Below are 57,671 nucleotides of genomic sequence, written 5' to 3'. Positions count from 1 at the left end.
TTAGCGCGATATACCATTGCAATGCCATCACCTGTGGCTATACGGGGATTGGTAGTAGTACGGTATGCTTGTCCGCAGCCACCGGTAGCCAGCAAAGTGATCCGCGCCAGTATTTTTTCAATCTGGTTGGTACGCTCGTTCAGCACATATACACCATAACAGGTAATATCGGGTGTTGATTTGGTAACGAGGTAGCCGAGGTGATGCTGGGTAATGATATCAATCACAAAACAATGATTGATGAGTTGTATGTTGGCTACCTGCTTCATTTCTTCCAGCAAAGCACGTTCTACTTCTTTGCCGGTAACATCTTTGTGATGCAGGATGCGGTTCTCGCTGTGGCCACCTTCTTTTCCAAGACTGTACTCGCCGGTTTCATCCTTATCGAAACGGGCGCCATATTCGATGATCTCCCTGATCCGCTCGGGGCCTTCTTTCACTACAATTTCCACGACCCGTTCATTGCACAATCCATCGCCTGCAATCAGTGTGTCTTCGATATGTTTGCCATAGCTGTCATTTTCTTCATCCCATACACCTGCAATTCCACCCTGTGCATATTTGGTGTTGGTTTCATCTGTGCGGGTCTTGGTAATAACCGTCACTTGCCTGGAAGGATGCTGCTTGGCCGCTTTCAAAGCATAAGTCAGTCCTGCAATACCCGATCCGATTACCAAAAAATCTGTCTGCATATCTGTTGTCATAATTGCTGGTTACTCATAGCCTTGCCGGTTCCACCCAGGCGCCATGCTCTTTCAATATATTGATCAGCTCGTCAACCGCTACTTCACTTTCCACGTTCCGCTTGACTATTTCTTTTCCTTTATACAAAGTGATCTTACCAACCCCGCTTCCCACATACCCAAAATCGGCATCGGCCATCTCACCGGGTCCGTTTACAATGCAACCCATAATAGCAATCTTAACGCCTTTGAGGTGGTTGGTTACTTCCCTGATCCTGGCAGTGGTTTCCTGCAGGTCGAACAAAGTGCGGCCGCAACTGGGACAGGAAATATATTCTGTTTTTGATATTCTGGTACGCGTGGCTTGCAGGATACTGAAAGCCGTTGCATTCACAAATTGTTCAACGGTGGTGTTATTCAGGTAATTCCTGCCGCTGGTAGCGCTTTTGTTCGCTTCCAGTTGTTCATAGCTTTTAGCTTTCATGCCCAGCCATATCCCATCGCCAAACCCATCGAGTAGCAATGCACCTGCTTCTGTTGCAAAATGGATCAGGTGTTCATCGGCTGTTTCCCATGAACTGTCTGTCATCAGTATCACCGGGTTCTGTATTTTTCTTTGCAGTAATTCCATGAACATGCGGCGGACAGCGGGCATTGCGTGTTGCCGGCTGCTGCTGAAACAAAGTATTACTGAAGGGTCATTGGCCAGTTCATCGAGATGAGAAAAATTATTGATGGTTGTTTCATCACTGAAACAATCCAGCATCACAAAATTCTTCGAATGCTTATTTTCTGCCGACACAAAACCGGATGCATTGTATACAGGGAAATATTTTTCTTTATCGGCAGCCATCGCCCAGGCACCCGCATAAACAATCACTTTCAGCATTCCGGGAAGGGCAAAATCAAGTAGCTGGTGGCCGGTGAACACATAATCGGCTGCAGTATCACTGATGTTCCACTTGTCCAGTTTTTCATCGTACCGGTAACCGATGCTTTCCAGGCTGGCCGGTGTAATCTTGTCTATCTTGCTCAGGTCGGCCACTACAACAGGCACTTGTTTACCGCCGATATTGTCCACTTCAAAACATTCCCTTCTCTGGTAGCTGAATGGGTTGTATGGTATTTTTTCTATTGCAGGGATATTTGTACCAATTGCCACACCGGATGCATAACGTTTTACCAAGTCTTTACATACGGGTATTTCAAATTCGGGGTCTTCTGTTAAACTAACGCGTACAGTATCTCCGATACCATCTTCCAGCAGGGTTCCGATACCGGCAGCGCTTTTAACCCTTCCGTCCTCTCCATCTCCTGCTTCTGTAACACCCAGGTGCAAGGGATAGCATTCACCAAACTCTGCATCCATTTGTTGTATCAGCAAACGATAAGCCTGCACCATTACCTGTGGGTTACTGGCTTTCATGCTCAATACAATATTGTGATAGCTTTCTCCCCTGGCGATCCTTAAAAACTCCATGGCGCTTTCCACCATGCCCGTGGGTGTATCGCCATAGCGGCTCATGATGCGGTCGCTCAACGAACCATGATTGGTACCGATGCGCATGGCTGTTCCATGTTCTTTGCAAATCTTTACCAGCGGTGTAAAGCGTTCGCGGATGCGATCGATCTCTTCTGCATATTCCACATCGGTATATTCGAGGAGTTCGAATTTTTTCTTATCAACATAATTGCCGGGATTGACCCTTACTTTTTCTACAATACGGGCCGCAATCTCTGCTGCATTGGGTGTAAAATGGATGTCGGCAACAAGTGGCGTATGGTATCCTCTTTTCCGTAGTTCGTTTTTGATGTGCAGCAGGTTCTCCGCTTCCTTCTTGCTGGGCGCCGTAATACGCACCAATTCAGCCCCCGCTTCAATACAACGGATACTTTGCTCTACAGTGGCAATGGTATCCATGGTATCTGTAGTGGTCATGGTCTGCAGCCTGATAGGGTGACCATTGCCCAATAGCAAGTCTCCAATCTTCACTTCCCGGGTTGGTAGCCGTTTATACTGTGTAAGGGAATTACAATACAATTGCATAACACTAAATGTGCTGCAAAATTAACTGTTAATAGGCAATAATTATTTTCAGCGTTTTCCCTCGAAAAAGCCCCTTTCTTTCAGGATGGCCTTCAGTATATCCAGCCGCAGCGGTGTCATGGGCGTATTATGGGGGCCTTCAACATTCATGGCAAAGAAATAGGGATGATGGTTTTCTTCTATCCATCCAACCATCCAGCCCAGGGCATTGCCATTGGGCAGGAAGCCCCAGCCGGTTTTATAGCTGAGCTGGTAATTGGCGTTGCTTTCCTGGAGCAGGGCTTTCTTAACAATTTCCTGGGTGCGCTTCTGGAAAGGCAATTTCCCGAAATACAGTTCTTTCAACAGTCCCATCTGCTCATCGGCCGTCACCTTTAATGTATTGTTCAACCAAAATGTATCAATAGCGCCGTTGATAATATGATTACCATACTTCAGACTGTCGAGCCAATGATGCATCGTATCTTTTCCAATTCTTCTCGCTACTTCCTGGTAATAGGGAACAGCAGATGCTTTGAATGCCTCCAGCATTGTAAGGTCTTTATTCCATCCTTTTGCCGTATCTCCGTTCGGATATTTGCGAATCACACCATCCCACTTAATGACCATTTTTTCATCAACGATCTTCCCTGTTTCAATACCTATGAGCGAGTTAACGATCTTGAATGTAGAAGCGGGTAAATACGCAGAATCTTTGAACCTTTCAAGGTTGTAAATAATAAACTGCCCCGTTCCGTTATCGTATAGGCCGAATGTTCCTTTTACATGGTTTGTATCGAAATATTTCCGGAGACTGTTATCAATGGTAACATTGTTCGGAGAACAAGCTGTGATGCATACGGAGAGTATCACAGCCATGCAACACAACAGGAATGAAACGCTGTTTTTCATGTCTAGGTTTTACGGTGTTTATTTCAATACGCTCAGTTCTTTACCCACTTTGGTGAATGCGGCAATGGCTTTGTCGAGATGTGCCTGTTCATGTGCAGCGCTCAGTTGCACGCGGATACGTGCAAGTCCTTTAGCAACCACCGGGTAGAAGAAACCGATCACATACACGCCTTCATCCAACAATTTAGCTGCGAACTGCTGCGCCACTACTGCATCGTAGAGCATGATGGGAACGATGGGATGATCACCGGGCTTGATATCGAAGCCGGCTTCGGTCATTTTCGACCGGAAGTATTTTGTATTGTATTCGAGCTTATCACGCAGCTCGGTGGTTTCGGTAAGCATATCCAGCACCGCGATAGAAGCTCCAACGATAGAAGGCGCTACTGTATTGGAGAAGAGGTAAGGCCGGCTCCGCTGGCGCAGCATCTCGATCACTTCTTTTTTTCCGGAAGTAAATCCACCGCTGGCTCCGCCAAGCGCTTTACCCAGTGTACCGGTGATGATATCGATCCTGCCCATCACATTCCTGTATTCATGGGTGCCGCGACCTGTTTTACCCAGGAAGCCGGAAGAATGGCATTCGTCGATCATTACTATTGCATCATATTGATCGGCCAGGTCGCAGATCTTATCCAGTTGGGCGATGGTGCCATCCATACTGAAAGAGCCATCTGTTACAATGATACGGTTCCGGCAACCTGCCGCTTCTTTCAGCTTGACTTCCAGGTCGGCCATGTTGTTGTGCTCGTAACGGAAACGCTGCGCTTTACACAAACGCACCCCATCGATGATGGATGCATGATTCAGCGCATCACTGATAATGGCATCCTGCTCGTTGAACAGGGGCTCGAATACACCACCATTCGCGTCGAATGCTGCGGCATACAATATGGTGTCTTCGGTTCCGAGGAATTGAGCGATCTTCTGCTCCAGTTCTTTATGGATATCCTGGGTGCCGCAGATGAAACGTACGCTGCTCATACCATAGCCATGGCTGTTGATGGCTGCATGCGCCGCTTCGATCACTTTGGGGTGAGACGAGAGTCCGAGGTAATTATTGGCACAGAAATTCAATACTTTTTTGCCGTTCACTACAATTTCCGGCCCCTGTTCACTGGTAATGACCCTTTCTTTTTTGAACAGTCCGGCTTCTTCTATCTCCTTTAATTCCTGCGCAATGCGGTTGGTAAAATGATTATTCATGGTCGACACTTTTCGACCGCGAAGATATTTTATTTAGACAACAAAACGATACCCCACCCCTTTGATGGTGATGATCTCCAGGCTCGTGTCGTCTTTCAGGTATCCCCTGATCTTGGTAATGTATACATCCAGGTTACGGCTATTGAAGAAAGAGTCGTTACCCCAGATATGGTTGAGCAGCTCCCTTCTGTCTATCACATCGTTGCGGTGCTGGTAGAGGTATTTGATCAGTTCGGTTTCGCGGTAAGAGAGTTTTCGCTCTTCGGCACCTCCCTGCAATAATTGTTTGTTGAGGTGGAACTGAAATTTGCCCAGCGGGATGGTGTCTCCATTTGTTGTCAGCAATGGTTCCTTTTTTATACGCAGTAAGTTTTCTATCCGTACAATCAATTCTTCCATACTGAACGGCTTGCGTATGTAATCATTGGCCCCCAGCCTGAACCCTGTAAGCACATCATCCGTCTGCGTTTTGGCCGTCAGGAAAATAATAGGTATATCATCATTCAGCTTACGGATATCTTTTGCCAGTTCAAATCCACTGCGACCGGGCAGCATCACATCCAACACACAGATATCCGGGCGCTCGTTTGTAAACTGTTCCAGCACCTGGTTTCCATCGGCTTCCATGACCACTTCAAAGCCACGTGTCTCGAGCGATTCTTTTACGATCTTTCCCAGGAAGCGCTCGTCTTCCACATATAATACTTTGATGTTCATATAGTTTTCTTTCTGATCACGCGATGCTCATCAAACCGGATCTCATCGGCCGCTGCAACCGGGAGTTTTACAATGAAAGCGCTTCCTTTTCCCAATATACTTTCAACATAAATATACCCCATGTGTTGTTTCACGATCTCGGCAACATAGCTCAATCCCAGTCCATATCCCTTAATGTTATGCTGGTTTCCCATCGGCACACGGAAGAATTTATCAAAGACTTTCTGTTGGTACTGGTGTGCAATGCCTACCCCATTATCACTCACTTTCAATTCAAGAATATTTTCCTGTACAGCTTTCAACGCTATTTGAATGACCGGTACGCCGGCGCTGTATTTCAGGGCATTATCCAGTAAGTTATAAATAACGCTGGTAATATGCAACTTATCCGCTTCGATCAGGAAAGAACTGCCTTCGGTGGTAAAAGATACCTGAGCGTTTTGCTTTTCCAGTTGCAGGCGCATGGTAGCGAGGGTTTCATCGATCAATGCTTTCATGTCGAACTGCTCTTTTTTCAGTTCTACTCTTTTATTTTCAAATATCGATAGCTTGAGTACCTTATCTACCAACAACCCCAGTCTTTGTAATTCGGAAGCTGAAATATCCAGGTACTCTTTGGTCTTTTCCGGGCTCCTGATGGCATTGAAGTTACGCAGCGCTTCTATGGCAACACTTACTGTTGCAATAGGTGTTTTCAATTCGTGTGTGATGTTGCTGATGAAATCGTTTTTGATATTGGCCAGCTTTTGTTGCGCCAGGATATTCCGGTACATGATGATGAAAGAAATCAGCACCAATAACAGCAACAAAACAGAACCGCCAATCTGCATGCGCATTTTACCAAGAATATATTGTTGCACACCGGAGAAATGCGCCTGGTAAGCGTAAGGTGTATTGAATCCTACAAATACTTTCGAAGTAGTTACTTCTTTGGTGCTGTCCTTCTCAAAATCTGCTTTTGCAGGTAATGTATTTCTATAAGATTTGAAGCTGATATTGTAAGGAGGGTAACCGTTCATGAGCTTTGCCAGCTCTGCTTTATAGGCAGAATCAACGCGTGCAACCGGTATAGAATCGTTCAGTGTTCTATTGGTACTGAAGAAAGTAACAATGTCCGGAGAGGGTTTATAGCGCTTTTTTGTTTGAATCTTCTCAGGAACAGGTTCTGTTAAAATTGTATCTTCTTCCGGAGGCGGCGGTGGCCTGCGAAGATGTGATTCGATCTTTGCAGGCATTGGGAGCCGCACGGAAGAATTAGCGTTAGCTGGCGCTCTCATTCTTTGTGGATGGTACGCTATATCTGCATTGTTCTTCCACTCAAAATGATCAATTTTTTCTATCCCGTTAATCTTTACAAACGTATCCCTGGCTGAGCGATGAGAAGTGCTGTCTCGTGTTGTATTGCTGTAACTTATGGTGATGGAGGGAAAACCTTTCCGGAGATGTTTCAAAGAAGTGGAATCCAACCGAACCCATGCTCCATTTTTCCTGATCATCATTTGCCTGGCCGAATCTCTCAGTGTCATTTTTTCCCTCAGCATCAGTTCAGCTTTTCTCTGCAACATCAATTCAACCAACCTGGGAGGAGGGACTCCTGCTATTTCATTGACCGGATGTACCGCTATGGCTTGTACGCCTTCGTGCGGAGGTGTTTCATCACGCATTTCCGGTATATCAAACCTGAAATGAAATGTTGAGTCTTCTTTATGATCCCTTCTGTGCTGCTCTTTTCGTTTGGTTCGTGGTGCTTGTCTTACAGTCTGCGAAGTGTTCAATGCAGCTATATGTTGCTTATCAGTATCGGGGATGACCAACGCAGTCAATGAAGTATCTTTTTCATATAAACGGCGCTGCAATTTATCAATCGCGCCCCTGAAAGCCACTTCCACTCCATTGTTCAGGCCCTTGTATTCATCCCGGTACAGCTTGTTCAACCAATAGCCTTCAAATGCCGCCAGTACCAGTATGGTCGCAATCATCAACGCCCGCGAAATCTGAAGCTTGTTCATGCTCTTTTATTCAGATACAAAAGTAACAGGGCTTCACTGGAACTCCCCGCTTCCATTAACCTAAATTAACCTTAGTGCAAGAATGCTTAACGCGGCGCTGTAGCGAGTCTATTTTGTGATACCCAACAGCTCTACTTCAAATATCAGTGTTGATCCCGGAGGAATGGCTCCGGCAGCCCTGTCGCCATAAGCCATATCCGAAGGAATGTATAATTTCCATTTGCTGCCTACGGTCATCAGTTGCAATGCATCCTGCCATCCTTTGATCACTCTGTTCAGCGGAAAACTGATGGGCTCTCCCCTGTCTACAGAACTGTCGAATACGGTTCCGTTGATGAGGGTTCCATGGTAATGGCATTTCACCGTATCGCTCAGTGCAGGTTTAGCAGTGCCTGTGCCGGCTTTGATGATCTCATATTGTAGTCCGCTCGGCAATGTTACCACGCCCGACCGTTTGCCATTGGTTGCCAAGAATGTTTTCCCCTCTTGTTTAGCTACGGATGCTTTTTCGGTACTTGCTTTTTGCTGGTACGCACCGATGCATGCATCCAGTGCAGTTTCTTCGATCAGTATCTTTTTATTCTGTAATACATCTGCCATAGCTTTCTGCACCATTGACAGGTTCAGTTTGTCGAACCCGGAATTTTTCAGGTTCTGCGCAATGCGAACGCCCAGTGCATAACTGGCGCTGTCTGTGCTTCCTTTGAAAGGATTAACCGTTGCGGTTGCTTTCGCAGGAGCTTTCTTTACAGTGGCAGCAGGTTTTTTCACCTGTGCAAACATATTTACTACGCATAAGAGCGCGCCAGCAAGGATGATCGTCTTTTTCATTTGTATCATTTGAGAGATTCAAAACAACAATAATTATTTGATTGAGCCAAAAGCCATCGTCTTTTATCCTTTTATCAAGGTATCTACTGCCTTGTGTACCTTTTCAAAACCAAAGCCATCGATGGCTTCACGCATCATACCAGCTATTTTATCGTTACAGAGGTTGCCGATGCTGCCTTCATGCACATGGTTCAATGCAGTGGAGTAGGTAAACTTTCCTTCCTCGATATCTATGCCCACTTGTTTATATGCATCCCTGAAAGGCACGCCGCCAAGTACCAGCTTATTCACTTCTTCAACACTGAATGCATATTTGTATTTTTCATCAGCCAGTATGTTTTCTTTTATACGGATATTATCCAGCATCAGTGTAGCCATTTGTATGCAGTCTTTCAGCGTTTGAAAAGCCGGGAATAGGTGTTCTTTGAGCAGTTGCAGATCGCGGTGGTAACCGGAAGGCAGGTTCGCAGTCATGAGCATGATCTCATTGGGCAATGCTTTGATGCGATTGCAATGCGAGCGGATCAGTTCAAAAACATCCGGATTTTTTTTATGCGGCATGATGCTTGACCCTGTGGTGAGCTCTGCCGGAAAACTGATGAAGTCGAAGTTCTGGTTCAGGTAGAGACAGGCATCCATGCTCAGCCGCGCCAATGTATCGGCCAGGTTGGCCAGGGCCATGGCAGTAATGCGCTCAGCCTTGCCTCTTCCCATTTGTGCATATACCACGTTATAATTTAGGTCGGCGAAACCTAGCAATTGTGTGGTAAGCGTTCTGTTGATAGGGAAAGAAGAACCATAACCTGCTGCAGAACCCAGCGGATTTTTGTTCACTACTTTAAATGCTGCCTGCAGGGTCGTCATATCATCTACCAGGCTTTCTGCATAAGCGCCGAACCAGAGTCCGAATGAAGAAGGCATGGCCAGTTGCAAATGGGTATAGCCTGGCAGCAGGTATTGTTTGAATTGTTCACTCTGTCTGATCAGCAGTTGAAAAAAAGGCTCAACGGCTTGCACCAGCATTTCAATTTCATGCCGCAGGTATAGTTTGACATCTACCAGCACCTGGTCGTTGCGACTCCTGGCGCTGTGAATTTTTTTTCCGGCATCCCCCAGTTTACGGGTCAGCAACAATTCAACCTGTGAATGCACATCTTCAACACCTGCTTCAATCACAAATAATCCTTCTTTGCAGAGTGCATAAATCTTTTTCAATTCCTCGATCACCGCATCTGCCTCTGACCGGGTAAGTAACCCAACCGTTGCGAGCATTTTCACATGGGCCATTGAGCCCAGTGTATCGAAAGGAGCCAGCAACAGATCGAATTCAGGATCTTTACCAACGGTAAACTGCTCCACTGCACCCGATACACTCGTATTTTTTTGCCACAGTTTCATTTGCGTAGTTTTATGTTTTACAAAAGCTGGTCCAGCAATTTTATGTACAAGTCAATTCCTTCTTCGATCTCTGCCAGGTAAATGAATTCATCGGCTGTATGGCTTCTCGCAGAATCGCCGGGGCCCATTTTCAATGTAGTAAAAGACATCAGTGCCTTGTCTGAAGTCGTGGGCGATCCATAATAAGTTCTTCCCAGTTGCATGCCTGCTTGTACCAACGGATGATCCAATGCAATAGCAGTGGAGCGCATACGCAGGCTTCTGGGCTGCACATCACTTTGTATATATGATCTGATGATCTGCAGTATTTCTTCGAATGTGTAACATTCATTCACCCGCACATCTACCACAAAATGACAGATCGGCGGCACTACATTATGGGCTTTATTCTCAGTCTCTATAACAGTAACCGTCATCTTCACCGGACCTAATAAAGATGATACTTTATCGAACCGGTAATCGCGAAACCAGGTAATATCGGTCAATGCTTTGTACAATGCATTTTCCCCTTCCTCTCTTGCAGCGTGACCGGCTTTACCTGTAGCATGACCATCGAGTACAAGCAAGCCCCGTTCCGCCACTGCCATTTGCATCTGTGTGGGTTCTCCCACAATACCGGCAATGATCGGCGGCAGTTCAGGCACGAGCAATTCGATACCGTTCTTCCCTGAAATCTCTTCTTCCGCAGTAACGGCAAGTACAATGTTGTACTTCAGATCCCTTCTGTTATAGTAATGAAGAAAAACGGCGATGAGCGACACCAATGAACCACCTGCATCATTGCTTCCCAGACCAAACAGTTTGCCATCTTTCACAGCAGGTTCAAAAGGATCGAGGGTATAGGCTTTATTGGGCTTTACCGTATCATGGTGCGAGTTGAGCAACAAAGAAGGTTTGGCAGGATCGAAATGCTGGTTCTTTGCCCATACATTGTTCAAATGCCGGTGAGTGGTTACGCCTCTTTCCTGTAAAAACAGTTCCAACAGGTCAGCCGTCTGGTCTTCTTCCTTACTAAAAGAAGGAATGGCTATCAGTTGTTTTAACAACTCAACCGCTTGCTGCGTTAATATAGAAGATGGCTGGTTGCTCATAAATTATTCCATTTGAATGGCAGTACCCGCTTCTCCTGCTACCAGTTGCGTGAGTTGCTCAGCTTTGCCGATGATCACTTTATGAACACCTTTTTGCAAGGCAGCGAAAGCATTGTCGAGCTTGGGTATCATGCCGGCAAAGATCAGTTCTTTTGCTTTGAGTTCACTATAATAGCCGGGATTGATCTTACTGATAACTGTAGCATCATCATTGGCATCGAGCAGTACGCCACTTTTTTCGAATGAATAGATCAATTCTACCTGATACAGGCTGCTCATAGAGCGGGCCATTTCCTGGGCGATGGTATCTGCATTGGTATTCAGCAATTGTCCCTTTTGATCGTGTGTGATGGGTGCCGCTACGATCGCTACCTGTTGTTGCAGAAGCGCATGCACCAGTGATATATTCACTGCATCCACATCGCCTACAAAACCATAATCGATGCTAGGGTGTTGTCTTTTGTGGGCCAGTATGCTGTTACCATCCGCTCCACTCAATCCAATGGCATTACAATGATTCGCCTGCAATTGTGCTACAATGTTTTTATTGATATAACCTGCATACACCATGGTTACGATCTTCAGGGTCTCAGCGTCGGTGATCCGTCTGCCATCTATCATCTGTTGCTCAACACCCAATTGGGCCGCCAGTTTTGTTGCCAGCTTGCCTCCTCCATGAACCAATATCTTATATCCTTTCAATGCGGCAAAATCTTTCAGGAACGACTCAAGTTTTTGCTCATCGTCTATGATGTTTCCGCCGATCTTGATCACATAGAGCTTTTCCATGGTGCTTATTTTCCCGATTGTAATAATTCTGCCAGTACTGTCTGTGCAGCCCATACCCTGTTACCGGCTTGTTGCGTAACCAGGCTGTGTGCACTGTCGAGTATTTCATCGCTCAGTTCCACATTCCTTCTTACGGGCAGGCAATGCATTACTTTGGCATTGTTGCTTGCTTTCAGCTTTTCTTCTGTCAGCATCCATGCCGGATCATTCTCATAGATCTTACCATAATCGTTATAAGTGCTCCAGTTCTTTACATATACATAATCTGCATCTTTCAACGCTGCATCCTGGTCGTGTGTAATGGCAGCTCCTTTGGTGAACTGCTCTGCGAGTTCATAATCCTGCGGATGGGTGATGACAAAATCGGCTTCTCCCCATGCATTTATCCATTGGGAAAAACTATTTGCTACACATTGCGGCAGTGGTTTTACATGCGGCGCCCAGGTGAGTACGATCTTGGGTTTGCGTTTTGTATGCTGTGTCCGGTAATGTTCCTGTATGGTAATGATGTCTGTCAACGATTGCAAAGGATGCAGTGTAGCGCTTTCCAAACTTACTACAGGTACGCCAGCATATTTGATGAATTGGTGGATGAACATTTCGCTGTAATCCTCTTCCCGGTTCTTAAGAGAGGGAAATGTACGTATGCACAGTATATCGAAATATTGCCCCAATATCGGCGCAGCATCTTTGATATGCTCTACAGTATTACCGCTCATGATGGCGCCTTCTTCAAACTCAAGCGCCCATCCTTCTTTATCTACATTGAACACAATGGCTTCCATACCCAGGTTGCGCGCGGCCACTTGTGTGCTCAAACGCGTACGCAGACTGGGATTCAGAAACAATAAACCAATTCGTTTATCCGCTCCGAGCTGCCTGTCGGCAAAAGGATTTGCCTTATATGCCAACGCTTTTTCAACGAGCGCATTGATATTGGGAACATCGTAAACGGAGATAAATTGTTTCATTGTTATAGTATTATGCGAGGTACTGTTATGCGTTTTCTGTTGCATGCGCTGTTATTTCAGCGATGGCTTCTTTCAATACGTCCAGGAATTCATCTACCTGTTTGCGTGTGATGGCCAAAGAAGGCAACAGACGAATCACATTCGGCTTGGCTTCTCCGGTAAATACATTGTGGTCGAACAATAATTTTTTCTTCAGGTCTTTCAATGCTTCCGGCACATCAAATCCGATCATCAATCCACGGCCGCGCACGTTCTGCAAGCCTTCAATCGTTTTCAGCCTGTTGAGCAGGTATTGTCCTCTTTGCTTTGCCACATCTATCAATTGGTCTTGCTGTATCACTTCCAGCACCGCCAGCGCTGCTGCACAAGCCAATTGGTTCCCGCCAAAAGTAGTGCCCAGCATACCGTATTTAGGTTGTATATGCGGTGCTATCAGTATGCCACCTATCGGGAATCCATTGCCCATGCCTTTGGCCATGGAATAAATATCTGCATTCACACCGGCATAGTCGTGCGAGAAGAACATACCACTTCTGCCATAACCGCATTGCACGCTATCAGCAATATAGACTGCTCCATAGTCGTCGCACAATTGCCTGATCAATTTCAAAAACGATTCATCGGCAATATTGATCCCACCTACGCCCTGTATCCCTTCAATGATCACAGCAGCGATCTCCTTTCCTTCCTTTGCAAAACAATCCTGCAATGCCTGCTGATCGTTGAACGGAAGGAAAATGATATTATCTGTCTCATTCACGGGTGCAACGATCGATTTGTTATCGGTAGCAGCCACTGCCAGTGAAGTCCGGCCATGGAATGATTTGCTGAAAGCGATTATTTTTTTTCTTCCCGTATGAAAAGACGCCAGCTTCAATGCGTTCTCATTGGCTTCGGCGCCACTGTTGCAAAGGAAAAGCTGGTAATCCTGTTTACCGCTCACTTCTCCTAATTTTTTAGCCAGCTCGAGCTGAATAGGAATATGAATGGAGTTGGAATAAAAAGCGATCTTTTCCAGTTGGTCTTCTATTCGGCGCACCCAGTGTGGATGTGTATGTCCGATACTGATAACGGCATGGCCGCCATACATGTCTAAATACTGTACACCGTTCTCATCCCATACATAAGACCCCTGGGCCTTGGTGATGGTGATGTTGTTGAGGGGATAAACGTCGAATAATTTCATTGTCGTCCTTATTAAAAATAGTTTGCTTTCAATTTTAGTCCTGCTGTTTCATCCAGTCCGAATAACAGGTTCATGTTCTGCACTGCCTGTCCGCTGGCTCCTTTCAGCAGGTTATCCGATGCGGAATGCACCGCTATCTTGCTGCCTTGTTTTTCAATATGCAACAGGCATTTGTTGGTATTCACTACCTGCTTCAGATCAATCATGGTGTCACTTACATGTGTAAAAGCGGCGTCCCTGTAAAAATCTTTGTACAGTTGTTTTATTTCTTCAATCGGAGACGCACAATCGATGACTGAAGTAACATAGATACCTCTTGTAAAGTCTCCTCTCCAGGGAACGAAGTGTACATCTGCCGCATCATTGCCCTGCAATTGTTGCAGGCTTTGACGTATTTCTTTGATATGCTGGTGTTGCAACGTTTTGTAAGCTTGTACATTGTTCGCTCTCCAGCTGAAATGTGAAGTGGTACTCAATCCCTGTCCCGCGCCTGTTGATCCGGTGATACCGGTAGTATATACATCCCCCAATAAACCCGCTTTGGCCAATGGCAACAGGCCCAATTGAATGGTAGTAGCGAAACAACCCGGGTTGGCAATATTGGCCGCTGCTTTGATCTGCACTTTGTTCATCTCCGGCAGTCCGTAAACAAATTGCCTGTTACCGATCGAAGCATGTGCTGCCAGCCTGAAGTCCTGTGAAAGATCAATCACTTTGATCTTTTCAGCAACATGGTTTTGCTCCAGGAATTTCCTCGCATCACCATGTCCCACGCAAAGGAACAGTACATCGATATCATCGCTTAGTGTGCCGGTAAATTGCAGGTCTGTTTCACCTACCAGGTCGGCATGCACTTTACTCACAGGATTACCTGCGTTGCTGGTGCTGTGTATAAATACTACGTCAACATCAGGATGGTTGATCAACAGGCGTATCATTTCCCCACCTGTATATCCTGCTCCTCCTACTATGCCTGCTTTGATCTTTTTCATGACTTACTGGTTGCTTTCTTTTACATTATGATAAATAGAAGTCTGGTTGCCGAAGATCTTCGAGAAACCTCTCACATCTTCTCCCGTCCAGCCATTGTTCATCTCCCCGTATTTACCAAACTTGCTGCTCATCAGGTCGTATTTCGACTCGATGCCAATGATTTGGAAATGATAAGGATGCAATTGTACAAATACATCGCCTGTAACATTGGCTTGTGAATTTTCCAGGTATGCTTCAATATCCCTCATTACCGGATCGAGTATTTGTCCCTCATGTAGCCAGTTACCATAGAACTGCGCCAGCTGGTCTTTCCAGCTCAGTTGCCATTTGGTTAATACATGCTTTTCCAGTGCATGATGCGCTTTCAGGATCACCATGGGTGCAGCAGCTTCAAAACCAACGCGGCCTTTGATACCAATAATAGTATCACCCACGTGGATATCCCTGCCCACGCCATAAGGACCGGCAATGGTTTGCAGGTATTGAATGGCTTGTGCAGGGTGATCGAATGACTGATCGTTCACTGTTCTCAATTCTCCCTTTACAAAACCCAATTTTACTTCTTCAGAACCGGTTTTGGTAACCTGTGTAGGCCAGGCTTCTTCAGGCAACATGCCTTTCGACTGCAAAGTTTCCCTTCCGCCTACGCTCGTGCCCCACAATCCTTTGTTGATAGAATAAGCCGCTTTGGCAAAATTCATTTCCACACCTTTAGATTTCAGGTATTCGATCTCTTCTTCCCTACTCAGTCGCAGGTCTCTTATAGGCGTAATAATTTCCACACCGGGGATCATGATGTTGAAGATCATATCAAACCTTACCTGGTCGTTACCCGCACCTGTACTTCCATGAACCACTGCAACAGCGTTCAGCTTTTTGGCGTGCTCGGCAATATGCAGGGCTTGGCTCAATCGCTCGGCGCTTACGCTGAGCGGGTACGTGTTATTCTTCAGCACATTGCCAAATACCAGGTATTTGATGATGCTGTCGTAATAACTTTTTACGGCATCCACCGTAGTATGTGTTTTTACACCCAGTTTGTAGGCATGCTGTTCAATTTGCTGCAATTCGGTTTCGCTGAAACCGCCGGTATTGACAATTACGCTGTGCACTTCATAACCCTTCTCTTCTGTCAGGTATTTTACACAATAGGAAGTATCGAGGCCGCCACTGAATCCGAGAACTACTTTTTGCATGATATGACTGGTTTTGAAAATGATTAAAGGTGAAAGAAATAATGAAACAATGATTTGGGTTTACCCGAAGAGCCGGAGCTCTCTTTTCTTTTGAAAAAACTCAGCAACCGGCTTTGCTTGATCTTCATGAATCTTTCCCAGAGCTTGGAATGCTTATTGAATTCCTGTGTGGTCTCTTCCGGCGTATAATGATCGGCCGGATCGTATAACATGGCTGTACACATACAATTCTTCCTGTCTTTACTCATCAGGATATCGTAGTTCACACAACTCTTACAGCCTGCCCAGAATTCTTCATCATCTGTCAGCTCACTGTAGGTAACAGGCTCGTAACCCAGCTCACTGTTGATCTTCATCACGGCAAGACCCGTGGTTAACCCAAATATTTTGGCCTTCGGGTATTTTTCCCTCGACAGGTTGAAGATGGTTCTCTTGATGAGCTTGGCTACGCCGCTTTTCCTGAATACAGGAGCTACGATGAGACCGCTGTTCGCAACGAACTCATCATGCCCCCAGGCTTCTATATAGCAAAAGCCTACCCAGGTGCCATCTGGCAAGAGGGCGATGACGGCTTTGCCTTCCGTCATTTTCTGCGCAACATAATCCGGACTGCGTTTGGCAATCCCCGTGCCACGCGCTTTTGCAGAAGCTTCCATCTCATCAGTGATGGTTTGCGCGTAGTGTGTGTCGCCACTATTGGCTACACGGACAATAATATTTTGTTCCAACTTGCGAAAATTAATAACGTGAAAAAGAAACGCTGCTCTTGTCGAAGAATTCCGGGGGATTTTCCACTGATAGGGGCAAGTGCCAGTTGCTCGTCCTATCAGCAACCACGTCGGGGGAAGGAAATAAAAGCGGCTTCCACTGAACCCACCCTTAACGGGGAATTCAATGAAACTAAATTAATATGTGTAATTGCCTGCTTCACTTGCAATATCTTTTCAGTGATTTGAAGGTGTAAAATTAGTATAGTTTACAATAAATACCCTCAATTTTTTATGAAAATTTGGTTAAGCTCGGTCATTCGAGGCACTTACGGCTGTTAGCATAAAAAAGGCCACCCCGTCTTTCAGGGATGGCCATCATTTATACCAAGCAATAACAAACTATTATTCCATGCCCCCGGGTTTTCCGCCACCGCCTCCCATCCGCATCATATCACCCATGCCCATTCTTCCACTTTTGAACATCTGCCGCATTGGATTGTTGTCGTTTCCACGCTGCATGTTATTGGCGCCAAACCGTCGAAGATTATAGGTAAAGCTGATCATGAAATACCTTGTGAGCACTTTATTCTGTATATCCTGCCAGCCGGTAGCAGTTACCTGGCGGGTGAGCGACACGTTCTGGTTCAACAGATCGAATACATAAAATTTGAGTTCGCCGGCTTTGTTTTTAAATAGCTGTTTTGACAGGCTGGCATTCCATAATGGTATCGCCGTATTGTACCCGGCGCTCCGGCCACTGCTGTAGGTATAGCCAAAATCGGTAGACAGTATCCATCCGTTTTTGGTGTAGTAAGTAGCTTCCGTAGAAGCATCCTGTGTAAGCGTATTGTTGTTTTGCTCGGGTTTGAGCGTATACCTCGCCATCACATAAGTGGGGGTATAGAAAAAGTTCATGTCGAAATTATCCTTCAAATTGGTTGTCCATGCAATGGTTCCGCCTAATGAATGATTGCGGGTATAGTTGCTCAGCCCGTTGATCAACGCCTGGCTCTGGTTGGTTGACAGGTTGGCCCTCAGGTTCATATTACTCTTGGGCGATTTGATCTGGAAACCATAATTAAAGAAAGCATTCGCATTGTAAGTGCCTCCCAGGTTCACCGGCTTCACCATCTGACCTCCGTTGGCGAGCAGTGTAGTAGCGTTCTGGATATCATTTTGTACCATGCTGGCATTCACTGTTGCAAAAATGATCTTGCCTGTATTGGCTTCATAAGAATGATACAGCACGCGGAAACTGTGCGTGAATTGTTGCTTCAGATCGGGATTGCCCACTTTGATGTTGAGCGGGTTACTGTTATCCACCACCGGTTGCAACTGATCGATACTTGGCTGGCCCGTTCTTCCGTAATAGAAGAACCGCAGGTTACGTGTTTTGCTGAATGCATAACTGAAATTGGCCGTTGGTGAAAGGTTTACATAATGCTGTGTCAGCGTACTGTCTTTCGTGAGGTTGTGGCTGCTACGGTCTCCCAACTGCAATCCCGATCCCACGCTGAAATTCATTTTGGTATTCTGTACACGATAGTTCAGCGAAAAGCGGTTGGCCTGGTACGTATTTTCAAAAATATTACTCAGGTTCATTACCGGTATATCATAATTACCGGTTGACATGTCAAAATTATAAGTGTGTTTACCCGAAGTATTCCGGTTGCCGGAATAATTATAGTTCAGCTCAATCAACTGGTTCTTGCCCACCGGTTCTGTATAAGAAAAAGTAGTGCTGATGCTTTTGGTTTCCGGGTTACTATTGTATACCTGGTTGATGGTATCGATACGCTCTGGCCTGGTGGCTGTAGCAAATGTGTGCGTAATGGAATTATTGGTGCCCGAACCATCGTTGGTATTCTGCCCCAGGTTCAGGTTCACAGAGAAAGTACGCCCTTTCCTGGAAAACCGGTGACGGAAAGTAGCATCGATGCTGGCATTGTATCCGGAGTTGGCGCGGGTAGCGTTGGCAGTTGAATTGCTGATATCGATCAGGCTTCCACCCTTGCCCATTCCTTGTGATGTATTGGTCTGGTCAGAAGTTGAGCTCGTATTCTGGAAACTGATATTGGGTCTCACGATGAGCACATTGCTCGAATCGAACTGGTGTTCGATATTCAGATCGATTCGGTGATTCTGGTTATGTGTCACGGATGATTGGGAAGACCTGGTAAAAATGGATGAGTCGGGCGTCTGCGTCAGTGTCTGGGCATAACTGTTCTGTTCACGGTATGTGCGTTGGTCATTATAAAAATAACTGCCGGATACCTGCGTTTTGGCGCCCCAGTTATCGCGGAAGTTAACACCCCCTGCCCAGGTATTCACCAGCCCCCCGCCACCACTTGTTCCCAACAGTGAACCTCCTCCAAATCCGCCGCCGCGGTTTCCACCACCGGCGCCGCCAAAACCTCCGCCACCAAGTGAACCAAGGATATCCTTTACAGAAAAATTCTGCTTATTCACGTTATTACCCTGCCCCAAAAGTGTGATCTGCTGGTTTCCATTCATTCTGCTCAGGTTAAAACTATTATCATACAATCCTTCTTCTTCATTCGCGCCAAAGCCCAGCGAAGCTTTTCCAAAATAGCCCTTGCGTTTGTCTTTGCGTGTGGTGATATTAATCGTCTTGATGCGGTTACCATCATCGAACCCGGTAAAAGCGCTCTGGTCGCTCAATGCATCAAACACTTGTATCTTATCGATGATATCGGGAGGCAGGTTCTTGGTGGCCATCTTGGGATCATCACCAAAAAACTTTTTACCGTCTACCAGCACCCGCTGCACCTGTTCGCCCTGTGCCTTCACATTGCCGTCTTTGTCCACTTCCATACCCGGAATTTTTTTAAGCAGGTCTTCCACAACCGCATTGGGCTTGGTCTTGAATGCAGAAGCGCTGACTTCAATCGTATCCTTTTTCATTTGTATGGGCGACTGCATAACCGTTACCATTCCCAGGTCGTTATCGGCCTGCTTCATGTAAACGGTACCCATACCTATTGTTGCATTCGTTTTTGAAAATTGAAAACGGCGCGTAAACGTTTCATACCCCTGGAAACTGATCCGTACCATCATATCACCGAAAGGAATGCCGCTCACGGAAAAGCTTCCGTCCGCTTTGGCCAGGCTGTAGGCTTCAATGGTAGAATCCTGCGCATTTAACACAGTTACCGATGCATCTTTCATGGATTGCTTCGCAACTGAATCCACCAGTTTTCCGTTGATGGAAGCCGTGGCCTGCGACATGGCTTCCACAGAAAAAAACAACATTGCGATCGCTAATAAAACTCTGCTCATAAACTGCTGAATCATTGATCAAATATATTTTCCTTTACCAGGCAGCAGGGGTTTAGTCGATACAGATGGAAAACTACTGCTATAGCTGGACAAGCGCCTGAAATAATCGGTGAAACACCGGGCAAAAAAGGGCAGTATTGATTTACTTATAATTTGTTAAGAAAAAAAATATATGCAAATGGTGCAGTAATTTTGATGTTCTGTCAACTGCATTACCCAACACCAATACCATTTAAAGATGAGAAAATCTTTGCACGCTTATCCTTTTTTTGCGACTAGCCTGATTTTGCTGGCCGCATGTCTTTTTACGAGTTCTTGCACCAACAATTCACAGGCAGAAGCTAAAAAGAAAGACTCTTCCGGCACTCACCCAGATCCGATGAGCCTTGAATTAAGATTTACTGCCGATATGCTCGACAACAAAAAAGACCCGTCCTGCGGTATGCCTGTAACAGCCGGCATGTCAGATACTGTGCACTATCATGGCAAAGTGATCGGCTTTTGTTCGAAAGAATGCAAGGCTGAATTCCAGAAAAGCCCCGATAAATACATAGTGGCTTCGGAAATGAAATAGTTATTCCGCAATAATTTACCTGAATGCCATACGATGATATCGTGTGGCATTTTTAATTTAACTGAATAAGTATTCCACGTCTTCTTTGGTAAGACTCTTCACAAAGCCCTCATCGTCTGTAATGAGTTCGCGGGCAAGGCTTCGTTTCCGCTCCTGTAGTTTGAGTATTTTGTCTTCCACCGTATCGGTGCATATCATCCTGTAAGCGAAAATATTTTTCGTTTGACCAATGCGGTGTGTACGATCTATCGCTTGTTGCTCCACAGCCGGATTCCACCAGGGGTCAACAATGTAAACATAATCTGCCGCAGTGAGGTTCAGACCTACACCTCCCGCTTTCAGTGAGATCAGGAAAACACGGCAGTTTTCATCATTCTGGAATCGCTGGATGGCTTTTTCGCGTTCGGCTACTGTACTGCTTCCGTCGAAATATTCGTAATCAACGCCCAGCTCTTCCAGCTTTTGTTTGATCAGTGCCAGCATGCCCAGGAACTGCGAGAATACCAGCGCTTTGTGGTTGCTGATGTTTTCAGTGATCTCCCTGCCAATCTCTTCGAGTTTTACCGAAACATTGGGGTATCGTTCTTCTTCTTTCATGATGGCCGGACTATCACAGATCTGCCTGAGCCTCATCAATCCCTGCAAAATGGTGAGCTGCGATTTTTGTATGCCCTGGTTTTCCACCACACCCAATATCTTATCGCGATAATCGTTCCGGTAAGCATCGTAGATCCTTCGCTGTTCTTCTCCCATTTCACAGAACAGTACCATTTCCTGCTTTTCGGGCAGGTCTTTGGCCACCTGTTCTTTTGTACGGCGCAGGATGAATGGATACAGTAGTTTGCGCAAATGCTCTTTCTGTTCTTTTTCTCCGAACTTGTCAATCGGGATGGAGAACTCCTGCTTGAAAAATTCTACACTACCCAGCATGCCCGGGTTGAGGAAATTCATCTGGGCATAAATATCGAATGTATTGTTTTGCAAGGGCGTACCACTCAGGCAAAGCCGGTTCCTGGCTTTCAGCAGGCCCGCAGCCTTGGTTACCTTACTGCCGGGGTTTTTGATAGCCTGGCTCTCATCGAGTATCACATAATCGAACGGAACTTCCACAAATTGCTTGATATCACTTCGTAAAGTACCGTAGGTAGTGATCAGCACATCCACACCGTTCATCATCAACTTCTCTTTGGACCTCCCACCACCGTGATGGATGTTGTAACTAAGACTGGGCGTGAACTTGGTGATCTCGTTTTGCCAGTTGTACATAAGTGTAGTCGGACAAACCACCAGCGCCTTGATATGTGCATTCTCTTCTTTGAGATGATGCAGGAAACTCAATGCCTGTATGGTTTTACCCAAACCCATATCGTCTGCCAGTATACCACCCCATTGTACTTCGCGCAGGTAGTTGAGCCATTGGAACCCACTTTCCTGGTAAGGGCGTAAAATGGATTTCAGGTGTGCAGGGGCTGGTATCTCTTTGATGGAATGATTGTCTTTGATCCGTTCATATTTCTCTTCCAGTTGAAAAAAGAGTTCCTCTTCGTCACGCTCCAGGTATAATTCTTCTATTACGCTGAAATGGTATTTACTCAGCTTCATAGTTCCTGTCTTTCCTTCACCTACACGGAACAGCAACGAATATTTTTTGATCCATTCTTCCGGAAGGATGCCCAGCGTGCCATCATCCAGTTGCACAAACTGCTGTTTGTTGGCCAGGGCCTTTTTCACGTCGTCTACCGTTACCTTCTGCTCTCCGAACTGTATCTGCACTTTGGCATCAAACCAGTCGGTGTTGCTGCTGATGAATATTTTGGTAGATGGCTTGGCGGTATTGAAACGAAATTTCTTCAAGGCCTCAAAACCATATACCGGGATATTCATTTCATTGGCCGCATCCACAAACAGGAAGAACCAATTGTTCTTGAGTACTTCGGAACCTTTCAGCGCCAGCACATCTCCCTCAACCGGTTTTACAAAATGAGAATGCAGCGATTCCACTTTCTGCACAAATTCCCTTTCAGCATCCAGGTTGCGCTGTATCACAAGCAGTTTATCTGCTACCGGCAGAATGATCTTTTCTTTATCGGTACTGCGTACATCATATCCCTTATATGTAAACACCGGTTGAAACAAAAGATAATCTCCCTTCTCTTTCAGCACCACTTTCACATCCGGCTTAATATCCTTGACTTCTTCTTTTTGTACATTACTGAAATGCACATTGTATTCTTTCGAAAGCGGCAACACGAATTGCTGTAACTGCACGGCCCAGTCTTCTGCGGCAATGGTGATCTTGCCTGAAGGCAGAAATTTTTCCAGCACAATGATGTCTTCCGTGCGATTCCAGGTGAAAAACTGGTTGTGGTATTGAAAAAGCAATGCCGATCCGCATTCATTTTCGGCGATATTGAGGTTAGCCAGCGGCAGCTTTATCCTGCAATCGATCACATACTGGTGATTGCTGTAGTTTACTTCGAACTCCGGACTGATAAACGGCAGCGTCAACTCGGCCTGTTGCATATTAGCCGTTGTAAAGGTTTTCCCGGATGACAGGTAGAATACAAAAGCGTTACCCGTCAGATCGGTAAACAGTTTTTTTATTTTGGGATGGAGGTATTCATTGATGAGGTGACGGGTCTCTTCCGGTAACTCATCGTCGTGTTGCTGTATGATGTTTTCCCAAATGCCACTGAATGGTGAATTCCGGTTAAGGTACCGGTTGATCTCTCCCGGCAATAATTTACGCAACTGTTGCAGCAGTATTTTGTCTTCTTCGTTAAATACTTCCGTGTTGATGTATTTGCCCAGGTCGAGTTTTACTGCCTTGCCTGTATAGCCCGTTCCAGCCTCATCTGCTTCGCCCTGTACCGCATCCAGTTGAAGATAGGGGTACTGGTGTTCGTTGGAATTGATTACAATCCCCAGTTTCAGCAATTGCTTTTCTGTCTCTTCTTCGTCTTCTGCAATATCTGGTACTGTTTCTTCTATTTTTTTTGGCTGCACAGTCGCCGGCTGGTTCAATGATACTTTTTTGATGGAAGCATCCAGTACACGCAGGAAAGGCTTCCCATCTGTATAGGTGAATTCAAATTTTCCATCCAGGTCGTCTTCCAGCGAATAGCCGTAGAGCGCCAGCAGCTTGTTTTTCTCTTTATCCCAGTTACGGATGCTGTCGAAATAATTGGGACCGTAATTATGCAGGAGCTGCAACAGCACGATGCATTTGTGCACGCAGAGCGGATGTGCCTGGTCGGTGTGACAGGTACAACTCGTATCAAAATTCCGTTCTTCGTTTTTCTGGATAACCACCCTGAAATTTTCGCCCTCGTATTCCAGCTCGGCCACCACCCTTTCATCTTTTGCCTCGAGGAGATTGGACCTGCTGCTGCGCAACAGGTTCTCAGCGGCGTCGAAGCTGGCGGGAGATGTGAGCATACGAATCAGCTTCAGATCAAGCTGTTTCATTTTTACTACCGTATGCTTCTGGTCATAAGAAGATTCCCTGTCGCCCAATAAGTTTTTATCTAACAAGTCCTGCAGGTAAAAAAGAGCGGCTGCTTTGTGACGGCAGATTTCCGAGAGGTTATACGGACAGGAGCAACGCAGCGAAAGGGTTTTAGCGTCTTTGAACTGGTTGATATGTACTTTATAAAAAGTAGTGTATCCGTCATCTTTCACCCGGAAAACCACATTGGCCATCAGGTCGTCGTATTCCACCAATTCCACATTGCCGAGCGCATGGATCTTTTTGCCCCTCCGGATCACTTCTTCGGTGCCACTGTTATAGATATGTTTGACCAGGTACGGTAAAGCCATGTTTTGCCAGGAATTAGGGTTTGGGCAATTTGCAAAAGTAAAGGAAAGCGCGGCAGTTACCGAAAACTAAAGGGAAGAATGTGGATGAAATGTTTGTTAAGATCCCCCGGCCGGGCCTGTAAGGCTTACAAGGTCCCCATTACGGTAAACGGGCAAAACATTGGCCTGATCGGCCGTTACGCAGTATTCCAGGTCGGCTTCCAGTCCGTAAGCAGCCAGCCTGTGCCAGTGGGTAGTTTTACGTATGAACTGTTTGATATCGTTTTTGTGCAGGCGGTACATATCTTCCGCCATCAGGCTGCTGTCGCAATGGATGGCAAAATGGTCTCTGATCCTTTCAATGACTGCACCTGCAAAAAGGGCGTCTTCCAGGTTGAAGCGGTCTTTCCAGGCAGAGCAGCCCAATACCACATTCTTATTTTGCGCCACCAGGTGGTCGCACACGGCAGAGAGGTTGGGAAAAGATCCTGTAATAACCTCAGATGCACCATTATTCAGCGCCATGTGTAAAAGCCTGGTACCATTGGTGGTGGTGAGTACCAGTGTTTTTCCTGCGATGAAAGAACGCGGGTATTCGGCCGGAGAATTGCCATGTGCCAAACCTTCAATCACTTTACCATCACGCTCTCCGGCTGTGATGCCGCCGGTCGTCTTACCTATCTGGATGCATTTATCCACGCTGTCAACGGGAATCACACGCGTAGCGCCATTATACAAGGCGGTAGCAATGGTGGATGTGGCGCGGAAAACATCAATGACTACCACAATACCGTTTGAAATATCATAGATATCCAGCAAACGGGGAGATACAACGGTAAATAAACTGGGTTTTTGATTCATAGGTTGCAAAGATAAAGTTCAGAAAGAACAAAGAGCCAGCCTGGAAAGGCCGGCCTTGCACAAAAAGAACCGAGTCACAAAAGATGCTGTTTGTTGGATCATGCGGGGGAACATAGAAACAACATCCATCCGGACAACCGAAACAGCCTGGCACCTTTGTCATTTGGCACTCACACGCTAACCGGCTTCAATCGATGCAGGCAGACTGCGTTCTTTTGTGCAACCAAACACAAAGAACAGCTGCAGGGAACCTGAGCCGCAGTATTGAGCAATGCTATTGCTGCAGTTCAGGAAGTTTTTTCCCCAGTATCAGTAACTCATTGATCTGTATTTCGGTTATATATTGTTTATCGCCTTTTTTATCTGTATACTGGCGATTAACCATCTTGCCTTCAAGCGCAATTTCACTTCCTTTGAACAGGTATTTTTCAGCAATATCGGCCAGCTTGTTCCAGGCTATGGCCCGGTGCCATTGGGTATCGGACACTTTTTCCCCGTTTACATCACGGTAATGTTCATTGGTGGCCACACGCAGGTGTGCCGCTTTCTTGCCGGAATCGAATTGTTTAATTTCAGGGTCCTGGCCAAGATGGCCGATCAATTGTACCCTGTTCCTGATCGTGTACATAAGCAACAGTTTTACTTTGATGATGAATCGATGAACGGTCATTCACCGTACCGAATCCGAATGCATCACAAAGTTTAACTGTTCCGGTCTTTTTAAAAACCGTACTAATACGCAATTATTAGAAAGGAATTTTAACCACCCTTGCTTTTACAGGTGTATTACGTATGTCGATGAAGATTTCGCTGTCAAGCCCGGCATGGTCAACAGTTACATAACCCAATCCTACCGCTTTGTTCAGTGAAGGCGCCTGCGTGCCGCTGGTCACTTTTCCGATCGCATTGCCTGATGCATCCTTGATCAGGTAATCGTGGCGCGGGATGCCTCTTTCAATCATTTCAAAACCTACCAGCTTCCGTTTAACACCTTCCGCTTTTTGTTTTTCCAGTATTTTTTTTGCTGTGAAATCCTTGCTGAACTTGGTAATCCATGCGAGCCCGCCTTCCAGTGGAGAAGTGGTATCATCGATATCGTTTCCATAAAGGCAATAACCCATCTCCAGTCGAAGGGTGTCCCTCGCTCCCAATCCAATAGGTTTCAATCCCTGCGGGGTGCCGATCTCAAAAATGGCTTCCCATATTTTATCTGCCGCGCTGTTGCTGTCTTCAAAATAAATCTCTACACCGCCCGCTCCCGTATAACCAGTGGCACTTACCAGCACATTATCTACGCCAGCAAATTTTCCTTTGGCAAACGTGTAATATTTCAGGTTCATGATATCCATATCGGTAAGCGGTTGCAACATCTTTGTGGCGTTCGGGCCTTGTATGGCCAGCAGACAAGTCTTATCGCTGATGTTGTGCATTTCCACATTCCGGGTATTGTGCTTCGATATCCAGTTCCAGTCTTTTTCTATATTGGAGGCATTCACCACCAGCATGTATGTTTTGTTCTCTTCGATACAATAGACAATGAGGTCATCTACAATACCTCCCTGTTCATTGGGCAGGCAGCTGTACTGGGCTTTTCCGTTGGTGAGTTTGGAAGCATCATTCGAAGTAACGCGCTGGATGAGATCGAGTGCATCCGGACCTTTCAATATGAACTCTCCCATGTGACTTACATCAAAAACACCAGCATTTTTGCGAACAGCTGCATGTTCATCATTGATGCCGCTGTAACTGATGGGCATATTGTATCCTGCAAAAGGGGCCATTTTTGCGCCCAACGCCATGTGTTTCTGAGTAAACGGAGTATTTTTCATGCTTTTTTACTTTGCCGAGCAAAAATAGGTGAAGCAAGGGGGGCGTAAAAATAAAAAAACAATGTGTTACATTGTTTTCAATCAGTCTGCCGATAGTGTTGCTTTGATGCCTTCCCCCAATCGCTTTATTCTCAGGTAGGCGTCCTCGTCATTCTCCTTTTTATCGAACCTGATTTGCAGTTTACCCGGATTCGTCCTTATCTGAAAAATTGCCCGGTCCTGGGGAGCTATGTTCGCATCTATATAATGCTGGATCCGTTTTGTTTTCTGTTTATTGTAATGCGCCGATAATTCGTACCTGTCGTCTGAGTCTTGTATCGTAATACTTGTATTCGAATTGTCGAATGAAAATAAACAACCGGAAAGGGTAAAGACCGTAAGCATCAATCCCACGAAAATGACTGTAGCTATTTTTTTCATATTGATTGTTTTATTTCGCGATTCTTAAAGAAGGGAAGAACCCCGTTCTGAGAACAAAGCAGGGTTCTTTTCTTTCCCAACTTCAACCGATTTTATAGTACCATTTGCATCATCATCAATCTTGCATTATCGAATGTGATGTCCATCTTTTCTTCTTTTTTCTCGGCATGCACCGCAGGCATCACAGCATTGGGCTGGGGTGCTTCTTCGTAAGTAGTGGCTTTCTGATAATGATAGCGGGTAGTATCTACGGGTTTGTCCAGTTCTTTTTTCAGCTCTTCCGCCTCTTTTTGTTTTTTATCATATTCTTTCTTCAGTTCTTCTTTGCTCTTCTTGTATTGCTCTACTGCATTGTTCTCATCATCATCATTATTATTGTTGTCGCGCGCATCTTCTTCCTTGTGTACCCTTTCCAGTCCGCCTGCCCTCATAATGTATTCCACATTGCTGTCCCAGTTCTGGTAATCGTTCCAGTCATCGCCCCAGTCGCCGTCATTGACATGGAACCAGCTGAGCCTGTTCGCCACTCTCCTGTCGATCATGATCCGCTTGCCCACCGGCACCTGTACGGTTACTTCTACACGCTGGTTGCGGAATTTGGTTCCTGTATGCAGGGAGAATCCCCGATCGAGCCAGATGGTACTGTCTTCCTGGTTGATCCCATAGTTGATGCCTCTTACATTTTCCATGGCGCTGCCGGCATCTTTTCCGCTGCTGTACTTGGTAGCGGAGATATGGTAAACAGAATCCTTGCTTTTCAAGATGCGCAACCTCACATTATTAAGGAAAAGACTGTCATCGCTCACACTCATCACACCATCTATTTTGCCCAGCCATCCGCCAATCACTTTCACTTTGCTGTCGGGCACATTGATGATCAGTTTTCCCGTACCCGGCTGAACAATGGAGTATTCTTGCTTATCCCTGGCACTTGCATCGAAATTGCGTGCGATGGAAACGGCCAGCATGATGCCGCAGAATAATCCAATGAACCACAGTCCGGCGAAAGTGAAACCAAGAAACTTGTTGCCCGATTTAACACCCATGATCCTACGCACGATCCATATAATGAAAGCAACTACCGGCACGCCCAGGAACAGCAACAGTGTTGACCATGCAAGGAAGTTTTGTGTTACGCCTTCCAGGAAGAAATCTTTCAGGGGGAATACACCTATCCCTGCCACCAGAAACGCCAGGAGCGTAACCAGTAAGGCAAAAGCCAGTATACCTGCGAGGAAAAGAAAGAATGCCTTGAAGATAATGGCTATGGCATTGCCCAGCCGGCTACCGCCTCTTCTGCCGATCTTTGCTGCTTCACTGCTGAACTGTTGCCCCTTCTGGCTGATGGTTTGTCCGAATTCCTGTCCGAATTGTTGCGCACGCTCTTTCACTTCACCACCCCATTTCTCGGCGCGGCTTTTAAACCCCTCCAGGTCTTCCTGTATGGTATTCTTGATGGTATTAAGGTCTACTTTTTCGCCACGCATCTCCAGTTTATCCGACGCACTTTTGGCTTCCGGTATCACTGCCCAGAGTATGGCATAGGTGATGAAAAGTGTACCGCCAAAAGATCCGAAGACGATGCCTGGGAACGGATTATAGTCGAACCAGAAAACATGCCTGAATATGGAAGTGAATATGCCTACTACCAGCGGCAGTACAAAGATCAGTCGGGGTACCCATACGGCTATGTCGAAATAAGCAGCCAACCCGCTCGCCACACCTGCAATCACTTTTTCATCAGGATTGCGATAGAGACGCTTGGTGCTAGTAGCATTTTCAAGCCTTTTGGAAGGCAGTATGATCCATAAAAGGATGTATAACAAAATACCGGTTCCTGCGCCGAAAGTGATGAGGGCAAATACCAGGCGGACGATCGTAGGATCAACGCGCAGGTAGTTGGCCAGGCCACTACACACACCTCCCAGCATTTTATCACTTTCGTCGCGGTAAAGACGGCCTCTCGGTGCGTCACCGGCTCCTTCATAAAATGTTCTGCTTTGCTGCTGCTGTTTGGACTCTTCTCCTAATTGAGTCTGTACCTTGCTTTCGTCTCCTTCAAAGTCTTCCGGGCGGCCCATGCTCTTAATGATGCCATCTACATCTTCATCTGTGATGCAGGTGCTTCCTTTTTTAAGGCTGTCGCCAAACAGTTCTGCAATACGTCCTTCGATATCATTGATGATCTCGTCGCGCCCCTCCTCGTTGGCAAAGAACTTGCGCAAGCTTTCAACATACTGTTTGAGCATGTCGTAGGCCGATTCCTCGATGGGAATCACCCTGCCCTGGAAGTTTATATTGATTACCTTTTTCATTTTCTGTTCTGGTTTTGTTGGTTAAGGTTGGGATGGGTTGGGTTCGGATGTTGGATCTACGGCGGATTGCGTCAAAGTATGTACGGCGTCGGCCAGCTCCTGCCAGGTTCTTTCCAGTTCGCCATAGAACTCAAGACCTTTGTCTGTCATCACGAAATATTTCCGGGGTGGGCCGCTGTTGCTTTCTACCCAGCGGTAGGTTAACAAGCCTGCATTTTTCAATCGTGTGAGCAACGGGTACAAAGTGCCTTCCAGTATGTGCAGGTTGGCCGCCTTCATGCGATCCACAATATCGCTGGGATATACTTCGCCCTGGCGTATGATGGACAAAATGCAAAACTCCAATACCCCCTTTCGCATCTGACTCTGTGTGTTCTGAATATCCATATCCGGAGTTTTTGGACCTTCCGTCCCGCACCTGGTTTTGCGCGGGATGGGAGATCGTTGTTATGAAATGAGATTGGTTTGCTGCTTATGCCATCAGGAATCTCCGTCCGGTCCTTGTTCTTCTGCTGCGCTGGAGGTTCCAGTAATCGGCCGCTGTAAAAATGGCTTTGTGTTCTGCTACCTGGGCTACTGTTTCTTTTACAGATGCTTCCTTCACCAAGTTAGTGATATCGCTTTTCTCCAGGGCTGTCAGCAATTGAATGTTTTGTGTTTTCATGATTCTTTTATTTGATAGTGTTTTTAAATGCTTGTTCTCATTGACAACACAAAGATGGGATATTATTTGGTACTATGCAACACATAGTACCAGTTTTTTTTCAGTAATAGGCAGAAGATTGTAACTGGTTAAGCTTATTTATTTGATAATCAATACATTATGGCTATATCGAACATTTCACTCTTACATAAACGGCTTCTCAGGCTGATGAAAGGCTTAATGTTGTATCATTGTGCTTCCATGAAAAAGAAGCTCCTTTTCGTTTGTATTGAAAACAGTAACCGCAGCCAGATGAGCCAGGCTTTTGCTACTATATATGGTGGCGATGCTGTTGAAGCCTTCAGTGCGGGCAGTAAGCCTAGCGGCATAGTGAATCCCAAAGCCATTGCAGCCATGAAAGAACTGGGTTATGATCTCAGCAAACATGACAGCAAATCATTGCAGGAAGTGGAACAATATGCTCCTTTCGATGCGGTGGTAACCATGGGTTGCGGCGATGCCTGTCCATGGATGCCCGCCAAACAGTTCATCGACTGGCAGATACCAGACCCCAAACACCTGGAGCCCGCTGAGTTCAATCAAATACGCGATATGATCGGCGAGAAAGTAAAGCAGCTCATCGCTTCTTTGTAATGTTTATTGCGGGTTGCCGCCTTTGCCCAGGATAGCTTCGATAATAGAAGTAAAGAATGATACCACCAGGCTGAATAATAACGCCGATACCCATCCGTCTACTGTAAATCCTGGTACCAATGAGGCAGCGAATTTTACAATGAGAATATTGATCACCAACAGGAACAATCCAAGCGTCAATAAAGTGATAGGTATGGTGAGCAAGATCAGCACAGGTTTCACAAAGCTGTTCAACAGGCCCAATACGAGCGCCACCAATAAGGCAGTGGCAGTGCCATTTACATGTATACCTTTCAGTATATAGGCGGCAGCCAGTATGGCTACTGCTGTTGCAACGGTCTTTGTAAAGAAACGTCCTATCATGAAGTACAATTTATATTACCGTTAACTCATAAAATGCGTCGGGCTGCAGGTATTTTTCTGCCAGTTCCCGCAACGCTTCCGGACTCACTGTCTTGATGGTTGCTATGCTATTATAAAAATAAGCTTCCTCCAGGTTGTTCAACACATAACTTTTCCACCTGGCAATGACCTGGAAAGGTCCGTCAAGGTCGCCCAGCAAAGAACCCATCATATAATTGCGTACCAGATCGAGTTCTTCTTCCGGCACCGGTTCTTTACGCAGGAGCGCCATTTCTTTGTATACTTCTTCAATAGTGGCTTCACATACGTCCCTGCCCGCTTCCGTACTGATCATCCAGGCACAGTTGTGTATGTGATTTTGCAGGTAACTGTGTATGCCGTAAGTATAGCCTTTGTCTTCCCGGATATTACTCATGAGCCTTGAACCAAAAAAACCGCCAAACAGGTTATTCAATATCTGCACCCTGGGAAAATCGGGGTGATGCCTGTTAGGAAAAGGACGGGCGATGCGAATGGCGCCTTGCACACCATTCGCATCGTTGAGGATATGGTATTTTTTTTCATCGGCTGACTGCAGGTTGAATATTGTTTCAGGTAGCAGTTGTTTATTCAGGGGTAAATGGCCGAATGTTTTATTCAGTTGTTGTTGAATATCTCCCGGCAATTTCCCTGCCGTGAACACCAGGCATTTTCCTTCAACATAAAAACGCTTGTAGAAAGCTTTCAATTCATCCTGTTGCAGTTGGTCGTAATCCAGCGTAGAAGTATATCGCCCGTACGGATGGTGAAACCCGTAAAGGTACTCATCGATCAACCGGTTGGCGATAAAATCGCATTTCTTCAGGTTTACTTCCAGTCGTTGCTTCTGGTTTTGTTTGTAGATAGCCAGTTCTTCTTCGGGAAAAATACTTTCGGTGATCAGTTCAGCTACTACCGGTAACAGGTGATGCAAATGTTTTGCCAGGCAATGCAACGAGATGGTGGCCGTTTCATTATAACACTGGCGGTTCAGGTAAGCACCATAAAACTCAAAATGCTCATTGATAGCAAAAGCATTTTTTTGTTTGGTACCATTCTTCAACAAAAAATTGGTTGTAGCTGCTACAATGTTTTTTTCTTCATACCAGTTACCGGCATAAAACACCCACTCGATCATCACCACTTCTTCTGCGCCTGCATTGATGGCATACACAGGCACGCCGTTGTCCAGGGTAAACCGGTCGCAGGGTTTCAGTCGCAGATCAAAATCCACTGCATCTACTATTTCGGGGGCTGCTTTCCTGTTGGGCATTTTATCGGTTGGGTTTGCTGTAGTAAAAGATTGTGTTGCTGTTGTTCTCATCAAAGATGTCCTGGCTGTATTCCAGGATATCCTCCGCCGTTACCGCATGGTATTTTTGCAATTCGGTATTCATTAGTTGTGCATCGCCCAGCAATTCATACAGGGCCAGGCTTCCGGCGCGACTCATCACGCTCATGTCTTCAAAAGCAATCACGCTTTCTGTTTTATTCTTTACTTTCTGTAATTCCGTATCGCTCACTTTTTCCATTCGCATCCGCGCAACCTCGTTATCTACTGCTTCGGCAGCCGTTTCCATGCTCACTCCTTTTACCAGCTTGCCTTCGATGGCCAGCAAACCGGCATCAATGCTTCCGAAATGATAGCAATCCAGGCTGGAAAATAATTGCCGCTCTTTTACCAATGCCTGGTAAAGCCTCGATGAGCCTCCGCCTCCCAGTATTTCAGTAATTAAGTCGGCTACATAATAGCCTTTATCGAGCCGGCCGGCAATATGCCAGGTTTTGATGAAAGCATCCAGCGGCACATCGGCATGGTATACTGCTTTTCTCGGGGTTGCCTGCTTTGGTTCAACCGGTAAATTCCGCTGGTATTTTTCTCCCATGGGAATATCGCCGAACCATTTTTCGGCCAGCGTTCTGACCTTGTCTGTCTGCACATTTCCCGCCACCACAAGAATAGCATTCACAGGTCTGTAATGTTTGAAGAAAAATGCTTTTACATCTTCTATCTGCGCGTGTTCTATATGCGCTAATTCTTTACCGATGGTCATCCAACGATAAGGGTGTGTGGTATAAGCCAGTTCACGCATCTTATGCCATACATCGCCATAAGGTTTGTTGATATAATGTTCCTTGAACTCTTCCACCACCACTTTGCGCTGTACATCAAGGCTCTTTTCGCTGAAAGCCAGGCTCAGCATGCGATCGCTTTCGAGCCAGAAAGCGGTTTCAATATTTTCTGCCGGTAACTGGCAATAATAATTCGTGAGATCATTGGTAGTATACGCATTGTTTTCGCCGCCGGCCCTTTGCAGGGGCTCATCGTAATCGGCGATATTGATACTGCCGCCAAACATCAGGTGTTCGAACAAATGCGCAAAGCCAGTTTGAGAAGGAGCTTCGTCGCGTGCACCTACATCATACATAATATTCACTACAACCATGGGTGTGGACGGGTCTTCGTGTACCAACACCCGCAATCCGTTCTCCAGCACAAATCGGTTAAATTGAATCATAGTCCTTGTAAAAGACGCAAATTAGTCATTTTGTGCTACCGCCTGATGTCTTTGATATCCATGGTAAGCACCAGGGGATTGTTATTGCGGAAAACGATCACTTTCACCCTGCCCAGGGTATTCTGAAAAAGATTTTTGTACACCTGTATATTCTTGGAGAAATTAGATTCCACCGAAAAAATAATGTCGTCGGGCTTGAAACCTGCTTTATCGCCCGGGGAGCCTTTGACAATATCCACTACGCGGATCTCTCCATTGATCATATAAATGCCCAGACCTGTATACGAATAATCGAAAGACTCTGCGTAATGGCTGTTGGGTCTGATGTAAATACTCCGCTCGGGGTAGTTCAGGATCACATTGAAACGGCGCATGATATCGTTGCCTATCAGTCCGCCCAGCAAAGGATAAGAGGTAACATTGAAATCGTCTTCAAAAATATGGATGGGTACTTTGCGGAATTTATACGGACCCAGCTTCACCGATTTGATCACCGTTATCTGCATTTGTTTTTTCCCGCCTAACCCCTCTGCCTGCGTGGCATAATATTTTCTTTTCTTTTTGATGAACACGCTGTCATCCACAAAATCTTTTGATAAAAGGAAACAGAGCCCGGCGCCTGTATCAAAAATGAATTTACCGTTGATCTCTCTTTCATCGCCGATCATTGCATGCTGCATGGCCAGTGTTGAAAAATCCGGTTTCAATATATATCCGCCGCGTGGATATTTTATAGTGCCCGGTGTAAACACTTCAATCAGCTGTTTGTCATAATCGATCATCACAATATACCTTCTTAAAAAGCTATACCCGATGATGCCGTCTATTTTAATACCATACACACTGGTAAGCAGGTCGTAATCGTTGATGTGAAAGTCGAGGTGTTCCGTAACCAGTCCGGGTAACCTGAGCGTATGATTATACGCAAACTCCACCGTTCGCATCCCCGCAATACCGCGAATGGTTTTATCGCTCATCTTGAGCGACAGCTTCAAAGCCGCAGCAGTGGTTGAATCGAGTGAAATACCGCCGCTGCCGGTATCGAATACGAAGTTGAGCGAGTCGGGCGAATCATCCACCTGTGCTTTTACGATCACAATGCCACCACTGAGTTGTGTAAAAGAGAACTTGGTGAGCAAGTGCGATTGTGGCGCTATGAACTCTTCCTGTGCTTTCAAAGAAAAAAAACAGAAAAGCAGCAGGTTGGCAAGCAATAAGCGTTTCATACAAATTGAATATAAGCTTAATTACTAATAGCTGCTCAATTACTTTATGAATGGCATTTATCATCTTACCTTTGCCTTTTCTACTAAATGAGCGGATGATATGCAACTAGCCGATTTATACCAGAAAGCCCTAGGTTTTGAATTCCTTTCCGTTGAAGAAGGTCTGTTCCTTTTTGAACAGGCACCTCTGACCGAACTGATGTATGTTGCCGATGAGATGCGTAAGCAACAGGTACCACACGGAAAAGTGACCTGGCAGATCGATCGGAATGTAAATACCACCAATGTTTGCATTGCCAATTGCAAATTCTGTAACTTCTATCGTATACCGGGTCATGCCGAAGCGTATATCACCGATATGCCGGTTTACCGCAAGAAGATCAAGGAAACATTCAAATATGGTGGCGACCAATTGTTGTTGCAGGGCGGACACCACCCTGAGCTGGGCCTCGATTTCTATACCCGTACATTCCGCCAGTTGAAGCAGGAATATCCTACCCTGAAGCTGCATGCATTGGGCCCGCCCGAAGTGGCCCACATATGTAAGCTGGAAAAAATGAGCCATCGCGATGTGCTCATGGCTTTGCAGGAAGCAGGACTGGATTCTTTGCCGGGTGCAGGCGCTGAGATATTGGTTGACAGGGTGCGACGCCTGATCTCCAAAGGAAAATGCGGCGCCGATGAATGGCTCGCCATTATGCACGAAGCGCATAAACTCAACATCACCACCAGCGCTACCATGATGTTCGGTCACGTGGAAACACTGGAAGAGCGTTTCATTCACCTTGTGCGCATCAGGGAAGTGCAGAGCCTTAAACCGGAGTCGGCCAAAGGCTTCCTGGCATTCATTCCCTGGACCTTCCAGGATGTAGATACCTTACTGGCCCGTATCAGGGGCGTACACAACCTCACTACCCCCGACGAATATATCCGCATGATCGCCATCAGCCGCATCATGCTGCCCAATGTCAAGAACATCCAGGCGAGCTGGCTTACGGTGGGCAAGCAAACCGCCCAGATCTGTCTGCATGCAGGCGCCAACGATTTCGGCAGTATCATGATCGAAGAGAATGTGGTGAGTGCGGCCGGTGCACCCCATCGTTTTACCTACAAGACCATGCAGGACGCCATCCGCGAGGCCGGTTTCGAGCCCCAGTTACGCAACCAGCAGTACGAATGGAGACCCATTCCCGAAGCCATACAGGAGCAGGTAATCAATTATTGATGTTTTTCTGCCCGTAGTGTAACATAGTGGCCCTTCAATCGTATCAATAGTCAACAACATGACTGAAAAAGAGTACAACGACTGCGTCACACAATATGCCGATAATGTTTACCGCTTTATCGTGAAAAACCTCCGGCACGAGGAAGATGCCAGGGATATTGTGCAAACCGCATTCGAAAAACTCTGGCGTAACCGGGAAACGATCGAGACCATCAAATCAAAATCATACCTGTTTACCATTGCCTATAACCAGATGATCGACCATATCAGGAAGGTGAAAAGGATAAAATTGAAAGATACATTCGAAGAAAGCGGAAGCAAGACCTACCAGTTACACAGCAACCCAAGAAAAACCCTGATGGAGGCCCTGAACCGTCTCAATGAAACGCAGAAAAGCCTGGTGATGCTGAAAGATTATGAAGGATACAGTTATGAAGAGATCGGACAGATCATGAACCTGAACGCGAGCCAGGTAAAAGTGTACCTGCATCGTGCGAGGCTGGCACTGAAAACCTATCTGGTGAAACCTGAAAACATTATATAAGACCTGTGATAAACATCGACCGACATAACTACGAAGAATTATTCCTGCTCTACCTCGACGGGGAACTCCCTGCCGCGGATGCCAAAGCAGTGGAACAATTCGTAGCGGATAATCCCGATCTGGCGGTGGAACTGGAAGCCCTCAGGCAAACCCGCTTATTACCCGGTGAACCAGTTGATTTTCCTTTCAAGGAATCGCTGTACAAAAACACTGCATCTGTTGATACATCTTCTTACGAAGAACAATTACTCAGTTATATCGATGACGAGTTAGCGGGCGCTGAAAAAGAAAGTATGGAAGTTTTGCTGATGAAGAACCCGGAGGCAACAGCTTATTTGCATCTGCTTCAACAAACAAAACTCGAAGCCGAGCCAGTGCCTTTTCCCTATAAAGAATCGCTTTACCGTACCGCTTCAACAAAAAGACCTGTTATTTATATCAACTGGCAGCGCGTGGCTGTGGCAGCCGTTTTAGCAGGTCTGGGACTGACCCTGTGGTTCATTCCCGGTTCTCTCCGCCGCAACCCACCGGCTGAAAAAGAATTGGCTGCTATCAACAAACCTGCTGTTCAGCCTCAAAGCAAAACAACCATATCATCACCGGGTACTGTTGACCATGTTATTACCAATACTGAAAACAAAGAAGTTGTTGCAGATCATACTACCAACCCTGTAGTTAATAAACAACCCACTTCAAAAACACAGACAGCAGGCGTCATGCCTGTTGAAAACAGTTTGCCTGCTGAACAGAGCCGCTCCCTGGCACAGGTACAAGCCATTCCGGTAAGCACAGGCGTTGGAAGAACCGAGATCCATCCGCCGGTTGAAGTACTGGCTGCTAATACCAGCCTGCAACAACCTGTTATTGCCCCGAAAGAAGCAACAACAGCCAACAATAATGCTGCTCTTACAAAATACAAAGAGTTGGAAACCGATGAAGACAATAAAGGACTCTTACTGGGTTCTATCGAGATCAATAAAGACAAACTGCGCGGCTTTTTCAGGAAGGCGTCCAGCATTTTTAAAAGCAAAGCTGCCCGGGAGGAAGAAGACAATCGCAGCTTGAGATAAAGTAAAAAATCGTATGAAGTATGTAGTAAGTTTAGTAGCGGCATTGTTCGTTACGGGATGGGGGATGGCTCAGACCGACAGCACCGGCCGTTCATCGGACACGATCAAAGTGGGCAATTTCATCATCATCAAAAAGAAAAAAAGCGGGTCGGGCGATGAGGAGAGTGTGTGGAAGAACTGGGACAAAGATTTCGAGATCCGTACAGAACACCGTAGCCACAGAAGAACCAATATCAGCACGAACTGGTTCATCTTCGACCTGGGCTTTGCCAATTTCCGCGACCAGACCGATTATACGGCAGCACAGTCCGGCGGCTATTTCAGGGTACTGCGTCCCGCAGATGGCCAGGTCAATGCCAACAGCTTCCACCTGAACAACCTTAAATCCAGCAATGTGAACATCTGGTTTTTCATGCAAAAGCTGAACATGGTAAAGCATGTGGTCAATCTCAAATACGGGCTGGGGCTTGAAATGTACAATTTCCGTTACGACAGCCGGATCAGTTACCGCAAAGATCCTGTGCCTTATGTGTACAATGATTCCATCTCTTTTTCCAAGAACAAACTATATGTGGGATACCTGACGGTGCCGCTGATGGTGAACATCAATCCTGCACCGGACAGAAAAAGGAGTTTTTCTTTCAGTGCGGGTGTGAGTGCCGGGTATATGCTCAGCAACCGCAACAAACAGGTGAGCGCCGAAAGGGGTAAGCAGAAAAACAACGGCGATTTCAGCCTCGAGCCCTGGCGTCTTGCGGCTGTGGCTGAACTGGGACTGGGTCCTGTGCGCCTATACGGTTCGTACAGCATCAACAGGCTGCACAAGGAAGGTACCCGGTTAGAACAATATCCCTATGCCGTAGGTATCCGTTTCAGTAACTGGTAAACGGCTTTTATTTCTCATGTTGTATCATGCGCTCTCTTTTCAGGGGGCGCTTTTTATTTACATCAGTTGCCGGCAACCACCATCTTCTTTCCAAAATAGCCATGCAGTACTTCGGGCAACAAAATGCCTTCATCGCCCTGGTTGTTTTCGAGCAGGCAGGCCAGTATTCTGGGCAATGCCAGTGAGCTGCCGTTCAGCGTATGCACCAGTTGCGTTTTGCCCGTAGCGTCTTTGTAACGGCACTTGAGACGGTTGGCCTGGAAACTTTCGAAATTGCTTACACTGCTCACTTCCAGCCAACGTTCCTGCGCAGCGCTGTACACTTCAAAATCATAAGTGATGGCACTGGCAAAACCCATATCGCCGCCGCAAAGACGCAATAAACGATAAGGCAATTGCAGCGACTGTAATAATTTCTCCACATGCAGCACCATTTCATCGAGTGTGTCGTAACTTTTTTCGGGCTGCACCAACTGAATGATCTCTACTTTTTCGAACTGGTGCAGGCGGTTGAGGCCACGTACATCTTTTCCATAACTGCCAGCCTCTCTTCTAAAGCAAGGTGAATAGGCCGTCATTTTAACCGGGAAATCTTCTTCTTTGAGGATTGTATCGCGATAAACATTGGTAACAGGTACTTCTGCCGTGGGAATGAGGTAAAAATCATCTTCCGTAGCATGATACATCTGCCCTTCTTTATCCGGCAGTTGTCCGGTTGCATAAGCAGAATCGGCATTCACCATGAAAGGCGGCAGGTATTCTTTATAGCCGGCTGCGGTATTGTAATCGAGAAAATACTGCACCAGCGCTCTTTGTAATTTGGCGCCCTGTCCGGTATAAACAGGAAAACCACTGCCGGTGATCTTGTTACCCAGTTCAAAATCGATCAGGTTGTATTTCTTGGTAAGATCCCAGTGTGGTGTTGCATTAGCCGGCAGCACAGGTTTAATGCCCCCTTCCCTTACCACTACATTGTCTTCCGGCGTACGTCCTTCCGGTACCTGTGTGCCGGGCAGGTTGGGTAATAGCACCAGGGTATCGTTCAGTTCTTTTTCCACCCTGGCCATTTGCTCTTTCAGCGGCTCTAGGGCTGCTTTCCATCCTGCTACGTCGGTCTTCAGGGTCTCGGCCGCTTCTTTTTGTCCCTGTGCCATCAGCTTACCGATCTCTTTGGATGCGGTATTGACTTTGGATTGTGTATTGTCGAATTCGGCCTGCAGGCGCTTACGTTCATCATCCAGTTGAATGATGGTATCCACCAGTTCGGGTTGTTTGAAATGCTTTACTGCCAGTCTTCTCTTTACTTCCGCCGTATCATTGCGCAACACACTCACTTGTAACATAAGGATCGATTTGCCGCAAAGATAACAGTCATTTACCTTTGCCACATGTTATTCGCAACAGATGATTTACAGCAGCGCTGGTGGAACCTCGAAGCCAAACTGGTGGAGCGATTCGGTAAAAAGCCCGACCTGGAAGCCGTATTGTTCCTTATTGGCATGCAGGAAACCGGTTTTGTGAAAGAGAAAATATCGAAAGAGCAGAAGCAGGACCTCATGCATGTAGCTGTGTGTACGGTGTTGGCACAGAGCGGCTATTATGCACTGGAGCAACAGGATGCAGAAGGCTGGCCCCATTTCAGGCAATTGAAAGAATTACCCGTGATGAGCATGCCCGAACAGGAGAACTTCATCAAAGACCATATTCTCCTGTATTTTGAACAACAAGGTTTTTGAAAGATCGTTTTTTATTCAATATTTGCACTATTAAACCACGCTTTATGAATTTTCCCGCAGAACTGCGCTACACCAAAGACCATGAATGGATACGCCTGGAAGGCAATACCGCTATCATCGGCATTACCGATTTTGCACAGCATGAACTGGGTGATATCGTTTATGTAGATATTACTTCTACCGGTAAAACACTGGCCGCTGAAGAAGTCTTCGGAACCGTTGAAGCTGTTAAAACAGTAAGCGATCTTTTTCTTCCTGTTGCCGGAACAGTGGTTGAAGTGAACAGCCTGCTGGAAAAACAACCTGAACTGGTGAACACCGATCCTTATGGAGACGGATGGATGATCAAAATGACCGTAGCGACTCTGTCAGATGTAGACGCACTGATGACCCATGAAGCTTACGGCGCACTGGTAGGATAAATTAATTTTGATTGAAAGCGATTCTTTTTGCCCCAGCGGTCTTGTTATTCGCTCTGTGTACGGTGCTGTTAACCCTCCCGGGTGCAGACCTGCCTTCGTGTGGGTTTTGCGCTGCCATACCGCAATTCGATAAGCTGGTGCACATTGGTATGTTTACCTTATTGGGATTGTGCTTTGGCTATCCTGTGGTAAAAAGCCCCTGGACATTGCAAAGACGTTTGAAATGGGTATTGCTCATCGCTTTGTTGAGCATCGGATATGGTATTGCTATTGAATTCATCCAATTATTCTGGATACCGGGGCGGAGCTTTGAAGGATGGGATATACTGGCAGATAGTACAGGCAGTTTGATTGCTTATGTGTGGAACAGGAATGCCTGTAAAAAAATTGGCCCCGATGGAAATCGGGGCCGCAACCAAAACTAACTGCTTATGAGAAAATTGACTACTTAACTTGTTTTGTGCTTCTACTTATATTAACTCAAAATCGGTGCCAAACCCTTGCTGCGTCTGTTAATACTTTCTAAACCCAGATACACCGGGCTTTCCCTTCGCTGCTTTTCTAACACAAAGATCTGTATAAAAGACAAAAACTTTTGTCAATGGTTTAACAATGAAATGTTAAAGGAAATACTACATCAATCCGTGTTTTAGAACACACTGAAAAATAGCCACTTATATTCCCTTTCCCATAACCCCATTTCCCAAAAAGACCTTTCAATTTACCCAGTAAGTTAAAGAATACAGGGTTATTCTCATAATTATTTTAATAATATTTTTTGCCATTCCAGGGAGTCGCCATTGAAAACATTGAAATCGGTAACACTTCTGACCCCGTTCACATGCCCGGCATCGCTGTGCTGCCAGAAAGTCCAGGGGCGGTTCACGTGCGGACTTTCCTGCTCAAAATAATGCGCTACCCATAAAGGATATGCATCGAAAGCCCGCCCCAGGTTCCGCTTATAAAAATCGGCATAAGAATATATGATGGGTTTCACCCCGTATGCTTTTTCTACGGCCACCAGCCATTCCCTGATCCGGCTGCGCATCGAATCGGGCTTCACACCATACAACTCTTCAATGTCCAGCACCGGAGGCAGATCGCCCTTTGTCAATTTTACCTGGCTGATGAAATTTTGGGCCTGCAATGCACCGCTCTTGTTAGCCAGGAAAAAATGATAAGCGCCGCAAACCATACCGGCTGCTTTCGCCTTTTCCCAGTTCTGTTTGAAACGTTTGTCGGTATCGTTGAGCCCCTCGGTTGCTTTGATGAATACAAACCCCAGTCTCGTGTTGTTGATCTTCATTGCCCTGACTTCCTGCCATGCAATAAGCTCCTGGTGACTGCTTACATCGATCCCGTGTATGGAATAGCCTGTAGGTATATCTATGCCGAAGGCAGTAAAATGAACGAACTTCGCTTTCGACTCCTCTTCTCTCTCCCAACGCTGGCGCAGGAAAAGGTACGATGCCGTGCCGCCCAGGCAACACAACACCACCAACCACAATATCCTTTCTATCCTGTTCTTTGTCCGTTTGCTTTTTTTCATCCGTATCTTTATGGTTCGCCGCCCCTGGCGGCTGTTATTTTTGCTGGATGGAACGCTTTAGATTTCTGTGCGCCCCATCGCTTGCAAAACTCGTGCATTTAATACTACTTTTACAATCCTATGGCCTATTTCAACTGGAACGATAGTATCAATCTCCTACAAAAACTGACCCTGCGGCGCTTCTGGAATGCCATCAAAGTGTACGGTAGTTACCAGCTTACACGTTTAACAGGAAAACCCGTTCAATGGGGGTACCCTGTTTCGATCTCTTTTGAACCTACCACTTCCTGCAACCTGCGTTGTCCTGAATGCCCCAGCGGACTTCGCGCGTTTACCCGGCCTACCGGTATGCTGCAGAAAGACTTTTTCAGAGAGACCATCGACGATATTTACCAGGACCTGCTCTACCTCATCTTTTATTTCCAGGGTGAGCCTTACCTCAATCCTGAATTCCTGAACATGGTGAAATATGCGCATGATAAAGGAGTCTATACCGCTACCTCTACCAATGCGCATTACCTCACCGATGAAAAGGCCAGGCAAACAGTAGAAAGCGGGCTCGACCGCCTCATCATTTCTATTGATGGCACTACACAAGATGTGTACCAACAATACCGCGTAGGCGGAAAACTGGATAAAGTACTCGAAGGCGCCAGGAATATTGTTAAATGGAAAAAAGAGCTGAAAAGCAAAACACCTTTTATTTTCTTCCAGTTCCTGGTGGTGAAACCCAATGAACATCAGATTGAAGAAGTAAAAAGATTGGGTAAGGAAATTGGTGTAGACCAGGTACGTTTCAAGACCGCGCAGGTATACGATTATGAAAATGATCCGCATCAATTGATCCCACAAAACAACAAATACAGCCGCTATAAAAAAGACCGTAACGGAAAGATGCAGGTGAAAAGCGGCCTGAAAAATCATTGCTGGAAACTCTGGCATGCGAACGTGATCACCTGGGATGGATTGGTAGTACCCTGTTGTTTTGATAAAGATGCCACCCATCAACTGGGCAACCTTACAACACAAAGTTTCCGGGAAACATGGCATAACGACAACTACAGGCAGTTCCGGCGCGAACTGCTCAGCAGCCGTAAAAACATTGACATTTGTGCCAATTGCAGCGAAGGGTTGAGTGTTTGGGAAAACTGATGAGTTGTTAGTTGTTAGATGTTAGAGGATAACTTGCAACTTTCATATTAGTTTAATATATTGAGGATCCCGACCAGGCAATCTAACAACTAACATCTAACATCTAAATATGTCTCTCGAACAGGATATACAACAACCGCTTTTTCGGAATGAATACCAGAAAGCGGCTATCAATCTGATCTTTTCATCCAACTGGTTGAATGAAAAGATCAAATATCTGTTAGAATCGGAAGACATCACACAACAACAATACAATATCCTTCGCATACTCAAGGGATGTCAGCAACCATTAAGCACATTGCAGATCAGGAGTCGCATGCTCGACCGTATGAGCGATACCAGTCGTATTGTGGAGCGCATGCTGAAAAAAGGGCTCGTGGAAAAAAGAACCTGCCCTTCCGACAAACGCCTGGTAGATGTAAGCATTTCGCACAAAGGGCTTGAATTACTGGAAAAACTCGAACACAAAAATGCAGCGCTCGATAGTATTCTGCAATCCCTCTCTGAATCAGAAGCAATTACATTGAATCGTTTGCTCGACAAAATGCGCGGATGAACGGTTAGCTCTACACTTGCTTCTTCTTTATCTTCGTGGCATGAAAAAATTTCTGGCGTTCTGTTTGATGGTTGTAGCCGGCTTGAAACCGGGTATTGCGCAATATTCTCCTAATTACGAGTTCCGTGGCGTATGGGTAGCCTCCGTTAGCAATATCGACTGGCCCAGCAAGAAAACCCTCTCCGTGGCAGAACAAAAAGAAGAATTCATCCGACTGGTAGAAATGCACAAACGCAATGGCATGAATGCTTTGATCGTACAAGTAAGACCCGCCGCTGATGCATTGTATCCTTCTGCTTATGAGCCCTGGAGCGAATTTCTCACGGGTAAACAAGGACAGGCACCTGTGCCATTTTACGATCCGCTTGATTTCATGATCAGCGAAACACACAAACGCGGCATGGAGTTCCACGCCTGGCTCAACCCTTACAGGGCTGTATTCAACATGCGGAATTCTTCCATTGCATCCAACCATCTCACCAAAACACATCCCGAATGGTTCCTGGTTTACGGCGATAAAAAATATTTCAACCCCGGTCTGCCGCAGGTAAGACAACACACCGTGAAAGTAGTGGAAGACCTGGTGAAGCGATACGATATAGACGGCATTCACCTCGACGATTATTTCTACCCTTATCGTATTGCAGGAAAAGAATTTCCCGATGCAAAAGAATACAAACGCTATGGCAACGGATTGAGTAAAGACGAATGGCGTCGCAGCAATTGCGACAGCATTATTTACGATCTGTTCACAGCCATCAGGGCCATCAAGCCCAAGCTGCGATTCGGCATCAGTCCGTTCGGCATCTGGCGCAACAAAAGTCAGGATCCCATGGGCAGCGATACAAAAGGCGGACAAACCAATTACGACGATCTCTATGCCGATATCCTGTTATGGCTGGAAAAAGGCTGGATCGATTATGTAGCACCTCAGTTGTATTGGGAGCGCGGTCATAAGCTGGCCGATTACGATGTATTGCTGGAATGGTGGAATGATCATGCCTATGGCAAAGACCTTTATATTGGGCATGGTATTTACCGCGCCGGCAGCAATGCTGCCTGGAGAGATCCCAATGAGCTGCCGGAACAAATACGCGAACTAAGAACATACCCAACTACCCGTGGGAGCATTTATTTCAACAGCAAGGTATTTGAGAGCAATCCGAACGGATGGAGCGACAGTTTGCGCAATCATTATTACCGTTATCCGGCCCTGGTACCTGCCATGCCCTGGGTAGACAATACTGTTCCCATACAACCCCTGGTTGAGAAACTGGAGGGGAATAAAATAAAGTTGGTGTATAAAGGTGAAGAAAAGATCAAGGCATTTGCCATACTGGTACTGCAACCAGGCGCCGAACCACAATTCATCAATACACAACTGGTGCAGGTGATCCCCGCCAGCAAGACTGCTACCGTAGACCTTGGCTCTTTGCCTGATATCGCCACAGGCAAAAAAATATATGCCATAACAGTCAATCCGAATAACAATGTGAGTCAGCTTACAGAAATTAGATGAGTTAATCACGCTGTTTTGCCTTTTGACTTTTAATTTTGACTTTAAATCAGTCATTTTGGGCAACATCCTTCTCATAGACGACGAAGAAAAACTCCGCACCTTGCTCAGCCGCATCATCCGGCTCGAAGGGTTCATGGTATGGGAAGCGCCCGACCTCAAATCGGCTCGTAAGCTGATGGATAAAGAGACCATAGATGTGGTGCTCTGCGATGTAAAATTACCTGATGGCAATGGCCTGCAGTTTGTACAGGAGCTCAAGTCCAAATATCTTTCCGTTGAAATCATATTGCTCACCGCTTATGGCAATATTGCCGATGGCGTTCAGGCCATGAAGAGTGGCGCTTTTGATTATATCACCAAGGGTGATGACAACGAAAAAGTAATTCCGCTCATCAATCAGGCAATGGAAAAAGTACAACTGCGCAAGCATATTGAGTTATTGGAACAACGCGTGGGCAAGCGATATGGTTTCGAGCAGATCCTTGGCCGCTCGCCCCTGATCAAGGAAGCTGTAGCCCTGGCGCAAAAAGTAGCGCCTACCGATGCCACGGTTTTGTTACTGGGAGAAACGGGCACCGGCAAAGAAGTTTTTGCCCAGGCCATACACCATGCCAGTAAAAGAACCTGCAAGCCTTTTCTGGCACTCAATTGCAGCGCATTTGGGAAAGAATTGCTGGAGAGTGAATTATTCGGACACAAAGCCGGTGCTTTTACCAGTGCAGTGAAAGACAAAAAAGGACTCATAGAAGAAGCGAATAATGGCACCCTGTTTCTCGACGAGATCGGCGAAATGCCTATGGAACTGCAGGCCAAATTATTGCGCGTGCTGGAAACAGGAGAATTCATCAAAGTAGGTGATACCCGCTCTACCAAAGTGAATGTGCGCATCATTGCCGCTACCAACCGAAGTTTACAGGATGAAATACAATCAGGACATTTCCGTGAAGACCTTTATTACCGGCTGAATGTTTTCACCATTACACTACCGGCACTGCGCGAAAGAATCAAAGACATCCCATTACTCGCCGAACATTTCCTGCGCCAGTTTGCTCTCAAAACCAATCAGCATGTTACAACTATGAACACTGAATTCATGGAGCGCCTGCAGCAACACGATTGGAAGGGCAATATCCGCGAACTCAAGAACGTCATGGAAAGAGCGGTGATCCTGGCCACAGGAGATACGCTTACAACAGAAGACCTGCCGTTTGAATTGCAATCCAGTTTAGGCTCTATCCATAAGAGTTCATCCCAACTTTCCGCTTTTGATCTCTCCAGTGTTGAAAAACTACACATACAACGCGTCTTAAACCATACCAAAGGAAATAAAACCGAAGCCGCCAGGCTATTGAACATCGGGCTCACTACTTTATACAGGAAAATTGAGGAGTATCATATCCTGTGAAGTTCACATGAATCAATGCATGTCTCTTAACTGCAAAAACATTATCTTAGAAAACACTAACACCCCCGGTACTACAACACCAGGGGGTCGAAAGATCAAAAATAACAGTAAGCATGAGAAAACTATTCCTTGCTCTTACAGGCATTCTCTCAGTTGCCCAGGCACAAACAAACAACAGGCCTCAAACCCCTAAACCTCCTTTCCATTACAATGTTGATAGTGTTGAATACGACAATACAGAGAAGACCGTTCATTTAGGCGCCACATTAACTTATCCGAAAACAAAGGGTCCCTTCCCGGTAGCCATAATGATCACCGGAAGCGGGTTACAGGACAGGGATGAAACCATTTTTAATCATAAGCCTTTTGCTGTAATTGCCGATTACTTAACCAACCATGGCATTGCCGTATTAAGGGTAGACGACAGGAATATCGGCAAAAGCAAAGGAGATGTATTAAATGCTAGCAGCGCTGATTTTGCAAATGATGTGGAAGCAAGTATTCATTATTTATTAACCAGAAAAGAAATTAATAAGCGCAAGATAGGCCTTATCGGACATAGTGAGGGCGGCTTTATTGCACCTTTGGTGTACACGAGATGGCCCCATTTGTCTTTTATAATCTCCTTAGCGGGAACGGGTGTATCGGGCGCAGAAATATTGCTGAAACAGCAAACAGACCCTTTAAAAAATGCAGTAAATGGCGATACATACAATGCTTTCTATTCACTTACGAAACAAACACTACAAATTATTCATGATCATGCTAATGAAAATGACTCGTTGATATTGGATAGGGCAAAAGAACTATTTGCCAGTTGGAAAAATGGTTTACCCGATAGCATTTTAACACCGCTTAATGCAAAAAAAGTAACACCAGAGATATATGCTGATTTTCAGGTTAAAGCGGAATTGAAGCCCTGGCTTAAATATTTTATTGCTACGGAACCGGATCTGTTTTGGAGTAAAGTAAAATGCCCGGTATTGGTATTAAATGGCGAGAAAGACATCCAGGTATACCCGGAACAAAATGTGTCTGCAATTACGGCCTCACTAAACAAAGCCGGAAATAAAAATGTAACGACTAAGATCTTCCCCGGATTAAATCATTTGTTTCAGCATTGTACTAAATGCACCATCCAGGAATATGCACAATTGTCAGAAACCTTCGCCCCCGAAGTATTAGAAGTAATGAACAATTGGCTCATTAGTAAAATACTGTAAGTACCCCATTTCTCAAGCAACTATTTCAAGGGCTTTCGAGCAAACGGTTACCGTCAATATGGAATCGTGTATGGAGTTGCTTAGCTACTTCCAGGTTGGTTTTTTTGAATCGCCCCCCTCCCCTCCCAAAATGAAAAAACCACCCCAAAATGAAAAGGTATAGCGGAGCGGCTTTTTCTACCTCTTTTTTCTGCTGTAACAGCGAACCCTTACAAACAAAGGGTTTGCCATTCCAAATACGCTAACCTGTCTTTAGTGGCATCCTTTTGGCGCATCGCTCAAAAACATGCTATGCAAACAATACTGCTCATTGCCGTCGGGCTCGTCCTCTTCGCCCTGTTTTTCAAATTCATTCAATGGTTCGAAAAAATATAATCCATGTTATTACTATTCATTATTGCTATCCTGGTTTTCTGCTACCTCTGTTATGTACTGGTAAAACCCGAGAAATTTTAAACCATAAGCAGCCTTTATTATGAACACAGAAATTTTAGGCATCAGTATCACTTTCATCCTTACACTTTTATTGGCCATCCCATTAGGCCGGTACATAGGGAAAGTGTATAGCGAAGAAAAAACCTGGCCCGACAGATTCCTGGCACCGCTCGACCGCCTGTTCTTTAAACTGTCGGGCATCAGGCCGGAAAAAGAAATGAACTGGAAACAGCACCTCACAGCCTTGCTTACCATCAACCTGGTATGGTTTCTCTTTTCCATGTTTATACTCATGAACATGCAATGGCTGCCGCTCAACCCCGATGGCAACCCCGGCATGTCGGCCGATCTGGCTTTCAATACCACCATCAGTTTCGTCAGCAATACCAACCTGCAGCACTATAGTGGCGAGACAGGCGTTTCCTACCTCGGTCAATTGGTGTTGATGTTATTCCAATTCATCAGTGCAGGTGCAGGTATGGCTGTTTGCGCAGTAGTATTTCATGCAATGAAAGAAAGAACCACGGACAAACTCGGCAATTTCTATAACTACTTTGTGAAAAGCTGCACCAGGATATTGTTGCCGCTTTCAATTGTGCTGGCCCTGTTACTAGTATTCAATGGTACACCCATGACCTTCCAGGGTAAATCGCAGTTCATTTCATTACAGGGAGATACGGTAAATGTGTCAAGGGGTCCCGCCGCAGCGATGGTGGCCATCAAGCAACTGGGCACCAATGGCGGCGGCTTTTTCGGCGCCAACTCTGCCCACCCCCTGGAGAACCCCAACTATTTCACCAATATGGCTGAATGTGCTTCTATCTTTCTCATTCCAGTGGCGATGGTTTTTGCTATGGGCTATGTACTCAAGAAAAGAAGACTGGCCTGGACCATCTTTGGCGTCATGACCATTGGGTGCCTGCTCTTCCTCCTGCCTTCTGTGTATTATGAAATGAAGGGCAATCCTGCTATTACACAAATGGGCATCAACCAGCAAATGGGTAGCATGGAAGGAAAAGAAGTCAGGTTCGGTTCGGCAGCCACCGCTTTCTGGTCGGTCGTTACTACGGTTACTTCCAATGGTTCTGTCAATGGCGTGCACGATAGTCTTACTCCATTATCGGGTATGATGGCCATGCTGGGCATGATGGTGAATTCGTTTTACGGAGGTGTAGGCGTGGGCTTTCTCAACTTCTACATTTTTATCATCATCGCTGTTTTCATCAGTGGATTGATGGTAGGCAGAACACCAGAGTTCCTTGGAAAAAAGATCGAAGCCAAAGAAATGAAGATTGCCGTGATCATTGCATTACTACATCCACTGTTAATCCTCTCAGCCACTGCTTTGTCTTCCCATCTTTATGCGCACGACCCCGCAACTTATGCCGGCTGGCTCAATAACCCCGGCAGTCACGGTTTCAGCGCAATGTTGTATGAATACACTTCCTCTGCCGCTAACAATGGCAGCAATTTTGCCAGTCTGGGCAACAATACACCGTACTGGAATATCACCTGTGGTATCGTGATGTTGTTGTCGCGCTTCCTGCCCATCATTGGTCCATTGGCCATTGCAGGCATCCTGGCGAAGAAAAAATACATCCCCCAAAGTGCAGGAACACTTAAAACAGATACCGGCACATTCGGTATCATGGTGCTGGCGGTGATCTTTATCGTTGCGGCACTGAGCTTTTTCCCTGCGCTGACCCTTGGCCCTTTGGCTGAATTTTTTGGAATGAAATAATTGATTGAATATGTCAAAACACAGAACAACCCGTCTTTTTGAACGCGAGCTCGTTGCAGAAGCGCTGAAACAATCTTTCATCAAGCTCAATCCCCGCATCCTGTTCCGCAACCCCGTGATGTTTACCGTGGAAATCGGTTGTATCATCATGCTGGGCGTATGTTTATGGATACTCAGCGGCAACCGGTCGCAAGGCAGTCTCACCTACAATATCCTTGTCTTCGCCATACTCTTTATCACCATTTTGTTTGCCAATTTCGCTGAAGCCCTTGCAGAAGCCCGTGGTAAAGCACAAGCCAATAGCCTGCGTAAGACAAGGGAAGAAACGCCTGCCAAATGGATCCAAACAGTAGGAGAAATATTCGTGAATGAGATCAAGATCGTTCCTTCTTCCCGTTTGAAAAAAGGTGATCTGTTTTTATGCGAAGCAGGCGATATCATTCCGATGGACGGAGAGATCGTACAAGGCCTGGCCACCATCGATGAAAGCGCTATCACCGGCGAATCGGCTCCCGTGATCAGGGAAGCTGGTGGTGATAAAAGTTCCGTTACCGGCGGCACCAAAGTGTTGTCGGATAAAATCAAAGTACGTGTAACTACCGAACCCGGCGAATCATTCCTCGATAAAATGATCGCATTGGTAGAAGGCGCTTCCCGGCAGAAAACACCCAATGAAATTGCGCTCACCATTTTGTTGGCTGGCTTCACACTCGTATTTGTGATCGTATGTGTTACCCTGAAACCATTTGCCGACTTTGCGCACACGCCCATTACCATCGCTGCATTCATATCCTTGTTCGTTTGCCTGATCCCTACCACCATCGGTGGTTTGCTCAGTGCCATTGGCATAGCGGGTATGGACAGGGCTTTGCGCGCCAATGTCATTACCAAAAGCGGTAAAGCAGTAGAAACAGCCGGTGACATCGATACCCTTTTGCTCGATAAAACGGGAACCATTACTATCGGTAACCGCAAAGCCACTCATTTCTGGCCTGCGGCAAACATATCGCAGCAGGATTTCATGGAAGCCTGTGTACTTGCCTCGCTTGCAGACCAGACTCCGGAGGGAAAATCCATCATTGAATTGGCTGTAGCCCAGGGCCTGAGCGCCCCATCTCTCAAAGGCGGTGAAGAAAATGGCATGCGGTTCATTGATTTTACTGCTGAAACCAGGAGCAGTGGTGTAGACCTGCCGGGTAATATCCAAATACGCAAAGGCGCTTACGATTCCATTCACCATATCGTAAGCAAAGCAGGTAATCCCTTTCCCGATGAGACCACAGAGAAAGTAAAATCCATCGCCTCTAACGGTGGTACGCCACTGGTAGTATCGCATCAAAAAAAGGTATGGGGCGTGATAGAGTTGCAAGATATTATCAAGCCCGGCATACAGGAACGTTTTGACCGGTTACGCAAAATGGGCGTGAAAACGGTGATGGTAACCGGCGATAACCCGCTCACCGCAAAATACATTGCACAAAAAGCGGGCGTGGATGATTTCATTGCAGAAGCAAAGCCGGAAGACAAAATGAATTACATCAAAAAAGAACAGAACAGCGGTAAGCTGGTGGCTATGATGGGTGATGGCACCAACGATGCGCCGGCACTGGCACAAGCCGATGTAGGCGTTGCCATGAACAGCGGTACACAAGCTGCTAAAGAAGCGGGCAATATGGTGGATCTTGATAATGATCCCACCAAGCTGATCGAAATAGTGGAGATTGGTAAACAATTGCTCATGACCCGCGGCACACTTACTACATTCAGCATTGCGAATGATGTGGCCAAATATTTCGCCATCGTCCCGGCGCTCTTCATCACCTCGTTGCCCTCTTTGCAGGCATTGAACATCATGCGCCTGCACAGCCCGGAAACGGCCATTCTCTCCGCCGTCATTTTCAATGCCATCATCATACCCCTGTTAATACCCCTGGCATTGAAAGGAGTAGCTTACAGGCCCATTGGCGCCAGCGCTTTACTAAGAAGGAACCTGTTGATATACGGGTTGGGTGGCATATTGGTACCCTTCATTGGTATTAAACTGATCGATATTTTGATTGCAAACTTTTTTTAATCATAGATATGAAACAGCATATTCTTCCCGCAATAAAATTAACACTGGTCTGCATAGTAGTTTTCATGGTAGCATACCCGCTGCTGATATGGATAGCGGCGCAGGCTGCCCCTGCCAGGGGACGCGGTGAAACAGTAGTATCACAAAACAAAACCGTAGGCTATCGCCTGGAAGGCCAGTCATTCACACGCGACAATTATTTTCAGGGCCGTCCCTCAGCGGCAGGATACAATGCCGCCGGCAGTACGGGCAGTAATAAAGGCCCCTCCAACCCTGATTACCTGAAAGAAGTGAACGCGCGCATCGATAGTTTCCTGGCACACAACCCGGGAATTGAAAGAGCCGACATTCCCTCCGAGCTGGTAACGGCTTCGGGTAGCGGACTAGACCCCCATATTTCTCCGCAAGCCGCCATGGTGCAGGTAAAGAGAGTTGCTGCTTACAGGCATATTTCTGAAGAGCGGCTCAAACAGCTTGTTCAGCAATATACCGAAAGCCCGTTTTTAGGCGTTTTAGGAACGAGTGTGGTGAATGTATTGCCATTGAACCTGGCGCTGGATCAATTAAAATAATCAATGATGCAAAGACATATACTAACGATCATCTGCTCCGCAGCATCGATCATAGCACAAGCACAGCAAGACACCAGCAAACCTAAGATTCCTTTTGAAGGCATTGACATGACCTGGCATAATGGTAACGACCGGCGTGATTCAAGTGTATTCAAAGGTGTTTATTTCATACCCAGTATTTTACTGGATGTGAACTACAATTATTCATTCAATAATCCCATCGATAACACCGTTGTAGGATCCACCGCAATGGCCAGGCACAATGAAGTACAGTTGTCGGCCCTGCATCTTGGCGGCGATTTCACCTACCTGAATGCACACGCAAGGGTCATGACGCAATTCGGTACCCGTTCTACAGTGGTACCCAGGAACGATCTCAGCATATATCGTGGCCAATATCATCTCGATGATGTGTATCGTTACCTCAGCGAAGCCTATGCCGGTTATCACATCGATAAATGGTATGGCATCAATATCGATGCAGGATTATTCATGTCTTATATCGGGTTGAACTCTTATTACCAGCCTGAGAACTGGGAGTACCAGGCTTCTTTCACTTCAGATAATACCCCCTGGTTCTTCAACGGCATCCGCATACAGATCTTTCCTTCCAAACATATCAAGTTCGAGCCCTGGATCATCAACGGATGGCAGAGCTATGGTAAATTCAACAGCATGCCGGGTTTCGGTTTCAATTTTACCTGGATACCCAACGACTACATGAAGCTCCTCACCAACAACTATTACGGCACCGATGCCGGTGGTATTCCCGGCAGGAAACGTTTCCACTCGGATAACAGTTGGCTCTTGCGCTATTATAACCGTCCAAATTCCAGTGGCATCAGTAAGATGGCATTCTCCCTTACCGGTGACCTGGGTTTTGAAACGGGCGCCGGTGTAAAAGCTTTTGGCGGCGATGCAAATACACCATCACAAAATTTCCTGAGTGCCATGTTCTACAACCGTACCTGGTTTGCAAAAAATAAATTCGCCTGGACCATTGGTGGCGGTGTGATGACCAACCCGGGAAGGTACCTGGTACTCTATCCAACTGGCCAGGCAAGCCCCTTGCCCAATCCCAGTAACCCCACCCAAACCGAAGGAGCATTTCCCTTCAGTGCAAATCCGGGTGATCCATTCAACGGATGGGATGCTTCCACAAACCTGGATTACCTGCCCAATCAAAGTATTACCTTTCGCCTTGAATTCGTTACGCGACATGCCAGCGTGCCTTATTTTGCAGGCAGGGGTGGTGTAACTTCTCCCGACGGATACACTACTACTCCTTTGCCGCCCAACTGGAGGCCCGACCTGGTGAAATCGGAGAACAGGCTGATCCTGGCTATGCTTTTCAGACTATAATGATCTTATGCTATGCCTGACGACAACAACAAAGAAAACAATGTGCAGCATTTTCTCGACCTCATTAAAAGATCGAGAAAAGGTAAGCTGAAGATATACATCGGCATGAGTGCCGGCGTGGGTAAAACTTACCGCATGTTGCAGGAAGCTCATGCGTTGTTGCGCAACGGCGTAGACGTCAAGATCGGTTATATCGAAACACATCAGCGAAAAGAAACAGAAGCCTTATTGGAAGGCCTGCCCCTGATCCCACGCAGAACATTATTTTACAAAGGCAAAGAGTTGGAAGAGTTGGATGTACCTGCTGTGCTCGCCCTTCGTCCCGAAATAGTGGTCGTTGACGAGTTGGCTCATACTAATATTGAGGGAAGTAAGAATGAAAAACGCTGGCAGGACGTGATGGACATTCTCGATGCCGGCATTCACGTGATCAGCGCTGTGAATATCCAGCACATGGAGAGCCTGAACGACGAGGTTAAACAAATCACCGGGATAGATATGGCAGAAAGGGTGCCCGACAGCATATTGCAACAGGCCGATGAAGTAGTGAATATCGACCTCACCGCAGATGAACTGATCACCCGTTTGAAAGAAGGAAAGATATACACTCCGGATAAAATTGAGATCGCGTTGCAGCATTTTTTCCAGAGCGAAAAGATCCTGCAGTTGAGGGAGCTGGCGCTCAAAGAAGTGGCCTCACAGGTAGAAAGAAAGATCGAAACCGAAATGCCGGGCATCAACAATTACCGGCAGGAACGTTTCCTGGCCTGCATCAGCAGCAATCATGAAATAGCCCGTAAAGTGATCCGCAAAACAGCACGGCTTGCCGCTTATTATAATTCCAAATGGTTTTTGCTTTATGTGCAAACACCCAGGGAAGAAGGAGATAAAATAGGATTGGCCGCACAGCGTCACCTCATTAATAATTTTAAACTGGCTACTGAATTGGGCGCCGAAGTGATCCGCGTCAGGAGTAGTAATATTGCAAGAGGTATTTTTGAAGTCACGGGACAAAAAAACATTACCACCATTTGTATTGGCAAACCGCATATCAACCTGCTGAATGTGATCATGAGCACTGCCGTATTCAACCAACTGCTGAATAAATTGTCTGCTTCAGATATTGATATTGTAATCCTTTCCTGATATGGCCATCAAACTAAAAACAAAACTCGGACTGGGATTATCCTTCCTTTTCATTGTCATCCTTACTTATGGCATACTGGCCATTTTTTATATCAACCGCTTAAGCGGCGACGCGGAAAAAGTACTGAAGAACAATTACGAATCGCTCGTGTATTGTAACAATATGTTGAAATCGCTGGAAGACATTCCAGGGAAAAAAGAAGCCATACAGCTTTTCGATAACAACCTGAGCAAACAGGAAAACAACATCACGGAGATCGGCGAGAGAGAAGCCACGCAAACTTTGCGTAGAAATTTTTCAGCACTGCTATCTAATCCGGGTGGCCCGGTCGACTATGCTACCGTACGGCAAGATATCTTACGTATCGATGAGCTCAACCAGCAAGCTATGCTGCGGAAAAATGCCGTGGCATTAAAAACGGCAGAAGACGCTACTTTATGGCTTACGATCATTTTTGTAGTACTGGGGCTGGTCGCTTTCTCTTTTGTAGTGAATTTCCCCGCCATCATTGCCACCCCTGTTCGCCTGCTCAACGACGGTATACATGAGATCGCCAACAAAAATTACCGGAAAAGGATTTTCCTGCAACAGGAAGACGAGTTCGGCGAGCTGGCAGCCGCCTTTAACAGTATGGCTGAAAAGCTGGATGAATATGAGCACAGCAACCTGGCACAGATCAAGTTTGAAAAAAGCCGGATAGAGACCATCATCAACCAAATGAAAGATGGCATCATTGGACTGGATGCTAAACGGAACATACTGTTCCTGAATCCGGTAGCTGAAACTTTGCTCGGCATCAAAGAAAGCTCTATTATAGGCATGTATGCGCCCGATGTGGCATTGGGCAACGATCTTATGCGCACGTTACTGCATGAGGATAAAAAAGAATTGAAAATATTTGCCGACAACAAAGAAAGTTATTTCAACAAAGACACACTCAATGTAACCAATAACGAAACCATTATCGGGCAGGTGATCATTTTGCGCAACATCACTCCCTTCCATGAACTGAATACGGCTAAAACCAATTTCATCGCTACTGTTTCACATGAACTGAAAACGCCTATTTCCGCCATCAAAATGAGTGCGCAGCTCCTCACAGACAACAGGGTAGGCTCGCTGAACAATGAGCAACAGGAGCTCATCGGCAGTATCCGCGACGATGCCGAACGGTTGCTGAAGATTACCGGCGAACTGCTGAATATGTCGCAGGTAGAAACAGGGCATATTCACCTGAAATTACAGGCTACTAATCCGGCCTCCATCATAGAACAAGCTACACAGGCCGTTGCATTACCTGCGCAGCAGAAAAATATTGCTATCCATCGCCAGTTGGCAAACGACCTGCCTTCCATCCAGGCAGATGCCGAAAAAACATCCTGGGTACTGGTTAACCTGCTCACCAATGCCATCAAATATTCTTCCGAATCCTCATCCATCGAAGTGAGTGCATCACTGCACAAAGGCAAGATCATTTTTACCGTAACCGATCATGGGAAAGGCATTGATGAGAAATACCTGCCCCGCATTTTCGACCGCTATTTTAAAGTGCCGGGGGTTCATGAAGAAACTGGCACAGGGCTGGGTCTATCCATTTCCAAAGAGTTCATTGAAGCACAACACGGACAGATATGGGCTGCGAGCCGCACCGGTGAAGGCAGTCAGTTTTCTTTTTCGTTACCCAAAGCATGATCAAACAGAAGAAGACCTTCTGTCAACACGCTGCAACGGCAGGTATACTTTGGGGTTGATGAGTAATGGCACGTTTTCAATAACAGTAGATGCATTGTCGAGGCCGAATGCTTTTTGGTCAGA

General features: G+C 46.1%; 52 protein-coding genes (2 of these 52 cut by a window edge). 21 read left to right on the top strand and 31 right to left on the bottom strand.

Going from position 1 to position 57,671, the window contains the following annotated elements:
* The 16 genes from nadB to BLU98_RS06130 all read right to left on the bottom strand — a co-directional run.
* On the bottom strand, positions 1 to 704 hold the 5' portion of the coding sequence (gene nadB, locus BLU98_RS06205; protein ID WP_257574750.1) for an L-aspartate oxidase. Its footprint begins 904 nt before the window's first position; 704 of the gene's 1,608 nt are visible here — the first part of the coding sequence; it begins with the start codon at positions 702 to 704; its stop codon lies beyond the left edge, outside the window.
* A 13-nt stretch (positions 705 to 717) separates the two neighbouring features.
* Entirely contained in the window at positions 718 to 2,730 is a 2,013-nt protein-coding gene (gene ispG, locus BLU98_RS06200) for a (E)-4-hydroxy-3-methylbut-2-enyl-diphosphate synthase (protein WP_092723095.1), read from the bottom strand.
* 48 nt (positions 2,731 to 2,778) lie between these two features.
* Positions 2,779 to 3,621, bottom strand: coding sequence for a penicillin-binding transpeptidase domain-containing protein (locus BLU98_RS06195; RefSeq protein WP_092723093.1), 843 nt, complete (start codon positions 3,619 to 3,621; stop codon positions 2,779 to 2,781).
* A gap of 18 nt (positions 3,622 to 3,639) precedes the next feature.
* Positions 3,640 to 4,827, bottom strand: coding sequence for a glycine C-acetyltransferase (kbl, locus tag BLU98_RS06190; protein WP_092723091.1), 1,188 nt, complete (start codon positions 4,825 to 4,827; stop codon positions 3,640 to 3,642).
* 33 nt (positions 4,828 to 4,860) lie between these two features.
* Entirely contained in the window at positions 4,861 to 5,544 is a 684-nt protein-coding gene (locus tag BLU98_RS06185; RefSeq protein ID WP_092723089.1) for a response regulator transcription factor, read from the bottom strand.
* On the bottom strand, positions 5,541 to 7,553 hold the full coding sequence (locus BLU98_RS06180; protein ID WP_092723087.1) for a sensor histidine kinase: 2,013 nt from the start codon (positions 7,551 to 7,553) through the stop codon (positions 5,541 to 5,543). The genes BLU98_RS06185 and BLU98_RS06180 overlap by 4 nt, the downstream gene beginning before the upstream one ends.
* 108 nt (positions 7,554 to 7,661) lie before the next feature.
* A complete protein-coding gene (gene bamJ, locus BLU98_RS06175) occupies positions 7,662 to 8,384 on the bottom strand; it encodes a BamJ family beta-barrel-assembly machinery protein (protein ID WP_257574748.1) in 723 nt (240 codons plus the stop codon).
* A 63-nt stretch (positions 8,385 to 8,447) separates the two neighbouring features.
* Complete coding sequence (gene argH / locus BLU98_RS06170; RefSeq protein ID WP_092723083.1) at positions 8,448 to 9,782, bottom strand: argininosuccinate lyase; 1,335 nt, start codon at positions 9,780 to 9,782, stop codon at positions 8,448 to 8,450.
* Positions 9,783 to 9,799: 17 nt separating this feature from the next.
* On the bottom strand, positions 9,800 to 10,873 hold the full coding sequence (locus BLU98_RS06165) for a M20 family metallo-hydrolase (RefSeq protein WP_092723081.1): 1,074 nt from the start codon (positions 10,871 to 10,873) through the stop codon (positions 9,800 to 9,802).
* Between the two features lie 3 nt (positions 10,874 to 10,876).
* Entirely contained in the window at positions 10,877 to 11,662 is a 786-nt protein-coding gene (gene argB / locus BLU98_RS06160) for an acetylglutamate kinase (protein ID WP_026772713.1), read from the bottom strand.
* 5 nt (positions 11,663 to 11,667) lie between these two features.
* The gene (locus BLU98_RS06155) at positions 11,668 to 12,633 is read right to left on the bottom strand and encodes an N-acetylornithine carbamoyltransferase (RefSeq protein WP_092723270.1); all 966 of its coding nucleotides are present in this window, start codon (positions 12,631 to 12,633) and stop codon (positions 11,668 to 11,670) included.
* 25 nt (positions 12,634 to 12,658) lie between these two features.
* On the bottom strand, positions 12,659 to 13,819 hold the full coding sequence (locus BLU98_RS06150; RefSeq protein ID WP_092723079.1) for an aspartate aminotransferase family protein: 1,161 nt from the start codon (positions 13,817 to 13,819) through the stop codon (positions 12,659 to 12,661).
* Between the two features lie 11 nt (positions 13,820 to 13,830).
* Positions 13,831 to 14,811, bottom strand: a complete 981-nt coding sequence (argC, locus tag BLU98_RS06145) for an N-acetyl-gamma-glutamyl-phosphate reductase (RefSeq protein ID WP_092723077.1) — start codon at positions 14,809 to 14,811, stop codon at positions 13,831 to 13,833.
* Positions 14,812 to 14,814: 3 nt separating this feature from the next.
* The gene (locus BLU98_RS06140; protein WP_257574746.1) at positions 14,815 to 16,008 is read right to left on the bottom strand and encodes an argininosuccinate synthase; all 1,194 of its coding nucleotides are present in this window, start codon (positions 16,006 to 16,008) and stop codon (positions 14,815 to 14,817) included.
* A 23-nt stretch (positions 16,009 to 16,031) separates the two neighbouring features.
* Positions 16,032 to 16,736, bottom strand: a complete 705-nt coding sequence (locus tag BLU98_RS06135; protein ID WP_092723073.1) for a GNAT family N-acetyltransferase — start codon at positions 16,734 to 16,736, stop codon at positions 16,032 to 16,034.
* Between the two features lie 384 nt (positions 16,737 to 17,120).
* On the bottom strand, positions 17,121 to 19,991 hold the full coding sequence (locus tag BLU98_RS06130) for a TonB-dependent receptor (RefSeq protein ID WP_257574745.1): 2,871 nt from the start codon (positions 19,989 to 19,991) through the stop codon (positions 17,121 to 17,123).
* 265 nt (positions 19,992 to 20,256) lie between these two features.
* Between BLU98_RS06130 and BLU98_RS17540 the strand changes: the two genes are divergently transcribed.
* The gene (locus BLU98_RS17540) at positions 20,257 to 20,592 is read left to right on the top strand and encodes a YHS domain-containing protein (RefSeq protein WP_139173851.1); all 336 of its coding nucleotides are present in this window, start codon (positions 20,257 to 20,259) and stop codon (positions 20,590 to 20,592) included.
* A gap of 57 nt (positions 20,593 to 20,649) precedes the next feature.
* On the opposite strand, the gene BLU98_RS06120 is transcribed toward BLU98_RS17540, so the two are convergent.
* The 8 genes from BLU98_RS06120 to BLU98_RS06085 form a co-directional block, all read right to left on the bottom strand.
* Positions 20,650 to 24,411 carry a DEAD/DEAH box helicase gene (locus BLU98_RS06120; protein WP_092723069.1) on the bottom strand — a complete coding sequence of 1,254 codons (3,762 nt, stop codon included), beginning with the start codon at positions 24,409 to 24,411 and terminating at the stop codon, positions 20,650 to 20,652.
* Positions 24,412 to 24,507: 96 nt separating this feature from the next.
* On the bottom strand, positions 24,508 to 25,251 hold the full coding sequence (locus BLU98_RS06115) for a 2-phosphosulfolactate phosphatase (RefSeq protein WP_092723067.1): 744 nt from the start codon (positions 25,249 to 25,251) through the stop codon (positions 24,508 to 24,510).
* A 274-nt stretch (positions 25,252 to 25,525) separates the two neighbouring features.
* Entirely contained in the window at positions 25,526 to 25,879 is a 354-nt protein-coding gene (locus tag BLU98_RS06110) for a single-stranded DNA-binding protein (RefSeq protein ID WP_092723268.1), read from the bottom strand.
* A 118-nt stretch (positions 25,880 to 25,997) separates the two neighbouring features.
* Positions 25,998 to 27,080 carry a glycine cleavage system aminomethyltransferase GcvT gene (gene gcvT, locus BLU98_RS06105; RefSeq protein ID WP_092723064.1) on the bottom strand — a complete coding sequence of 361 codons (1,083 nt, stop codon included), beginning with the start codon at positions 27,078 to 27,080 and terminating at the stop codon, positions 25,998 to 26,000.
* Between the two features lie 81 nt (positions 27,081 to 27,161).
* Complete coding sequence (locus tag BLU98_RS06100) at positions 27,162 to 27,500, bottom strand: hypothetical protein (protein WP_092723062.1); 339 nt, start codon at positions 27,498 to 27,500, stop codon at positions 27,162 to 27,164.
* Positions 27,501 to 27,592: 92 nt separating this feature from the next.
* Positions 27,593 to 29,815, bottom strand: coding sequence for a PspC domain-containing protein (locus tag BLU98_RS06095; protein WP_092723060.1), 2,223 nt, complete (start codon positions 29,813 to 29,815; stop codon positions 27,593 to 27,595).
* A 21-nt stretch (positions 29,816 to 29,836) separates the two neighbouring features.
* Entirely contained in the window at positions 29,837 to 30,202 is a 366-nt protein-coding gene (locus tag BLU98_RS06090; protein WP_092723058.1) for a PadR family transcriptional regulator, read from the bottom strand.
* 85 nt (positions 30,203 to 30,287) lie between these two features.
* Entirely contained in the window at positions 30,288 to 30,479 is a 192-nt protein-coding gene (locus BLU98_RS06085; protein ID WP_026772696.1) for a hypothetical protein, read from the bottom strand.
* A 240-nt stretch (positions 30,480 to 30,719) separates the two neighbouring features.
* On the opposite strand from BLU98_RS06085, the gene BLU98_RS06080 reads away from it, so the two are divergent.
* Positions 30,720 to 31,112 carry an arsenate reductase ArsC gene (locus BLU98_RS06080; RefSeq protein ID WP_092723056.1) on the top strand — a complete coding sequence of 131 codons (393 nt, stop codon included), beginning with the start codon at positions 30,720 to 30,722 and terminating at the stop codon, positions 31,110 to 31,112.
* Between the two features lie 3 nt (positions 31,113 to 31,115).
* Here the strand turns inward: BLU98_RS06080 and BLU98_RS06075 are convergent, their stop codons facing one another.
* The 4 genes from BLU98_RS06075 to BLU98_RS06060 are packed head-to-tail and all read right to left on the bottom strand — an operon-like array spanning position 31,116 to position 35,238.
* Positions 31,116 to 31,475, bottom strand: a complete 360-nt coding sequence (locus tag BLU98_RS06075) for a phage holin family protein (protein ID WP_026768279.1) — start codon at positions 31,473 to 31,475, stop codon at positions 31,116 to 31,118.
* Positions 31,476 to 31,485: 10 nt separating this feature from the next.
* Entirely contained in the window at positions 31,486 to 32,766 is a 1,281-nt protein-coding gene (locus BLU98_RS06070; RefSeq protein ID WP_092723054.1) for a M16 family metallopeptidase, read from the bottom strand.
* 1 nt (position 32,767) lies between these two features.
* A complete protein-coding gene (locus BLU98_RS06065; RefSeq protein WP_092723052.1) occupies positions 32,768 to 34,012 on the bottom strand; it encodes a M16 family metallopeptidase in 1,245 nt (414 codons plus the stop codon).
* Between the two features lie 35 nt (positions 34,013 to 34,047).
* Positions 34,048 to 35,238 (bottom strand): aspartyl protease family protein, encoded by a 1,191-nt coding sequence (locus BLU98_RS06060; RefSeq protein WP_092723050.1) that lies wholly within the window; start codon positions 35,236 to 35,238, stop codon positions 34,048 to 34,050.
* A gap of 100 nt (positions 35,239 to 35,338) precedes the next feature.
* Between BLU98_RS06060 and mqnC the strand changes: the two genes are divergently transcribed.
* Genes mqnC through BLU98_RS06040 form a run of 4 tightly spaced genes read left to right on the top strand, consistent with a single transcriptional unit; the run spans position 35,339 to position 38,963 of the window.
* Positions 35,339 to 36,463 (top strand): cyclic dehypoxanthinyl futalosine synthase, encoded by a 1,125-nt coding sequence (gene mqnC / locus BLU98_RS06055; protein WP_092723048.1) that lies wholly within the window; start codon positions 35,339 to 35,341, stop codon positions 36,461 to 36,463.
* A gap of 58 nt (positions 36,464 to 36,521) precedes the next feature.
* Positions 36,522 to 37,007, top strand: coding sequence for an RNA polymerase sigma factor (locus BLU98_RS06050; protein WP_092723046.1), 486 nt, complete (start codon positions 36,522 to 36,524; stop codon positions 37,005 to 37,007).
* A gap of 5 nt (positions 37,008 to 37,012) precedes the next feature.
* Positions 37,013 to 38,077 (top strand): anti-sigma factor family protein, encoded by a 1,065-nt coding sequence (locus tag BLU98_RS06045; protein WP_092723044.1) that lies wholly within the window; start codon positions 37,013 to 37,015, stop codon positions 38,075 to 38,077.
* Positions 38,078 to 38,090: 13 nt separating this feature from the next.
* Positions 38,091 to 38,963, top strand: coding sequence for a porin family protein (locus BLU98_RS06040; RefSeq protein WP_092723042.1), 873 nt, complete (start codon positions 38,091 to 38,093; stop codon positions 38,961 to 38,963).
* A gap of 62 nt (positions 38,964 to 39,025) precedes the next feature.
* Here the strand turns inward: BLU98_RS06040 and serS are convergent, their stop codons facing one another.
* On the bottom strand, positions 39,026 to 40,306 hold the full coding sequence (gene serS / locus BLU98_RS06035) for a serine--tRNA ligase (protein ID WP_092723040.1): 1,281 nt from the start codon (positions 40,304 to 40,306) through the stop codon (positions 39,026 to 39,028).
* Between the two features lie 45 nt (positions 40,307 to 40,351).
* Between serS and BLU98_RS06030 the strand changes: the two genes are divergently transcribed.
* Genes BLU98_RS06030 through BLU98_RS06020 form a run of 3 tightly spaced genes read left to right on the top strand, consistent with a single transcriptional unit; the run spans position 40,352 to position 41,546 of the window.
* Positions 40,352 to 40,699 carry a hypothetical protein gene (locus BLU98_RS06030; protein WP_092723038.1) on the top strand — a complete coding sequence of 116 codons (348 nt, stop codon included), beginning with the start codon at positions 40,352 to 40,354 and terminating at the stop codon, positions 40,697 to 40,699.
* Positions 40,700 to 40,743: 44 nt separating this feature from the next.
* A complete protein-coding gene (gene gcvH / locus BLU98_RS06025) occupies positions 40,744 to 41,121 on the top strand; it encodes a glycine cleavage system protein GcvH (protein WP_092723036.1) in 378 nt (125 codons plus the stop codon).
* A gap of 11 nt (positions 41,122 to 41,132) precedes the next feature.
* The gene (locus BLU98_RS06020; protein ID WP_139173850.1) at positions 41,133 to 41,546 is read left to right on the top strand and encodes a VanZ family protein; all 414 of its coding nucleotides are present in this window, start codon (positions 41,133 to 41,135) and stop codon (positions 41,544 to 41,546) included.
* Positions 41,547 to 41,881: 335 nt separating this feature from the next.
* On the opposite strand, the gene BLU98_RS06015 is transcribed toward BLU98_RS06020, so the two are convergent.
* On the bottom strand, positions 41,882 to 42,670 hold the full coding sequence (locus tag BLU98_RS06015) for a glycoside hydrolase family 25 protein (RefSeq protein ID WP_092723032.1): 789 nt from the start codon (positions 42,668 to 42,670) through the stop codon (positions 41,882 to 41,884).
* Between the two features lie 120 nt (positions 42,671 to 42,790).
* Between BLU98_RS06015 and BLU98_RS06010 the strand changes: the two genes are divergently transcribed.
* The 12 genes from BLU98_RS06010 (at position 42,791) to BLU98_RS05955 (ending at position 57,548) form a co-directional block, all read left to right on the top strand.
* Entirely contained in the window at positions 42,791 to 43,822 is a 1,032-nt protein-coding gene (locus BLU98_RS06010) for a radical SAM/SPASM domain-containing protein (RefSeq protein WP_092723030.1), read from the top strand.
* Between the two features lie 109 nt (positions 43,823 to 43,931).
* Complete coding sequence (locus BLU98_RS06005) at positions 43,932 to 44,378, top strand: MarR family winged helix-turn-helix transcriptional regulator (RefSeq protein ID WP_026768291.1); 447 nt, start codon at positions 43,932 to 43,934, stop codon at positions 44,376 to 44,378.
* Positions 44,379 to 44,418: 40 nt separating this feature from the next.
* Complete coding sequence (locus BLU98_RS06000) at positions 44,419 to 45,897, top strand: glycoside hydrolase family 10-like protein (RefSeq protein WP_092723028.1); 1,479 nt, start codon at positions 44,419 to 44,421, stop codon at positions 45,895 to 45,897.
* Between the two features lie 55 nt (positions 45,898 to 45,952).
* Complete coding sequence (locus BLU98_RS05995) at positions 45,953 to 47,302, top strand: sigma-54-dependent transcriptional regulator (RefSeq protein WP_443667551.1); 1,350 nt, start codon at positions 45,953 to 45,955, stop codon at positions 47,300 to 47,302.
* Between the two features lie 113 nt (positions 47,303 to 47,415).
* Positions 47,416 to 48,525, top strand: coding sequence for an alpha/beta hydrolase family protein (locus BLU98_RS05990; protein WP_092723026.1), 1,110 nt, complete (start codon positions 47,416 to 47,418; stop codon positions 48,523 to 48,525).
* 378 nt (positions 48,526 to 48,903) lie between these two features.
* Positions 48,904 to 48,981 (top strand): potassium-transporting ATPase subunit F, encoded by a 78-nt coding sequence (locus BLU98_RS18050; protein ID WP_084220465.1) that lies wholly within the window; start codon positions 48,904 to 48,906, stop codon positions 48,979 to 48,981.
* A 19-nt stretch (positions 48,982 to 49,000) separates the two neighbouring features.
* Positions 49,001 to 50,701: a potassium-transporting ATPase subunit KdpA gene (gene kdpA, locus BLU98_RS05980; RefSeq protein ID WP_092723024.1), complete on the top strand. Its 1,701-nt coding sequence runs from the start codon at positions 49,001 to 49,003 to the stop codon at positions 50,699 to 50,701.
* A gap of 10 nt (positions 50,702 to 50,711) precedes the next feature.
* The gene (gene kdpB / locus BLU98_RS05975) at positions 50,712 to 52,775 is read left to right on the top strand and encodes a potassium-transporting ATPase subunit KdpB (RefSeq protein WP_092723022.1); all 2,064 of its coding nucleotides are present in this window, start codon (positions 50,712 to 50,714) and stop codon (positions 52,773 to 52,775) included.
* 8 nt (positions 52,776 to 52,783) lie between these two features.
* Positions 52,784 to 53,347, top strand: a complete 564-nt coding sequence (locus tag BLU98_RS05970; RefSeq protein WP_092723020.1) for a K(+)-transporting ATPase subunit C — start codon at positions 52,784 to 52,786, stop codon at positions 53,345 to 53,347.
* 6 nt (positions 53,348 to 53,353) lie between these two features.
* Positions 53,354 to 54,709, top strand: a complete 1,356-nt coding sequence (locus tag BLU98_RS05965) for an outer membrane beta-barrel protein (protein ID WP_092723018.1) — start codon at positions 53,354 to 53,356, stop codon at positions 54,707 to 54,709.
* 12 nt (positions 54,710 to 54,721) lie between these two features.
* Entirely contained in the window at positions 54,722 to 55,855 is a 1,134-nt protein-coding gene (locus BLU98_RS05960) for a histidine kinase (RefSeq protein ID WP_092723016.1), read from the top strand.
* 1 nt (position 55,856) lies between these two features.
* Complete coding sequence (locus BLU98_RS05955) at positions 55,857 to 57,548, top strand: sensor histidine kinase (protein WP_257574744.1); 1,692 nt, start codon at positions 55,857 to 55,859, stop codon at positions 57,546 to 57,548.
* On the opposite strand, the gene BLU98_RS05950 is transcribed toward BLU98_RS05955, so the two are convergent.
* On the bottom strand, positions 57,549 to 57,671 hold the end of the coding sequence (locus tag BLU98_RS05950; RefSeq protein WP_092723014.1) for a KUP/HAK/KT family potassium transporter. The gene runs 1,872 nt beyond the window's last position; only the last 123 of its 1,995 coding nucleotides appear in the window; the start codon falls outside the window, past its right edge; it ends in the stop codon at positions 57,549 to 57,551. It abuts the gene before it with no gap.

This window comes from Hydrobacter penzbergensis, assembly GCF_900106985.1.
In the GTDB taxonomy this organism is placed as follows: Bacteria; Bacteroidota; Bacteroidia; order Chitinophagales; family Chitinophagaceae; genus Sediminibacterium; species Sediminibacterium magnilacihabitans.
The sequence above is the reverse complement of the archived record's forward strand: the minus strand, read 5'-3'. Positions and strand labels throughout refer to the sequence as shown.

Bases quoted from the DNA above. Each gene is read 5' to 3' on its own strand.
- BLU98_RS06080 (WP_092723056.1), top strand. From the start codon at position 30,720: ATGAAAAAGAAGCTCCTTTTCGTTTGTATTGAAAACAGTAACCGCAGC.
- BLU98_RS06140 (WP_257574746.1), bottom strand. From the start codon at position 16,008: ATGCAAAAAGTAGTTCTCGGATTCAGTGGCGGCCTCGATACTTCCTAT.
- argH (WP_092723083.1), bottom strand. From the start codon at position 9,782: ATGAAACTGTGGCAAAAAAATACGAGTGTATCGGGTGCAGTGGAGCAG.
- BLU98_RS06015 (WP_092723032.1), bottom strand. From the start codon at position 42,670: ATGAAAAAAAGCAAACGGACAAAGAACAGGATAGAAAGGATATTGTGG.
- argB (WP_026772713.1), bottom strand. From the start codon at position 11,662: ATGGAAAAGCTCTATGTGATCAAGATCGGCGGAAACATCATAGACGAT.
- BLU98_RS06010 (WP_092723030.1), top strand. From the start codon at position 42,791: ATGGCCTATTTCAACTGGAACGATAGTATCAATCTCCTACAAAAACTG.
- BLU98_RS06165 (WP_092723081.1), bottom strand. From the start codon at position 10,873: ATGAGCAACCAGCCATCTTCTATATTAACGCAGCAAGCGGTTGAGTTG.
- gcvH (WP_092723036.1), top strand. From the start codon at position 40,744: ATGAATTTTCCCGCAGAACTGCGCTACACCAAAGACCATGAATGGATA.
- BLU98_RS06050 (WP_092723046.1), top strand. From the start codon at position 36,522: ATGACTGAAAAAGAGTACAACGACTGCGTCACACAATATGCCGATAAT.
- BLU98_RS06100 (WP_092723062.1), bottom strand. From the start codon at position 27,500: ATGAAAAAAATAGCTACAGTCATTTTCGTGGGATTGATGCTTACGGTC.
- BLU98_RS06130 (WP_257574745.1), bottom strand. From the start codon at position 19,991: ATGTTGTTTTTTTCTGTGGAAGCCATGTCGCAGGCCACGGCTTCCATC.
- BLU98_RS18050 (WP_084220465.1), top strand. From the start codon at position 48,904: ATGTTATTACTATTCATTATTGCTATCCTGGTTTTCTGCTACCTCTGT.
- serS (WP_092723040.1), bottom strand. From the start codon at position 40,306: ATGTTACAAGTGAGTGTGTTGCGCAATGATACGGCGGAAGTAAAGAGA.
- BLU98_RS06185 (WP_092723089.1), bottom strand. From the start codon at position 5,544: ATGAACATCAAAGTATTATATGTGGAAGACGAGCGCTTCCTGGGAAAG.
- BLU98_RS06000 (WP_092723028.1), top strand. From the start codon at position 44,419: ATGAAAAAATTTCTGGCGTTCTGTTTGATGGTTGTAGCCGGCTTGAAA.
- BLU98_RS06195 (WP_092723093.1), bottom strand. From the start codon at position 3,621: ATGAAAAACAGCGTTTCATTCCTGTTGTGTTGCATGGCTGTGATACTC.
- BLU98_RS06070 (WP_092723054.1), bottom strand. From the start codon at position 32,766: ATGCCCAACAGGAAAGCAGCCCCCGAAATAGTAGATGCAGTGGATTTT.
- bamJ (WP_257574748.1), bottom strand. From the start codon at position 8,384: ATGAAAAAGACGATCATCCTTGCTGGCGCGCTCTTATGCGTAGTAAAT.
- kbl (WP_092723091.1), bottom strand. From the start codon at position 4,827: ATGAATAATCATTTTACCAACCGCATTGCGCAGGAATTAAAGGAGATA.
- BLU98_RS06040 (WP_092723042.1), top strand. From the start codon at position 38,091: ATGAAGTATGTAGTAAGTTTAGTAGCGGCATTGTTCGTTACGGGATGG.
- BLU98_RS06150 (WP_092723079.1), bottom strand. From the start codon at position 13,819: ATGAAATTATTCGACGTTTATCCCCTCAACAACATCACCATCACCAAG.
- ispG (WP_092723095.1), bottom strand. From the start codon at position 2,730: ATGCAATTGTATTGTAATTCCCTTACACAGTATAAACGGCTACCAACC.
- BLU98_RS06115 (WP_092723067.1), bottom strand. From the start codon at position 25,251: ATGAATCAAAAACCCAGTTTATTTACCGTTGTATCTCCCCGTTTGCTG.
- BLU98_RS05960 (WP_092723016.1), top strand. From the start codon at position 54,722: ATGCCTGACGACAACAACAAAGAAAACAATGTGCAGCATTTTCTCGAC.
- BLU98_RS06120 (WP_092723069.1), bottom strand. From the start codon at position 24,411: ATGGCTTTACCGTACCTGGTCAAACATATCTATAACAGTGGCACCGAA.
- BLU98_RS06110 (WP_092723268.1), bottom strand. From the start codon at position 25,879: ATGTACACGATCAGGAACAGGGTACAATTGATCGGCCATCTTGGCCAG.
- BLU98_RS05990 (WP_092723026.1), top strand. From the start codon at position 47,416: ATGAGAAAACTATTCCTTGCTCTTACAGGCATTCTCTCAGTTGCCCAG.
- BLU98_RS05970 (WP_092723020.1), top strand. From the start codon at position 52,784: ATGAAACAGCATATTCTTCCCGCAATAAAATTAACACTGGTCTGCATA.
- BLU98_RS06005 (WP_026768291.1), top strand. From the start codon at position 43,932: ATGTCTCTCGAACAGGATATACAACAACCGCTTTTTCGGAATGAATAC.
- BLU98_RS06085 (WP_026772696.1), bottom strand. From the start codon at position 30,479: ATGAAAACACAAAACATTCAATTGCTGACAGCCCTGGAGAAAAGCGAT.
- BLU98_RS06060 (WP_092723050.1), bottom strand. From the start codon at position 35,238: ATGAAACGCTTATTGCTTGCCAACCTGCTGCTTTTCTGTTTTTTTTCT.
- mqnC (WP_092723048.1), top strand. From the start codon at position 35,339: ATGCAACTAGCCGATTTATACCAGAAAGCCCTAGGTTTTGAATTCCTT.
- BLU98_RS05955 (WP_257574744.1), top strand. From the start codon at position 55,857: ATGGCCATCAAACTAAAAACAAAACTCGGACTGGGATTATCCTTCCTT.
- BLU98_RS05965 (WP_092723018.1), top strand. From the start codon at position 53,354: ATGCAAAGACATATACTAACGATCATCTGCTCCGCAGCATCGATCATA.
- argC (WP_092723077.1), bottom strand. From the start codon at position 14,811: ATGAAAAAGATCAAAGCAGGCATAGTAGGAGGAGCAGGATATACAGGT.
- BLU98_RS06075 (WP_026768279.1), bottom strand. From the start codon at position 31,475: ATGATAGGACGTTTCTTTACAAAGACCGTTGCAACAGCAGTAGCCATA.
- BLU98_RS06030 (WP_092723038.1), top strand. From the start codon at position 40,352: ATGTTATTCGCAACAGATGATTTACAGCAGCGCTGGTGGAACCTCGAA.
- kdpB (WP_092723022.1), top strand. From the start codon at position 50,712: ATGTCAAAACACAGAACAACCCGTCTTTTTGAACGCGAGCTCGTTGCA.
- BLU98_RS17540 (WP_139173851.1), top strand. From the start codon at position 20,257: ATGAGAAAATCTTTGCACGCTTATCCTTTTTTTGCGACTAGCCTGATT.
- BLU98_RS06090 (WP_092723058.1), bottom strand. From the start codon at position 30,202: ATGGATATTCAGAACACACAGAGTCAGATGCGAAAGGGGGTATTGGAG.
- BLU98_RS06065 (WP_092723052.1), bottom strand. From the start codon at position 34,012: ATGATTCAATTTAACCGATTTGTGCTGGAGAACGGATTGCGGGTGTTG.
- BLU98_RS06180 (WP_092723087.1), bottom strand. From the start codon at position 7,553: ATGAACAAGCTTCAGATTTCGCGGGCGTTGATGATTGCGACCATACTG.
- BLU98_RS06095 (WP_092723060.1), bottom strand. From the start codon at position 29,815: ATGAAAAAGGTAATCAATATAAACTTCCAGGGCAGGGTGATTCCCATC.
- gcvT (WP_092723064.1), bottom strand. From the start codon at position 27,080: ATGAAAAATACTCCGTTTACTCAGAAACACATGGCGTTGGGCGCAAAA.
- kdpA (WP_092723024.1), top strand. From the start codon at position 49,001: ATGAACACAGAAATTTTAGGCATCAGTATCACTTTCATCCTTACACTT.
- BLU98_RS06155 (WP_092723270.1), bottom strand. From the start codon at position 12,633: ATGAAACAATTTATCTCCGTTTACGATGTTCCCAATATCAATGCGCTC.